We start from the raw sequence: 57,671 nt of genomic DNA on the forward strand, positions 1-57,671 counted from the left end.
CAGGCCGAGCTTCAGGTTCGCGTCGACGGTGTCCTCACCGGCGTCCTGCAGCTGATAGGCCTGCAGCTTGTGCATCAGGCCGATGCCCCGGCCCTCGTGGCCGCGCATGTAGAGCACGACGCCGCGTCCTTCGCGCGCCACCATCGCCATCGCGGCGTCGAGCTGCGGGCCGCAGTCACAGCGCCGGGAGCCGAACACGTCACCGGTCAGGCATTCGGAGTGCACCCGGACCAGGACATCGTGGCCGTCGCTGGCCGGTCCGGAAATGTCGCCACGGACCAGCGCGACATGCTCGACATCCTCGTAGATGCTCTTGTAACCGACCGCCACGAACTCGCCGTGCCGGGTGGGGATCCGCGCCTCGGCGATGCGCTCGATGTGCTTCTCGTGCTTGCGACGCCACTCGATCAGGTCGGCGATCGAGATCAGGGCCAGGTCGTGATCGTCGGCGAAGACCCGCAGCTCATCGGTGCGCGCCATATCGCCTTCGTCCTTCTGGCTGACGATCTCGCAGATCGCGCCGGCGGGCTGCAGCCCGGCCAGACGGGCCAGGTCCACGGCAGCCTCGGTGTGCCCGGGACGGCGCAGCACTCCACCGTCCTTGGCCCGCAGCGGAACCACATGGCCGGGCTTGGTGAAGTCGTCGATGACAGAACCCGGATCGGCGAGGGCACGCATGGTGGTGGCCCGGTCAGACGCCGAGATACCGGTTCCCACATCCTTTTTCGCGTCAACGGTGACGGTGTAGGCCGTGCCGTGCTTGTCCTGGTTGACCGCGTACATGGGCAGCAGCCCCAGCCGGTCGCAGATCTCGCCGTCCAGCGGCACACACAGGTAACCGGAGGTGTAGCGGACCATGAACGCAACGAGTTCGGGGGTGGCCTTCTCGGCAGCGAAGATGAGGTCGCCTTCGTTCTCACGGTCCTCGTCGTCGATCACCACCACGGCTTTGCCCGCCGCGATATCGGCTATCGCCCTCTCGACGGAATCGAGCCTGGTCATCTGCGCCACCTTGCCTGTTCGAATGCCAGGTCCCCAAAGCGGGACCATATGCCGACTCCAGTATGAACCACCGAAATCCAGCGGTTATTGCCAGCTCTTACTCACCGGGACCGGCCATCAGCCGTTCCACATATTTCGCGATGATGTCGACCTCGAGATTGACCGTCGTCCCCACGGCCGCCTGCCCGAGCGTGGTGAGCTCACGCGTGGTGGGGATCAGCGACACCTCGAACCAGTCGTCACCCACCGCGGACACCGTCAGCGAGACGCCGTCGACGGTGATCGAACCCTTCTCGACCACGTAGCGCGACAGCGTGACCGGAAGGCCGATGCGCACGACTTCCCAGTGGTCGAAGGGCGTGCGAGAAATCACAGTGCCGGTACCGTCCACGTGGCCCTGCACGATGTGCCCACCGAGGCGACTGTTGACCGCGGCGGCCCGCTCCAGGTTCACCTGGCTGCCGACACCGACCCCGCCCAGGCTCGACCGGTTCAGCGTCTCCCCCATGACGTCGGCGGTGAATGCTCCGTCGGGCAGCACGTCGACCACGGTCAGGCAGACCCCGTTCACCGCGATCGAATCGCCGTGACCGGCGTCAGCGGTGACCACGGGGCCGCGGATGGTGAACCGGGCGGCATCCGTCAGCTCCGCCTTGTCGACCAGGACACCCAGCTCTTCAACGATTCCGGTGAACACGCCGACCAGAGTATTCGCCTCAACCGGGAGTTGGAGAAAACGCCCGACCGCCGGGAGCCTCTACGATGCAGTAATGCAGACGCGCCCACGCTTCGCAGTCCAGTCCTTACTAGCAATCCTCTTCGCCGCGACCGCGCTGGTCGCGGGTTGCTCGTCGTCGTCCTCGGAGAAGTCGACCGCCCCGCTGCCCGACGCGGCCCAGCTCCTTCAGGAGTCAGCGGCCTCGACCAAGGCTCAGCAGAGCGTCCACCTCCTGCTGACCGTGCAGGGCAAGATCGAGGGTCTTCCCGTCGAGAAGCTCGACGGTGACCTGACCAATGCCCCCGAGGTGGCCGCCCAGGGCACCGCCGATCTCATCTTCATGGGTCAGAAACTGGCTGACGCCAAGTTTGTTGTCTCCGGTGGCGATCTGTATGCCGCGCTGACCCCGGGCGACCCGCTGTCCAATTACGGGCCGGCCGAGAAGATCTACGACATCTCGGCCATCCTGAACCCCGACACCGGATTGGCCAACCTGCTGGCGAATTTCAGCGACGCCAAGGCCGACGGCCGCGAATCGATCAACGGCACCGAGGGCGTCCGGGTGACCGGCAACGTCAGCGCCGATGCGGTCAACAAGATCGCCCCGCAGCTCAAGGCCACCGGCCCGGTCCCCGGCACCGCCTGGATCACCGAGGACGGAGACCACACCCTGCTGCAGGCCAAGCTCGAACCCACCCCCGGAAACAGCGTCACCATGACCCTGACTGACTGGGGTAAGCAGGTCACCGTCGCCAAGCCCGCGTCCTGATGCGGGCCGCGCAAGCGGTGAGTGGCGGCCGTAGCCGCCACATCGCGATCAGCGCGGGCAGCCTCGCCGTGCTGCTCGGTGCCCTCGACACCTATGTCGTGGTCACGATCATGACCGACATCATGTCCGACGTCGGGATCGCGATAAACAAGATCCAGCAGGTCACGCCGATCATCACCGGCTATCTGCTGGGCTATATCGCGGCCATGCCGCTGCTGGGCCGGGCCTCGGACCGGTTCGGCCGCAAGATGCTGATCCAGGTCGGTCTGGCCGGCTTCGCGGTCGGCTCGGTGGTCACCGCGCTGTCCGGCGATCTGCAGAGCCTGAACATGCTGATTTTCGGTCGGGTCATCCAGGGCATCGCCAGCGGTGCCCTGCTACCCGTGACCCTGGCGCTGGCCGCTGATCTGTGGGCGGCGCGCAGCCGCGCTGCCGTACTGGGCGGCGTCGGAGCCGCACAGGAATTCGGCAGCGTCCTGGGTCCGCTGTACGGCATCGGTGCCGTCGCGCTGTTCCATCACTGGGAGGCCGTGTTCTGGATCAACGTGCCGCTGGCCGTCATCGCCATGGTGATGATCCACTTCAGCCTGCCGGGCAAGGAGCCCAGCGACCACCCCGAAAAGGTTGATGTCGTCGGCGGCCTCCTGCTGGCCATTGCGTTGGGCCTGGCTGTCGTGGGTCTGTACAACCCGGAGCCGGACGGCAAGCATGTGCTGCCCGAGTGGGGCCCACCGCTACTGATCGGCGCGGTGGTGGCAGCTGTTGCGTTCTTCGTGTGGGAGAAGATGGCCCGCACCCGGCTGATCGAACCCGCCGGGGTGAAGTTCCGGCCGTTCCTGGCCGCGCTCGCCGCCTCCCTGTGCACCGGCGCCGCCCTGATGGTCACGCTGGTCAACGTAGAACTGTTCGGCCAGGGCGTGCTCGGCAAGGACAAGTACGACGCGGCCTTCCTGCTGCTGCGATTCCTGATCGCTCTGCCGATCGGCGCGCTGATCGGTGGCTGGATCGCCACCCGCGTCGGGGATCGCATCGTCAGCTTCGTCGGCCTGATGATCGCGGCCGGCGGCTTCTGGCTGATCACCCACTGGTCGATCGACGTGCTCGACAAGACCCACGACCTGGTCCTGTTCCAGTTGCCGGTGCTCGACACCGATCTGGCGATCGTGGGTCTGGGCCTCGGGTTGGTGATCGCCCCGCTGACGTCGGCCACGCTACGGGTGGTACCCGCCGCGCAGCACGGTATCGCCTCGGCATTCGTCGTGGTGGCCCGGATGATCGGCATGCTGATCGGCATGGCGGCACTGTCCGCCTGGGGTCTGTTCCGCTTCAATCAGCACCTGGCCAGCTTGGCGGCCGCCGCGAACACCAGCCAAATGTCGTTGCAGGAGCGGCTGGCGTCGCAAGCCGTCCGCTATCGCGAGGCGTATGTGTCGATGTACGGCGACATTTTCGGGATCACCGCGATCGTCTGTGTGGTGGGCGCGGTGCTCGGCCTGCTGATCGCCGCGCGAAACGTCCACGTCGACGAGTTGGCGGGACCTCCCGAAAGCGGCGACGCCGGTGCGAGCGATGACACGTCGACCGGGCAGCTGTTCCTGCCGACGGAGGCCCTTCCGGTTCAGTCCGCCGACCAAGAGGTTCAGCACACCGACCAGCCGCCGGGACGCCACCGATCCAGCTGATCGGTTCAGCAGCGCTCCACCCCGGGACGCAGCAAACGTGGTGCCCGGTCGGCCTCATCCGGCCGACTGGGCAGCACGAGGCGTAGCGGGGCGCTCACCAGCGCCCGGAGTGTGCGGGGAGTCCATGATGTGCTGGGGAGCCAATCCTGCAGGGCAGTCATATGTGCGTCCTTTGCTCGCGTACACCCGGTGCACATTCGGCAGCGAACGCGCTTTGGTACGAGTGTACCGATCATGACCGACAATGCTCGTCATTTCAGGACCGTAACTTAGGTCACCCTAACCCAGGCTGGCTAACGGCTGCGTGCCTTCTGTCAGTTGGGCACGAGGCTCAGGCGAACATCCGGACCGATGGCGGTGATGCCATCGAACCGCCAGCGCTGCGCGTGCACCATGCTCAGCACCCCGATGTCGTCGACCGCGGTGATCGGCCCGCCCAGCAGAATCGGTGCCACGTAAGCCACGATCCGGTTGACCACCCCGGCCCGCAGGAAGGCCCCGGCCAGGGTCGGCCCGCCTTCCAGAAAGACGTCGGTCCGGTCGCCGAGCGACCGCATCACCTCGTGCGGATCATGCGTCCGGATCAGCATCGTGTGCGAATCGTCGTTGAGCACCTTGGCGTCCAACGACACCTCCCGCATCCCCACCACCACCCGCAGCGGTTGGTGATCGGTGAGCGTGCCGTCGGCCCGACGTGCGGTCAGCGCCGGATCGTCGACGAACACCGTCCCGGTGCCGACCACGATGGCATCCGCCGCCGCCCGCTTGCGATGAACGTCCGCGCGGGCAGCCTCACTGGTGATCCACTGGCTGGAACCGTCCGCAGCGGCGCTACGACCGTCCACGCTGGTGGCGAATTTCCATGTGACATGGGGTGATCCGGTGCGCTGCTTGTGCAGCCACTCACGCAACGGTCCCTTCTCGACCTCGTCGGCCAGGAGTCCGGCGCTGACGGTGACGCCGGCATCGGCGAGGCGTTGCGCCCCACCCGCCGCGGCGGGATTGGGGTCGGACACCGCATAGACGACGTGCGAAACCCCTGATGCCAGAAGCGCATCCACGCACGGCGGGGTCCTGCCGTGGTGGTTGCACGGCTCCAGGGTGACGACGGCGGTGCCGCCCTTGGCCCGGTCGCCGGCCGCCTGCAGTGCCACCACCTCGGCGTGCGGGCCGCCGGTCGGCTGAGTTCCCCCGACCCCGGAGATCTGGCCGTCACGGTCCAGGATCACCGCGCCGACCGGCGGATTGGGATAGGTCGAGCCCTTGACCTGTTCGGCTTGCTCGATGGCCAGCCGCATCACGGACTCGGGCGTCATAGCGCCAAGTGTCTCGAGGCGCTCGCGGCCTGCCGGCGCAGGGATTTCACCGCGGCGGCCGGATCGGCCGCGCTGTACACCGCGGAGCCGGCGACGAAGCAGTCCACACCGGCCTCGGCCGCCTGCTCGATGGTGTCGGCGTTGATGCCGCCGTCGATCTCCACGACGATGGTCAGCTCGCCGGAATCGACGAGGCGGCGCACCGTGCTCACCTTGGTGAGCACCTCCGGGATGAACTTCTGCCCACCGAACCCGGGCTCCACCGACATCACCAGGAGGGTGTCGAATTCCTTGAGGATCTCCAGATACGGCTCCAGCGGGGTGCCGGGTTTCACCGAAAGGCCGGCCTTCGCGCCGGCGGCGCGGATATCGCGGGCCACGCCGATCGGGTTGTCGGTCGCTTCGGCGTGGAAGGTGACGTTGTAGGCACCCGCCTCGGCGTACGGCGGCGCCCAGCGCTCCGGCTGATCGATCATCAGGTGGCAGTCCATCGGGATATCGGTCACCTTGAGCAAGGACTCCACGACGGGCATGCCCAGCGTCAGGTTGGGCACGAAGTGGTTGTCCATGACATCGACATGCAACCAGTCGGCCCCGGCTACCGCGGCTACCTCATCGGCCAGCCGCGCGAAATCTGCGGACAGGATGGACGGGGCGATCAGGGGTTCTGCCATGGCGATCAGCCTACTTTCAGGGCGGCAGCGAACATCGCATCGGTCCCGTGCCGATGCGGCCACAGCTGGACGTGCGGTCCGTCACCGAGGTCGTCGGCCGGGGCAAACAACTCCCGGGTGTCCAGTTGAGTCACCGGATACCGCCGCACCGCGTCGGCCACCACGCCGACCGTTTCGGCAAGGTGCGGCGAACAGGTCGCGTAGAGGACAACGCCGCCGGGGCGGGTCAGGGCGATGGCCGCAGCCAGCAGTTCACGCTGCAGTTTCGCCAGTCCGGGGACGTCGCCGGGCTGACGGCGCCACCGCGCCTCGGGGCGTCGGCGCAGCGCACCCAGCCCGGTGCAGGGGGCGTCGACGAGAACGCGGTCGAATCCTGGTTCGAGACCCGATTCCCGCCCGTCCACGCGGCGCACGTCGACGTCGAGCCCCCGGGTGTTCTCCTCGACCAGGTCGGCGCGGCGCGGGGCAGGTTCGACCGCGGTGACCCGGGCCCCCGAGGCCGCACCGATCGCGGCCAGCAAAGCGGTCTTGCCGCCGGGGCCGGCACACAGGTCCAGCCAGCGCCCGTTGTCCGGGCCGTCGAGCTCGGCCAGGGTCAGGGCGCGGGCCACCAGTTGGCTGCCTTCGTCCTGCACCTGGGCCGCGCCGTCGCGCACCGCCGCCAACTGTCCGGGATCACCGCCCGGCAGATAGACGGCATACGGCGAGTAGCGGCCGACGGTGCCGTCCGCTTGTTCCGCCAGTTCGGCCGCCGTCATCGCCGTGGGCCGCGCCGCCAGGTGCACCACGGGTCGCTCGTCGTCACTGGCCAGCAGGGCGTCGAGCTCCCCCGCCCTGGCGCCCAGCGCGTCGGTGAAAGCCTGGGCGATCCACCGCGGGTGAGCGTGCAGGAATGCGGCGTGTCCGACCGGATCGGTGGATGCCGGCGGCGCGAGCTGCTCCATCCATTCCTGTTCCGTACTACGCGAGATGGTCCGGAGCACACCGTTGACGAAACCTGCTCGGGCCGTGTCGAATTCGATGCCGGCCTGTTCGACGGTGGTGGACACCGCGGCGTGCGGCTCGACGCGCGTCCGCAACAGTTGGTAAGTGCCCAGGCGCAACAGGTCGAGCAGCACGGGATCGATCCGCTCGGGCGGGCGTCCGGCGGCCGCCTCAATGACGGCGTCGAGCAGTCCCCGGGTGCGACAGGCGCCGTAGGTCAGCTCGGTGGCGAAGGCTGCGTCGCGGCCCTCGATCCCCCGCTCCCGCAGCAGCGCGGGCAGTGCCAGGTTGGCGTAGGAATCGCGCTCCGACACCGCGCGCAGCACATCGAAGGCGGCCCGGCGAGCGGGATCCAACGGGGTGCGCCGGTGCTGGCGGTTGCGTTGCGGCGAACCGTTGGGACGGTTCGGCCTGTTGTTCATGAGGCGCGCACCGATTCGTCGAGCCGCGCGCCGCGGGCCCAGTCGGCAGCGTTCATGAGTTTCTTTCCGGGCGGCTGGATCTGCCCGAGCCGGACGGGTTGCGAGCTGGTACCGACCAGCACCGCGTTGCGTTCGACGCGGATCTCACCGGGGTCCAACGAATCTTCCGACGGCTCCAGCGTGACCGGCCCGACCTTTACCCGCAGGTCCCCGATCATCGTCCAGGCACCGGGATTCGGGGTGACGGCTCGGATCCGGCGGTCGATGACGTGGGCCGGCAGGTCCCAGCGCACCCGGGCCGACTCCACGGTGATCTTGGGTGCCAGGCTGACTCCGTCGGCCGGTTGCGGCACCGCGGTCAGTGCTCCCTCGGCGATGCCGTCCAGAGTGGACTCCAGCAATGCGGCACCCGAATCAGCAAGTCGCCCAAGTAGATCGCCCGCCGTGTCGGTGTCGCGGACCCGCTCGGTCACCACTCCGTAGACCGGACCGGAATCGAGGGCCGGCTCGATCAGGAACGTCGTCGCTCCGGTCACCTCTTCACCCGCCGCCAGGGAGGCCTGCACCGGAGCGGCCCCGCGCCACGCCGGCAGCAACGAGAAGTGCAGATTGATCCAGCCGTGCTGCGGCACCGCCAGCAGGCGCTCGCTCAGCAGCGCACCGTAGGCGACCACCGCACAGCAGTCCGGCGCCAGCTCGGACAGCTCGGCGACGAACTCGTCGGAGTTGGGCTTCGCCGGTCGCAGGACCGGTATGTCGTGCTCGAGCGCCAGCTTCGCGACGGGTGACGGGGCAGGTTTCCCGCGGCGCCCGGCGGCGGCGTCGGGCCGCGTCAGCACCGCGACCACATCGTGGCGGGGCGAGTCGATCAGCCGCTGCAACGACGGGAGGGCGGGCTCTGGGGTTCCGGCAAAGACAAGACGCACCCGACCAGTTTAGGGATTCGGAGTGCTGCTTCCCTAATGCGGCGGCCGGTAGTACTCCCGCTCGGAGACGCCGGCCAGCGGCGCCAGGTACACCCACGGGATCGTCCCGACCAGCCGGTTGAGGGTCGCCACGGCGTCGTTGTAGTACTGCCGGGCGAACGCCAGCTTGTTCTCCGTGTCGGCCAGGTTCTCCTGCAGGTTCAGGAAGTTGGCCGACGAATTGAGTTGCGGGTAGGACGATCCCAGTGCCAGCACACCGGTCAGCGCCTTGTCCAGATCACGCTCGGCAGCGCTGCGCTGAACCACCGAGGCGCCACCGGTCGCCGAGGCCAGCGCGGCCTGGGCGCCACTGACCCGGCCGAGAACCGCCGTCTCGTGCGACGCGAACGTCGCGACGGCCTGAACCAGCGCCGGAATCAGAGCGGCCCGGCGGGTCAGCTCAACATCGATGCCGCCGAGCGCCTCGGCGACGCGCACGTCCGCCGCGCGCAGCTTGTTGTAGCCCACGACGAAGCCCACCAACACCGCCACCGCGAGCGCCAGCACCACGACCAACAGCAGTCTCACCACGAGCCGCCTCCTCCCCCTCCACCACCACCGCCGCCGCCTCCACCAGACGACGATGATCCGCCGCTCGACGAAGAAGACGACGATGACTGCGAGGCGGTGTACGCCCCGATCGATGATGACAGTGCCGACTCGAAACTGTCGAAATCCGCGCCGCCGGGCCCGCCGGCAAAACCGTGGCTGCAGTCCGATGACGATGACGACGAGTCATACCAATTGGGTTGGGGTGCAGGAGCCCCCATGGTGTCCTGATACTTCTTCGCCCACATCGCGGCGGCCCCGCCGGCCACCGCGAACGGGATGTAGGCCAGGTACAGGTCCTTGCGCGCGGCGAAATCGAACCTGGACTCCGCCGAATCAGTGGACAGCAGGCGATGAAAGCCCTCTGCGCGCGACCACAGTTCCCGACCGGCAGGAGTCCGCCGGGTACCCACGCCGCCGGACCAGCCGCGCAGCGAGCACAGGAAGAACACCGCGAAGGGCAACCCCCACAATGTGATGCCGAACAAGAGGAAGAAACCGGCCAGGGCCGCGAAGAACGCCACCACATTGGCGACGCGGATCCACAATTCCTTACGACGCCTGACCATGAATCCGCCGTCGAGCGCCCACTTCCGCACGGCAACGGCCATGTCGGCCTTGGCCTTGCTGAGCTTCTTCCCCGAAGCCGCGGTGTTCTTGGCGGAGAACTCGGCACCCACCGACATCACCTTGAGTGCTGCGCCCACGTCGATGCCGACCGGATCCACTCCGGACCACTCGGCCGGCTTGGCCAGGCCCTTGATCTTCCAATGCTTGTCACTGACCTGCCGCAGCTCGACGAGCCCACGCTCGGCGAGGTGGAACAGCGTCGCGCTGAGCCCGTTCTTGGGGATGGTCTCGGTGCGGATGTACTCGGTCTGCACCGGGCCGAGCCCTTCGGGCGGCGCGTACTGCACCGGGAATCCCGGCGGCGGTTCGACAGTGGTGCGCGTCCAGAAGTAGGCGAGCAGGCCCATCCCGACGGCCACCAGAGCGACCCACGCCAATGTCGTCACCGACCGACCGAGGATCCGGTCCCAGGTGTACGGCCACGGCAGGCTCACCTGCGCCGGAGCGGCGATGTCGACGCCGGCGCGCAGCGTCACCGGTGTGTGGGGCTCGAGATTGGTCGCCGCCAACCACACGGTTTTGCCGTCGGTGCGCAGGTCCGTGCATGCGCTGCCGACGCCCAATCCGACGCTGCAACCGGCACCGGTCACCTCCGCCGGCAGGGTGACCGAGATGTCGGCCCGCTCGATCGCGTTGTTCCAGGCCGGCGCGACGACATTCCAGTAGAACGCCGACTGCGCGTCGGGGTTGCCGCTGTTCGAGGCGAACTGACGGTGAGCGCCGTTGCTTCCCGGGTCGAGGACACCGTCGATCGTGTACCGGATCTCGAAAACGTGGCTGCCCCAGTTCAGCGTCGAGCCGGGGTCACCGATCTTGGCGACCCGGAACCGTTTACCGGTTTCCCACAACAGTTCATACGGAACCGATGAGCCGTCCATCGTGATCGAGGTGATCTCGGGTATCTGCCGCAGCCGGGAGTTGTTCTGGTTGGCCACATCCCAGTACCGGAAGATGCCGTGCCGCCCGCCGGGAAAATCCCCGGTGATGGTCTCTACCGCAGTCATCCGACCGTCGGCGTCGACGGTGAAATCCGCACGGTAATCGGTGATCACCACCGGGTCGGCCGGGCCGGGGCCCGATGCCGATCCACCCGTGAACACGAGCGGCCACAGCAGACCAAAGGCGATGAGCCCCAACGCGAACAACCACGACCACACCCGGCGCATCGCAGCCTCCTGATTCGGCACTCACCGATAACGGGTGAAGTATCCGCCCTATCCGATGTGGAGCGGGTCGATTTGGATACGACATGGTTGCTGATCCTTGCGCGCGCTGAGCACCGCGGTGGCCCGGCGCAGCGCGGCCGCCAATTCCAGACCACCGTCACGCGGCACCCGGACCAGCATCCGGCTCACCTCCGCGTCGGGATCCAGGCCGGGTGGGCGCCGGGCGCCGGGCGGCAGTTCGACCGGCCCGAGGACTTCCGCGGTGTCGGGCAGGTGGGCAGTGTCCAGCAGCGCCTCGACCGCCGTCGTCGTCCCGTCGATGGCCGCCATATGCACCGCAGGCGGCAGTCCCACCTCACCGCGGCCGTCGAGCTCGGCATCGGCATGCCCGACCGGATCCCAACGGATCAGCGCCTGCACGGTGGCGATCGCGGACTCGGCGACCACGGCCACCACACCGCCTTCGGTGCGCGGCCGCACCAGGGCCGCCGCGGCCATCCACCGGCGCATCGTGTCCTCGGCGGCCCGCAGATCCTGCCGGCCCAGCAGTGCCCACGCGTCGAGCAACAGGGCCGCGCCGTAACCGCCGTCGGCCACGGGTTCGGCGCCGGGAGTGCTGACCACCAAGGCCGGGCCGGCCTTCACCGCATCGACCACGGCGTCGCCGCCAGAGGTGATCACCGACGTACCGGGAAACGCCCGGCCCAGCTCTTCGGCTGTGCGCCGGGCCCCGACCACGACCGCCCGCACCGCGTCCGAACCGCAACGCACACAACGCAATGCGGGCTCGGCCCGACCGCACCACCGACATTCGGCAGCCGCACTCCCCCGGTCCGGCAGGGCCAGCGGGCCGGTGCAGTGCCGACAGCGCGTCACCGCGCGGCACCGTGCACAGGCCAGCGCGGGCACGTACCCGCGCCGCGGAACCTGGATGAGCACCGGATGCTGCGCCTGCAACGCCGAGCGGGCAGCCTGCAACGCCATGGACGGTAGCCGCGCGCTGTGGGCGGCCGGATCGCGTTCCTGGGCGTATCCGCTGTCCTCCAAGGCGACGACTCGCGGTGCGGCGGCCCGCACCACCGGCCGAGCCGCCACCACATCGTGGGCCCATCTGGTCCGCACCAGGGCCTGCGCCTCGGCGGTGCGCGCATAGCCACCGATGATCGCGGCACAGCGCAGCTGGTGGGCGCGCAGCATGGCGACCTCGCGAGCGTGCGGATAGGGCGCGCGCGGCTCGGCGAGGTTGTCGTCGCCGTCGTCCCACACCAGGAGCAAGCCGAGGTTGGCAACGGGGGCGAACACCGCACTGCGGGTGCCGATCACCACCTGAGCGTGTCCCCGCAACGCCGCAAGCCAGCGGCGGTACCGGGCCGAGGGGCCCAACCCGGCCGACAACGCCACCACCCGTGATGCCGATACCTGTTGGGTCGCTGCGACATACAGCGCATCCACATCGCGCTGGTCGGGTACGACGGCCACCACACCCAGCCCGGCGTTCACCGCCACCGCGGCCGCCTCAGCCAGCCTCAGCGCCCAGTTCTCGCCGGGCAGTGCCTGCCATGCCGCGCGGGCCGCCCGACCCTCACCGACCGCGATCAGGAACTGTTCACCGCGGCTGTAGCGGGCCCAGGCGCTGGTGTCCACGGGGCCGGCCGTGACGGGTTCCGGTTCCTCCGTGGCCTGCTTCTCGACCCTGGCGTGGCGCGGCGGCACCGCCAGGCGCAGTACGTCCGCACGGGTGCCGGCGTAGCGGGCGGCGACGGCGTCTACGAGCCGCCGGACCTCGGGGGTGAGCACCGGCTCCGGCGAGACCACCCGATCGAGCCAGCCGAGCTTTCCGGTGTGGTCGGTGTCGGAGCGTCGTTCCAGGAGGTAAGCGTCGACCAGCCTGCCGTTGAACCGCACCCGGACCCGCACACCGGGCTGGGCGTCGTCGGACTGTTCCTCCGACACCAGATAGTCGAACTCGCGGTCCAGGTGCGGCACCGTGAGCAGTGGAAGCACCCGCGCGATGGGCTCGTGGTCGGCGGCGCGGCGGGTGATCGTCACTGTGCAGGTTTAGCAGGAGGTTGTGCCGAGCGCCCGAAGAACAGACCCGCCGTGATCAGCACCAGTGACGCTGCGTAGCCGAACCAGATCGGGACGGCGAGCAGTTGGTCGCCACGCACGAACTGGCTGATGCCGATCATCGCGTCGGACACCGCGAAACACACCGCTCCGAGCGCGGTCCAGGGCGTAGACAGCCGGGCCAGCAGCGCCGTGCACACCATCGCCCCCAGCACCGCGATGTAGGCGACCACCGGGACCGCCATCCCCTGTTCGACGAGCCGGGGCCAGAACCAGGTCAGCAGCGCCACGCAGGCGAGGACGGTGACTGCCACGGCGATCAGCCGCGGGGTGGAACGCCGCGCCAGCGGCACCAGTGCGCCGAGGAAGCACAGGTGCGCGACCAGGAAGGCACCCAGCCCCAGCACGAAGGATGGTTCCCACCACGGGATCGCCAACAGGAAGTCGCCGAGTGCGGAGAACACCAGCGCACCCACGAGCCAGCGCCTTTCCCGAACGATCGGATGGGCGCACGCCGCCGCGGCCAGCAGGACCGCTGCCAGCGCCTTCACCGCAGGTTGGAGGGTGAATTGACCCGTCAGGTCGGCTCCCGTCGGCAACCGCGTCGCCGTGACGATCAGGAACACCCCGTAACCGGCCGCGACGACCGCAGCCACCACCCACAGCCACACCGTGACGCGGTGTGCGTACGGTTGCGGAATGTCCGTTGCTGACGAGAAACCAGCTGTCGATGCCATCCTGCAGAAGGTACTGGAGGCAGTGCCGTTCCAACTGTCGACCGACATCGGTGTCGAGGAGGCCCGCCGCCAGTTCAGTGAGATTCCGCGGTTGCCGGTCCATCCCGACGTGAAGACCGAGGACCGTGAGATCCCCGGTCCGGCCGGCCCGATCCCGGTTCGGGTGTACCGGCCGCCGACCGCCGACGGCACGACACTGCCGGTCGTGGTGTTCATCCACGGCGGCGGCTGGGCACTGGGCGACCTGGACAGTTACGACGGCACCGCCCGCCAGCACGCCGCCGCCGCCGACGCCGTCGTGGTGTCGGTGGAGTACCGGCTGGCTCCCGAGCACCCCTACCCCGCCGCAGTGGACGACGTGTGGGCGGCGACGCAGTGGGTGGCCGCCAACGCCGCAGAACTGGGCGTCGACGCCGGCCGGATGGCCGTGGCCGGCGATTCGGCGGGTGGCAACCTCAGCGCCGTCGTGGCGCAGCTGACGCGTGACGCCGGCGTTCCGGGGCTGCGCTTCCAGCTGCTCTGGTACCCGGCCACCACCTGGGACACCAGCCTGCCGTCGTTCACCGAGAACGCCGAGGCACCGATCCTGGGACTCGATGCCGTCACCGGGTTCTCCCGCTGGTACGCCGGGCACGTGGATCTGTCGGACCCGCCGGCGACGCTGGTGCCGGCCCGCGCGGCGGACCTGTCCGGACTCGCACCGGCCTATGTCGCGGTGGCCGGGCACGACCCGTTGCGTGACGACGGCATCCGTTACGCCGAGATGTTGTCTGCTGCAGGCGTTCCCGTGCAGTTGGACCACGCCGAGACTTTGGTGCACGGCTACCTCGGCTACGTCGGCGTGGTCCCGGCAGCCACCGAATCGTTCGACCGGGCAATGGTCGCGCTACGGGCAGCCCTTCACGACTGACCGTTTCTGCTGGGTCACAACGACATTCGACGGAGGATCCCGTCGCGTAGCGCAAGGGTGTGGAACGAGACCGCGCCGATGTGTGCGGTGAAGGCCGCGTAGAGGGTGATGTTGTGCGGGGCGATCGCCGGAAGGTGCAGCGCCCCGACCAACACGACCGGCGACTGGGCGGCCGACAGCGGACCGTCGGAGACTGCCAGTCCGCCGGGCAGCACGCGTGGGTCGAAGTTGCGGGTGCGGTCGGTGGGGTCGGCCAGCGTGAGGATGAGCTTGCAGCTGACCGGGCCACGGGCAACGGTGTCGATGAAGACGTCGAAGAGTGAAACGGAACGCGGCCGCGAGCGTTCAATCGAACGACTGCGACGCCGTGTCGGGTTGTTCGCGGACAAAGCAGAACATTGCATACATTGCTTGGCGCAACGGTGCTAGCGTCCGCTGTGATCTCAGCCGTCAGTGGACGGGACGGCGGAACCAGACAGTTCCGCGCACAACCAAATATCGACCAGAGGAACCAATGACCCGCAGCGAGGAATCCTCCACCGAAGCGCAACATCCGTCCGAACCGCTCGGAGCCACCGACCCACGAGACCTCACGCTGCCGCTGTACGGAGCCACATTCGGCCAGGCAGTGTCGCGCTACCTCCGCAGCTACGCCCGTTTCTCCGGCCGCGCTTCACGCAGCGAATACTGGTGGGGCGCTCTCGCATACGCCTTGGCCCTCCTCCTCTGCGGATTTTTCGTCGCGGCCGCGGGAGATAACGGCACACTCGGGGGCCTGGCGCTGGTACTCGCCGGCATCGTCCTACTCGGGGGCGCGATTCCAAATTGGGCGTTGTTGGTCCGCAGACTCCACGACGCCAACCTGTCCGGATGGATGAGCCTGCTCACGTTGCTGCCGTACGTCGGATTGGTCTTCGGCATACTGCCGTCCAAACCGCTCGGACAACGTTTCGACCGCCGCAAGGTGACGCCGGACCCCATGTCTGAAGATTCGGCGCCCGGATGGGACGCAATCGATACCGCCTTCGCGCGGCTGTACCCAGGGCTGGGCGATGTCGCACCTCATTGCGGCCGCACCGATGCACGTCTGCCCGGCCAAGGCATTTGGGGAATCACCGCCTACCCGAATACCACTGCCTCACAACCTCACTGGCATCTGGTCACCTATGGCTTCTCCAACGTATTCTCGTCCGACCCATCGCCCGACGAGGACGACACCTGGGCAGACTTTGAGTGGACCTTCCGGGTCGCCGCCGACATCGATCTCACCCAACCGCTGGCGGCACAAGTCCCCACCTGGTCGCTGCTTCTCCTCCAACGGCTGGGTGACCTGGTTTTCAGCGGGACGGATGCGCTGGACGTCGGTCACCGCATCAAGGTCGGTGGCCCGATCACGCTGGGGGAGCCCCAAACCGACCTGACCGCAATCATGTTCGTCGAAGACACTCAACTCCCCCAGGTCGATACCCGCGTGGGCCGCCTGCGATTCGTACAGCTCGTCGGAGTTACCGACGACACGGTCACCGCCGCACAAGCGCTGGACAACGGCGTGGCGGGCACGCTCCAGGTACTCGAGAAGATGGCCGAGACCAATCCCCTGCTCATCACTGACATCAACCATTCCGCGGCAACGTGAGCGTGGTCGGGTGAACTCACGGCGGACGGGCCTCTTCGATCGGGTGCTGTACCGGACACGCTGGATTGGACCACTGCTCTATTTGGGGTGCGGCCTCGGCATGGGATGGCTGGGGCTGTGGTCGATCCCAAATACCCCCATGCCGAACCAACTGATGGCGTGGGGGATTCTTGCGTTTGGTCTTGGGTGCCTACGGCAGGCCTACAAGGAGTTTCTCGAGGCCCGCGATGACGAACCGCCCTACTCGCCACCCGACCCGAACCGACCGGAGCCGCCCCGGTGGCGGCACCCACTTGCACCTGAACTTCAGGAACAACTGCTGTCCACGTTCGCCCTGCTGGAAGCCGCCGGGATTCTCGACCCCGGCGAAGTATCCGATGACGAGGTCGTCGAGTGCGCTGAACACACTGACGTGTTCGAAGAGATGGGCGTCTACTCCGTGATGAAGGTTCTGGAGATGCTGGGCGACGGACGGGACCCACCACTTCGCCACCTGGCATTCTTTACCAACCAGGTGGAGTTCTACGACGACGACGCATTCGCAATCGTGCGGGAGTTCGCCCGCATCAGCGGATATACCGGGCCGTTGCGTCAGATCAGATTCGAAACGATGGACGACCATCAGCGCCCCAACTTGGACCCGACACCCAATGCTGTCATCGAGTTCGAGATGGGCACCGCCCGACACTCGCTGTCCTTCACCGTGTACGCCAAGTATTTGCCCGACGGGCTGATCGAACAGTTGGCACCCGTCTTTGCCCCACCCGAACGCCCGGAACGCTTCTATACCTCGTGGGAGAGCGAGAATCTGGACGTCACATATACGACTCCGGCGCAGATCGCGGAGTTCAACGCCGCCCTTGGACCGGAGCCGTCCTGGGTCGAGATCAGATGATCGGAATGGGCTCTACCAGCGGTCGACAAGTTGCACGCCGTAGACGGTACGCGGATATGAGCTCCGATCAGTGGAGCCTGTCCACTCCGAGTCAGATTCACACGTGTGCCACCGCGTGAAACGCACTGGGCGGCACGCCGTGCCAGCGTTTGAACGCATGGCAGAACGTCGAGGTCTCGCTGTAGCCGAGTCGGCGCGAAACCTCCTCGACCGTCAGCCCGACGCTGCACAGCAGATCGACTGCGAGCGCTGACCGGGCCTCGTTGACCAGTGCCCGGAACGTGGTTCCCTCGGCGGCCAGGCGACGTCGCAAGGTTCGCGGATGGACACCGAGTTCCGCGGCGATCTCTGGCAGTGCCGGAATCCGGCCGGGGTCGCGAAACAGCTTGCTGCGCACCACTGCAGTGATCCCACGGCGCTGCTCGTAGCGCTGCATCAGCACGTCACACTGGGCGATACACAGATCGAGGGTGTACGGATCGGCTTGCGGCAGGGGCTCGTCCAGCATGGCGCGAGGGAAGTGCAATCGGGAATGGGCCCGGCCGAACGCCACGTCCGGGAGCGGCATCAGGGCAAGCAACGGCTGCAGTACGTGCTCGTCGATAGACACCTCGGCGAATATGCGGTCGGCGTACTGGGCCACCACCGGCGCGGCGAAACTTGCTGTCGTGGCAACAATTCCGGCGACATCACGTTCGATGAAGAAGCGTTGGACGTCGCCGGGTAGGTGCCCCACGTTGAGTTCCATTACGCACTCGTCGACGCCCTCGAACAATTGAAGATCGATCTGCAGCGTGGTCAGGGCGAAGTAACGCATCCCGATGCTGAACAATTCGCGCAACGTGGCACACGACATGACCGCGAACCCGAACAGGCCCATGTGTGTCAGCGCCGACCTGCCACCGACATCGACCCCCAGTCCGGGCGCGTCGGGCAGCCTAGCCTGCAGGTGACGGACCGCCAGGATCTCGTCATGTGCGCTGATCACACAGTCGGGATCATCGAGGTCTGCCGGCGTGATGCCGGTGCCGGCCAGGACGTGCGCCGCCGGGACCCCGCGCTCGACCGCCACCTCGCACAGCACGCGGGTGGCGTGGATCGGATGGCAGACATCGGCCGACCACGTCGACCGCGAGATCGATCCTGACCTGACCATTGGCTCCCCACCCGCTGTCCCAAAATCCCAACTCTGTGTCCGATAGTCCCATTCCCCGCTCCCCATGTCATTCATACGCTGGATTCATGGCGGCACCGGCGGCACGACTGAGCACGTGGACCATGACCCGCGAGGCGATCACGGTCGGATTCAGCACCGACAGCGGCTTTCTGACCCGGACACAGGGCCGGGACATCACCCGATACCGCTGCGCAGGAAGACGTTTCGTATCGATCGCACATCCTGACTACATCGACCACGTGCTGCATCAAGCACGCCTTCGCTACGTCAAATCGAACGAGTACGAGCCGATCCGTGCCGCGGCGGGGATAAACCTGCTGACCGACGAGGGCGACTCCTGGGCCTACCACCGGGCGGCCCTGAACCCGACATTCGCGCGTCGTCATCTCAACGACATCGTCGACCTGATGATCGCCCCGATCGCGCGAGCCACCGACGAGCTCGCCGAGGGCGGTGACGGTGTCCGGTTCGACATGCATGCCGCCATGGTGGAAACCACTCTGCGGGTCGTCTCCAACGCCCTGTTCAGTCAGGATTTCGGACCGATCGTGCACAGCATGCGAGACCTCACCACACGCGGGCTCAGGCGCACCGAGAAGCTGGCCCGGCTGGGCCTGCTGGGCCTGCTCCCTCGCCCGGTGTACGACGCCATGGCGGCGAGCACGTATTCCGGGATCCCGCTGCCGCCTCCGCTGCGCGAAGGCCAGCGCATCGCCCTGGCCCTGGATACCGCGGTGAACGCCGTGCTCGACGAACGTCTGTCCCACCCCACCGAATCGGCCGACCTGCTCAACGTGTTGTTCCGCGCGGACAATGGAACCTGGCCGCGGCAGCGGGTCCGCGACGAAGCGCTGACGTTCATGCTCGCGGGGCACGAGACAACGGCCAACGCGATGTCGTGGTTCTGGTACCTGATGGCACGCCACCCCGACGCCCGGGACCGGATGCTAGCCGAGGTGGATTCCGTGCTGGGAGCGGGCCGTCCGACGGCAGGCGATCTGACCCGGATGCCGTGGACCACTGCGTGTCTACAGGAGTCGCAGCGTTGTCACTCCGCGGTATGGATCATCGCGCGCGAGGCGGTCGAGCCCGATGAAATCGACGGCCACCATATTCGTCCGGGCACGACGGTCATCATCCCGATTCATCAGATCCACCACGACAAACGATGGTGGCCCGATCCGGACACCTTTGACCCCAATCGATTTCTCGGTGACGCCGCCAAGAGCCGGCCGCGCTCGGCCTACCTGCCGTTCGGCGGCGGGCGCCGGATCTGCATCGGCCAGAGTTTCGCCCTGATGGAGATGGTGTTGATCGCCGCGATCATGAGCCAGAGGTTCGTTTTCGATGTCGATCCTGGCCACTCGGTGGAGATGGAGGCTACGTTGACATTGCGACCCAAATACGGCGTCCACATGATCGGACGCAGCCGAGAGGTGGCTTGATGCCCGACTTTCACACGCTCATCATCGGCGCCGGATTCTCCGGCATCGGCTCGGCCATCGCGCTGGACAAGGCCGGCCTGCACGACTACCAGATCCTGGAGGCCGGGGACGGCGCCGGCGGGACCTGGTTCTGGAACACCTATCCCGGTGTGGCCGTGGATATCCCGTCGTTCTCCTACCAGTTTTCGTTCGAACAGTCGCAGGATTGGTCCCGCACCTACGCCCCCGGGAACGAGTTGCGCGCCTACGCCGACACCTGCGTCGACAAATACGGCCTGCGGCCCCGGATTCGGTTCAACGCCACCGTCGCACGTGCAGTCTTCGACGACGACGAGAACCTGTGGCGGGCTGAACTAGAGTCGGGCGAGATACTCACGGCGCGATTCCTGGTCAACGCCAGCGGCGTGCTGACCATCCCGAAGCTGCCGGAGATCGACGGCGTGGACTCCTTCGCCGGGACCACCGTGCACACCGCCCGCTGGGACCACAACCAGGATCTCACCGGCAAACGGGTGGCGATCATCGGCACCGGCGCCTCTGCGGTCCAGGTGATTCCCGAGATCGCCCCGACGGTCAAGCAGCTCACCGTCTTTCAACGGACGCCTATCTGGTGCTTCCCCAAGTTCGACGTGCCGATCCCACCGGTCGCGCGCGGGCTGATGCGGCTGCCCGGCGGCCGGACGCTGCACCGGCTGATCAGCCAGGCGTACGTGGAATTCACCTTCCCGCTGGCCGCGCAGTACTTCACCATCAACCCCTTCGCCAAGCGGGCCGGCGCGGCCGGGCGGGCCTATCTGCGCCAACAGGTGCGTGATCCCGAGGTACGCGACAAACTCACACCGCGGTATGCGGTGGGATGTAAACGACCCGGCTTCCACAACAGCTATCTGGCCACCTTCAACCGGGACAACGTGCGACTGGTCACCGAGCCGATCGACAAGATCACCGGATCCGGTGTCGCGACGACTGACGGGGAGAGCCACGACGTCGACGTGCTCATCCTCGCCACCGGCTTCAAGGTGATGGATGTGGATGCGTTGCCCTTCGAGATCGTGGGGTCGGGCGGACAGTCACTCAGCGAGTTCTGGATGCAGCACCGGATGCAGGCCTACGAAGGAGTCAGCGTCCCCGGCTTCGCCAACTTCTTCTCGGTGATGGGCCCGTACGGCTACGTCGGGTCGTCGTACTTCGCATTGATCGAGGCCCAAACCCGGCATCTGGTGCGGTGTATCGCGCAGGCGGACAAGAACCAGGCCAGCCGCGTCGAGGTGCGCAAGGAGGCCAACGATCGGTATTTCGCCGAGATGATGCGCAAGCGTCACCGCCAGATCTTCTGGCAGGACAGTTGCAACCTGGCCAACAGCTACTACTTCGACCGCAACGGTGACGTGCCGCTGAGGCCCGCCACCACAGTCGAAGCCTACTGGCGCAGCCGGACTTTCGACCTCGACGACTACGCGTTCACCTCGTAGCCGTTCCAGACTCGGCGCATGCCTTGATGGCGGCGAGGGTCTGCTCCATTCCGGCTTCCAGCAGTTCGGTGAAGGCCCGCTGTCCACCGAGGTGCGACTCGGTCAGGTCGAGCGAAAGTTGCGATATTCCGTCGGGGGTCTCGCGCCGTTGCGTGAGCACCGTGACAGCGGCACCGTCAGCACTGATCGAGAACGACCAGATCGCGTAGTTCTCGGCGATCCGGAAGGCGATCTCTTTCTCTGCCTCGTACCGCACCACCTCGCCGTGCGTGACCCACTCAAGCTCACCCTGCCGGTTGAGGTTGGTGAACGTGGAACCGAGCCCGACGTCATCGTCGGATTCGCGCAGCTTCACCGATATCACCTGCGGGCTCCACTGTGACATGCGTCGGACGTCACGGATGATCTCCCAGACCACGGAAGGCGTTGCCTCGATGCCGATCTGGCGCTCCAGTAGCGCCTTGAAGCTGGCGGTCATCGGTCCTCCGATCTATGCGACCGATCGGTCGCATATTGGTCAATGCTGACCGTACGCGACTCGGGCGCCCGACGTCCAGAGTGTGGCTACTGTGAACTGATGACCGTTTTGCCCGCAGCGGACGGGCGGAGGGCGCGTGGCGATGCCACCCGTCGGCTGGTCGCGCGTACCGCTGCAGACATCGCCACCACCCACGGCCTGGACGGGATCACCGTGGGTGGCCTGTCCACCTCGACCGGGGTGAGCAAAAGCGGAATCCTCACGGTCTTCGACAACCGGGAGGCGATCCAGCTGGCCGCAGTGGCTGAAGCGCGCCAGGTCTACATCGACGTCGTCATCCGTCCGGCGCTGAGCTGTCCACCCGGAGCCGCGCGACTCGATGCCCTTCTCGACTCGTGGTTGGCATACCTGCGCGCCGAGGTGTTCCCCGGCGGCTGCTTCGTATCGGCGACATCGGTCGAGTTCGGGCATCGCACCGGCCCCGTGGCCGAAGCGGTGCGAAATCTCAAGCAGGAGTGGCTGAACCTGCTGGAAAACGAGTTCTCCGCGGCGGGTTCAGCCGATCCTGCCGAGGACGCCTTCCGGGTCGATGCCTACCTGTGTGCGGGCAATACCCGTCGCGAGCTGTTCGGCACCGATGCCGGCCTGGAGCGCGCACGTGCACTCGCCGGCCGCGTCGTCGAGAACTACCGCACCTGATCAACCCCGCCGGCGACGCTGCCCGGGAAACACAACAGCCCCCGATCAGCGATCGGGGGCTGTTGGCAGGAATTGCTAGACCGAGGCCTTCAGGTCCTCCACCTTGTTGAGCTGCTCCCAGGGCAGTTCGATGTCGGTGCGCCCGAAGTGGCCGTAGGCCGCCGTCTGGGCGTAGATCGGCCGCAGCAGGTCCAGGTCGCGGATGATCGCGCCGGGGCGCAGATCGAACACGCTGCTGATGGCCTTCTCGATGCGGGCCGGGTCGACGGTCTCGGTGCCGAACGTCTCGACGAACAGACCGACCGGGGCAGCTTTGCCGATCGCGTAGGCCACCTGGACCTCGACGCGCTCCGCCAGGCCGGCAGCGACGACGTTCTTGGCCACCCAGCGCATCGCGTACGCGGCGGAACGGTCCACCTTTGACGGATCCTTGCCGGAGAAGGCGCCGCCGCCGTGGCGGGCCCAGCCGCCGTAGGTGTCGACGATGATCTTGCGGCCGGTCAGACCGGCGTCACCCATCGGCCCGCCGAGCACGAATTTGCCGGTCGGGTTGACCAGCAGGCGGAAATCGGAGGTGTCCAGCGTCTCGTGGTTGAGGTCGGCCAGCACGGTGTTGACGACCTTCTCCCGGATGTCCGGGGTGAGCTGGCCGTCCAGGTCGATGCCGTCGGCATGCTGCGTGGACAGCACCACGGTGTCCAGGCGCACCGGGGTCTTGCCGTCGTAGGCGATGGTGACCTGGGTCTTGCCGTCCGGGCGCAGGTAGTCGAGCACGCCGTTCTTGCGGACCTCGGTCAGCCGCCGCGACAGCCGGTGGGCCAGTGCGATGGGCAGCGGCATCAGCTCGGGGGTGTCGCCGATGGCGTATCCGAACATCAGGCCCTGGTCACCGGCGCCCTGGGCGTCCAGCGGATCGCCGGCTCCTTCGACGCGTGCCTCGTGGGCGGTGTCCACACCCTGGGCGATGTCAGGCGACTGCGCGCCGATGGCGATGTTCACACCGCACGACGCGCCGTCGAAGCCCTTGGTGGACGAGTCGTAACCGATCTCCAGGATGCGGTCACGCACGATCTTCGGGATGTCGGCGTAGGCAGAGGTGGTGACCTCGCCGGCGACGTGCACCTGGCCGGTGGTCACCAGCGTTTCCACCGCGACCCGCGACTTGGGGTCCTGCTCCAGCAGCGCGTCGAGCACCGAGTCGCTGATCGCATCACAGATCTTGTCGGGGTGCCCTTCGGTTACCGACTCACTGGTAAACAGGCGACCTTCGCTCACGGTCCGCTTCCTTCCTTGCCGATCTGAAAAAGTTTTCAGTCTCAAAACTACTTAGTTAGGCGAATAATATCTATGCCCTGTTGCACCCAAGCGCGTGGGACGCCGATGCGCAACCCTTATCCGCACATTGATGCGTACGTCGCGTCACCCGTCGTGCTTGCCCAGGAACGCCCCGATCGCGTCCACGATACGGGTGGCCATCAGCGTCTTCGAACCGTGCTCGAGTGCGGCCTCGGCGCCGTCCGCGCTCAGCAACCAACCGTCGTTGTTGTCCACCTCGAACGCACGGTTCTCCCCCACTGCGTTCACCACCAGCAGATCGCATCCCTTGCGCTGGAGTTTGGCTCTGGCGTGGAACAGCACGTCGCCATTGGCATCGCCGGTCTCGGCGGCGAAGCCGACGATGGCCCGCATGTTCGGCAACTGTCCCTCGGTCCGGGCTCGCACTGCTCCGGCGAGCACGTCATCGTTGCGGACGAGGTCGATGGAATTGGGCTCGGAGGCGCTGCCCTTCTTGATCTTGCTGGTGGCCACCTGTGCGGGCCGGAAGTCGGCGACGGCCGCGGCCATCACGAGAACGTTGGCCTCGGGGGCGTACTTGGACACCGCGTCTCGCAACTGGGCGGCAGAACCGATGTGTACGACGTCGACGCCGGCCGGGTCGACCAGACCGGCGGTGTTACCCGCGACAAGCGTCACGTCGGCGCCGCGCTGGGCCAGGACCCGGGCCACGGCGTATCCCTGCTTGCCCGAGCTGCGGTTGCCGATGAACCGCACCGGATCGATGGGTTCACGGGTCCCGCCGGCGGTCACCAGCGCCTTGACGCCGGCCAGGTCATAGGGCAGGGCGTCGCCCCGCTCCAGCAACAGCTGGGCAAAGGTGGCGATCTCTTCGGCCTCGGGGAGCCGTCCCGCACCGCTGTCGGCCCCTGTGAGCCGGCCGGACGCCGGTTCGAGCACCACCGCGCCCCGACGGCGCAAGGTGGCCACGTTGTCGACGGTGGCCGGGTGAAACCACATCTCGGTATGCATCGCGGGCGCGAACAGCACCGGACATCGCGCCGTGAGCAGCGTGGCGGTCAAGAGGTCGTCGGCGCGGCCTGCCACGGCACGCGCCAGCAGGTCGGCGGTGGCGGGTGCGACGACGACAAGATCGGCCTCCTGGCCGATGCGGACGTGCGGAACCTCGTGCACGTCGGTGAACACACCGGTGTGCACGGGATTGCCCGACAGGGCTTCAAACGTGGCGGCTCCGACGAAGCGCAGAGCCGACTCGGTGGGCAGCACGCGTACCGAGTGGCCCGCCTCGGTGAGTTGACGGACCAGGGTGCACGCCTTGTAGGCGGCAATGCCGCCGGCCACACCGACGACGATTCGCTTACCCGCGCTCACGTCTCCGGCCCTGGCCTGGCTACTCGCCGCCCTCGGTGTGCTCGAGCAGGTCCTCGTGGATCTCCCGCATCGCGATCGACAGCGGCTTCTCCTGCAGACCGGGCTCGACCAGAGGGCCGACATACTCAAGAATGCCGTCGCCGAGCTGGTTGTAGTAATCGTTGATCTGACGCGCCCGCTTGGCGGCGTAGATCACCAACGCGTACTTGCTCGACGCGCGGTCCAGCAACTCGTCGATGGGCGGGTTGGTGATGCCCAGCGGCGTGTCGTAGGCGCTGGCGGCGGACGAATCGATGTCGTCCGCAGCGGCCAGCTGCGCATCGGCGTGCGGGGTGCTCACGAAAAAGTCTCCTGGCGGTTGCGTGAATGCGGTTACTGAACAGCGTGCTGGTGGCTCGCGGATCCGATCGCGTCGGTCCCGGCACGATGAGTCATCGGCTGTCCACCAGCAAGGATACCAATTCAGCGCATGCGGTATCCAACTGGCGGTTCACGACAACCTGGTCAAAGTCGGATTTCGCGGCCATTTCGGCCCGCGCCGTCTCCAATCGCCTGGCCATCACCTCGGGCGTCTCGGTGCCGCGGCCGGACAAACGGTTGACCAGTTCGTCCCAGCTCGGCGGTGCCAGGAACACCGATACCGCCTCGGGCATGGCCTTCTTGACGGCGCGCGCCCCGGCCAGATCGACCTCGATCAGCACCGGGCGTCCGGCCCGGGTGGCATCCCGCACCGGCTGTGCCGGCGTCCCCGAGCGCTGCAAACCGCCGTGGATTTCAGCCCATTCCAGCAGCTCACCGGCATCAATCAGCTGCTGAAACTGCTCTTTGGACACGAATGTGTAGTCGACTCCGTCGACTTCGCCCGGCCGCGGTGCCCTGGTCGTGACCGAGACGGAGAAATACAAGTCGGGAAGCCGGTCCCGCAGACAGCGGACCACGGTGGACTTCCCGACGGCGGAGGGACCGGACAACACGACGACCGGAGCCGTCGATGTGTGTTGCCCGGCCCCTCTACCAGCGCTCAATGCGGGCGTCTCTACTGGTCGAACTTCTCCAGGAGGGCCTTGCGCTGACGATCACCGAGGCCGCGCAGACGGCGGGTCGGGGCGATCTCCAGCTCGGTCATGATTTCCTGCGCCTTGACCTTGCCGACCTTGGGCAGGGCCTCCAGCAGCGCGGAGACCTTCATCTTGCCCAAGACCTCATCGGTCTCGGCGTCGGTGAGCACCTGCTTGAGGTTGGTGCCGCCACGCTTGAGTCGATCCTTGAGCTCGGCTCGCGCTCGACGTGCGGCAGCAGCCTTCTCCAACGCTGCCGCGCGCTGTTCGTCGGTCAACTGGGGAAGGGCCACGGTTTCCTCCGTCTCCTGGCGATTTCTCTTCGGCCATCACTTGTTTTGTACGGCTGGAGTGCAAACCAGCCAGCGACGACGACCGTACCCACGCAGGCTGACGAACGCTAACCCCACCCCCTGGTTACGGCGCTAAAAGCCCAGCGTGTAGTGCGCTCTGCCGGCCGCCGGTTTTTCGCCGAGATCGCGGCTCAGCATCGATCGAGGCGGCCCCGGCGGCCGGATAATCCTGCAAGTCAATGGTTTTCGTGGACCCGCCAGCTAAGTCCGAAGATGCCCCGCCCCCTCGGCGGTGCCCCCAAAACCCGGGATTACCGGTGGGTAAAAAAAGTTTTCGCTGGTCACGGCGTGTCGGGCGTGTCGGAACGGGTGACGCGCACGTCAAACGACGGCGTATGGACGACGCCTAACCCCCGCCTAGTTGCCGCATAGCGATTACACAGCTTGGCTAAATAGCCTCCGATGATCGGGTATCCGACGCCCGTGAAGGGAAGCTGGACATGAACATCAAGCGTCTGACCTGCGCTTCTGCCCTGGCGGTGGTCCTCGGAACCGCCACCCTGAGCGCCGGGGCCGGGCTCGCGGCGGCCCAACCCGGGCCGCCGTGCAACTTCGGCAACTGCCAGGGCCCGGGAGGACCGGGCGGCCCGGGTGGCCCTGGTGGGCCCGGTGGGCCCGGTGGGCCCGGTCATCCTGGCGGCCCGGGTGGCCCCGGTGGCCCCGATCGACCGGGCGGACCAGGCGACCACGGCGGGCCCGGCGGACCAGGCTGGCAGGGCGACCACGGCGGACCTGATGACCGCGGCGGGAACTGGGGCCCACCGCCCCCAGATCTGTCCTGGCGTGGGATGGACCAGGGCCGGTTCGACCACCAGCCGTTCAACTACAACGGCAGGTGGGTGACACCGCTGTTCAACCCGGACTTCAACGGATGGGGCTTCTGGTTCTTCGGCATCTGGATCCCGCTGTGACCCGGTGCGCCGCATCGCATCTGGCAACGCACTGACCAAACTGGTTGTATCCGAGCAATTCTCGTCGGGAGGATACGGCCGCCCAGTCGGGCAAACCGAGCAGTGCTGACGAAAAGGCGGGCCGCCACCGGGGCGGCCCGCTTTTTCCGTCTCTTCGATGCCTTGCAGCCCCATACGATATGACCGTGATCCGATCGACGAGCGCGGTACTCATCCTGCTGTTGATCGGATTGACAGCGAACGTCGCAGCCCCGGCCTGGGCATGTGGGTGCGGCGCATACATCCCCGACCGTGCGGGCGCCAGCGTCGCTGACGAGCGCGCACTCGTCGCGTGGGACGGTGTCACCGAGGACATCCTGATGTCGTTCAACGTGCGAGGCGGCTCGTCGAAGGCTGCCTGGATCATGCCGGTGCCGTCAGAGGCCGAAGTCTCGCTCGGCGAACCGGCCGTGTTCAGTGCATTGGCCACGCTGTCGGCACCGCGTATCGAGTACCGCGACTCCTGGTGGCCATCGTTCGGTTGGTTGTCGGTGTTCTCCCAGCGCGGAGACGGCCTTGTCGGCGCCGCCGCTCCCGACGGGGTCACGGTGCGCAGCCAGCAGCGACTCGGGCCGTTCAACGTCACCCGGCTGGCCTCTGACGATCCGCACGCATTGGCCTCGTGGTTGTCGGAGAAGGGTTTTCCGCAGCCGCCGAGCCTGGCCGACCTCACGCCCTACATCGCCGGTGGTTGGGAAATCGTGGCCATTCAGCTGTTTCCCGACGCGGCCGGCCAGACCCTGACGGGGAATCTGCAGCCGTTGCGGTTGTCGTTCGCCTCCGACACCGTCGTCTACCCGATGCGCCTGTCCCGTGCGGCCAAACTCCCGCTGGCCGTCGACCTGTATGTGCTGGCCGACCATCGCATGAACCCGACCACGTTGCCGGTCTCCGGACGAGAGCCCGAGCTGCAGTTCGCCGGACGCATATCGAGCGGGATCCGCGAGCTCGATACGTACTTCGAAGCGGGTGACTACCTGACCCGGTGGACCGACACGATCGACTCCCCTGCATCGATCGAGGGCGATTACGGCTTCGCCCCTGCCTCCGCGGATACCGACTACCAGGCCGTGATCTACCGCGAACGCGACCGCGGCGATCTCACCGGCCTGGCCCTGTTGGTGGCCGCCGCCATCGGTGCCGTGTTCGTCATCGTTCGGACGCTGAGGGTCCGCGGCCGCCGTCAGGCGAGGTAGGCGACCGCGTCACGCAGGCGCTCGGCGGCCGCGCGCACATCGTCCACCGCGGGACCGGCCCGGAGCACCTCGCGGGACACCGCGGGCAGGACCAATCGGGCCCCGCCGAACCCACCCAGCGCGTCGGCACGCCCGCCCTGGGCGCCCACACCCGGCACCAACACCGGCCCGCCCAGAGCACTCAGATCGGGCAAGTCCGTCACGGTCGCCCCGACCACCACACCGACCGATCCGGTGGATTCAGCGGCGATCCGATTCACCTCGGCGACGGAATCGACGATGGACTGGGCCACGGTGCGCGACCCGGCCATCGCGCGCTGCACACTCGCCCCCTCCGGGTTGGAGGTGGCGGCCAGCACGAACACCCCACGACCATTGGCCGCGGCGGTGTCCAGCAGCGGCTGCAACGAACCGAACCCCAGATACGGCGACGCGGTCACCGCGTCGGCCGCCAGCGGCGAATCACCGGCCCAGGCCTCCGCATAGGCGGCCATGGTCGAGCCGATGTCCCCACGCTTGGCGTCGGCCAGCACCAGCACCCCGGACTCGCGCAGCGCACCCATGGTGCGTTCGAGCACCGCGAACCCCGCTGAGCCGTAGGCCTCGAAGAACGCCACCTGCGGCTTGACCATCGCGAAGCCGGCGAACGCCGTCACGCAGATGTCGCTGAACGCGGCCAGACCGTCGGCGTCGGTGGGCAGGCCCCACGCCCGCAGCAGTTCGGGATGAGGGTCGATGCCGGGGCACAATGGCCCCCGCTCCGACACCGCGGCGGCCAGCCGTTCCCCGAATGCGTCCATGGTCAGCGCGATTCCAGCTCGCTGTGCAGTTCCTGCAGTGACATCACGCCGATGTCGCCGCGGATGGCCGCCTCGATGCCCTGCACCGCGGCGGAGGCACCCTGCACCGTCGTCACGCACGGGATGTTCATCGACACTGCGGCCGAGCGGATCTCGTAACCGTCGACGCGCGGCCCGGAATTTCCGTACGGCGTGTTGATCACCATGTCGACCTCACCGGCCTTGATGGCGTCGACCGAGGAGGGAAGATCGCGGGCTCCACTGGGCTGTTCCGAGTGCTTACGCACCTCATCACACGGAATACCGTTGCGGCGCAGCATCTCTGCGGTGCCCTCGGTGGCCAGTACCCGGAATCCGAGATCAGCCAGTCGCTTGACCGGGAACACCAGTGAACGCTTGTCGCGGTTGGCCACCGATACGAAGACGGTGCCCGAGGTCGGCAACGACCCGTAAGCCGCGGTCTGGCTCTTGGCGAAGGCCGTGCCGAAGTCGTGGTCGATGCCCATCACCTCGCCCGTCGACTTCATCTCCGGTCCCAGCAGCGAGTCGACCTGGGCACCGTCGGCCCGGCGGAACCGGTGGAACGGCAGCACGGCTTCCTTGACCGCCACCGGCGCGTTGCGGGCAATGGCGGCCCCGTCTCCGGTCTTGTTCAGCAGACCCTCCGCGCGCAACTCGGCGATGGTGGCACCCAGCATCACCCGGGCACAGGCCTTCGCCAGCGGCACCGCGGTGGCCTTGGAAACGAACGGCACGGTACGGCTGGCGCGGGGGTTGGCCTCAAGGACATAGAGCACGTCGTCCTTGAGCGCGTACTGCACGTTGAGCAGTCCCACCACGCCGATGCCGTGGGCGATGGCCTCCGTCGCGCGGCGCACCGCTTCGATGTCACTGCGGCCCAAGGTCACCGGGGGCAGCGCGCACGCCGAGTCGCCGGAGTGGATACCGGCCTCCTCGATGTGCTCCATGATGCCGCCGATGTATACCTCGTTGCCGTCGCACAGCGCGTCGACGTCGATCTCGATCGCGTCTTCGAGGAACCGGTCGACCAGCACCGGGTGTTCCGGGGACAGCTGGGTGGCGCGGGCGATGTAGCCCTCCAGGGTCGCCTCGTCGTAGACGATCTCCATCCCACGCCCGCCCAGCACGTAGGAGGGACGCACCAGCACTGGGTAGCCGATGTCGGAGGCGATCCGCCGGGCCTGCTCGAAGCTGGTGGCGGTGCCGAACTTCGGGGCCGGCAGACCGGCGTTGACCAGAACTTCGCCGAAAAGCCCACGGTCCTCGGCCAAGTCGATGGCGTCGGGCCCGGTACCCACGATGGGGACCCCGGCCGCCTCGAGGCGCTTGGCCAGACCGAGCGGCGTCTGGCCGCCGAGCTGCACGATGACGCCAACGACGCCGGGGCCGGTCCCGTCCTCGCCCTTGCCCGAGGCGTCCTCGGCGTAATAGACCTCCAGCACGTCCTCGAAGGTGAGCGGCTCGAAATACAACCGGTCGGCGGTGTCGTAGTCGGTGGACACCGTCTCGGGGTTGCAGTTGACCATCACGGTTTCGAAGCCGACCGCACTCAGCGTGGTCGCGGCATGCACACAGCTGTAGTCGAACTCGATGCCCTGGCCGATGCGGTTCGGGCCGGAACCCAGGATCAGCACCTTGGGCTTCTCGGTCTGCGGAGCCACCTCGGTCTCGGCCGCGGGGTCGAGCTCGTAGCTGCTGTAGTGGTACGGCGTCTTGGCGTCGAATTCGGCCGCGCAGGTGTCGACAGTCTTGTACACCGGATGGATGCCGAGCCTGCGGCGCAGCGCGCGCACCCCGGACTCGCCGGCCAGTTCCGGCCGCAGAGCGGCGATCTGGCGGTCCGACAGCCCGCTGTGCTTGGCTCGCCGCAGTAGTTCGGCGTCGAGCACCGGCGCTTCGAGCAGTTCGACGCGCAGCGCGACCAGTCCGGCGATCTGCTCGATGAACCAGGGGTCGACGCCGGAGGCCTCAGCCACCTGCTCGACGCTGGCGCCCAGGCGCAGTGCGTGCTCGATGTCGTAGAGCCTGCCGTCCACGGCGGTGCGCAGGCCGGTCAGCAGCTGCTCGACCGTCAGGTCGGGGTCCGGCCCGGTCCAGAACCCGGCCCGGCTGGTCTCCAGCGACCGCATCACCTTGCCGAGGGCCTCGATGAAATTGCGGCCCAACGACATTGCCTCGCCGACCGACTTCATCGTGGTGGTCAACGTGGCGTCGGCGCCGGGGAACTTCTCGAACGCGAACCGCGGGGCCTTGACGACGACGTAGTCCAGGGTCGGCTCGAAGCAGGCCGGCGTCTCTTTGGTGATGTCGTTGACGATCTCGTCGAGCGTGTAGCCGATGGCCAGTTTGGCCGCGATCTTGGCGATCGGGAACCCGGTGGCCTTCGAGGCCAGCGCCGAGGACCGCGAGACGCGCGGGTTCATCTCGATGACGATGAGCCGTCCGTCTGTCGGGTTGATCGCGAACTGGATGTTGCAGCCACCGGTGTCGACACCGACCTCGCGCAGGATGTCGATGCCCACGTCGCGCATCTTCTGGTACTCGCGGTCGGTCAGCGTCATCGCCGGGGCGACGGTCACCGAGTCCCCGGTGTGCACGCCCATCGGATCGAAGTTCTCGATCGAGCACACCACCACGACGTTGTCGCGGTGGTCACGCATCAGCTCGAGCTCGAATTCCTTCCAGCCGTAGATGGATTCCTCGATCAGCACGTTCGCCGTCGGGGAGGCGGACAGACCGTCACCGGCCATCCGCTCGACATCCTCGGCCGAGTACGCCATGCCCGATCCGAGGCCGCCCATGGTGAAGCTGGGCCGGACCACGACGGGCAGCCCCAGATCGGCGACGGTCTCGCGGACCTCGTCCATCGTGAAACAGACACGGCTGCGCGCGGACTCACCGCCCACCTTGGCGACGATGTCCTTGAACTTCTGCCGGTCCTCACCGCGCTGGATGGCCTCGAAATCGGCGCCGATCATCTCGACGCCGTACTTTTCGAGGACGCCGTTGTCGTGCAGGGCCACCGCGGTGTTCAGCGCGGTCTGCCCGCCGAGGGTGGCGAGGACGGCGTCGATCTTGTTGCCGCGCTCGGCCTGCTGGACGATGACTTTCTCGACGAACTCCCAGGTGATCGGCTCGACGTAGGTGTTGTCGGCGTACTCGGGGTCGGTCATGATCGTCGCCGGGTTCGAGTTGACCAGGCTGACCTGGATCCCCTCGGAGCGCAGCACCCGGCAGGCCTGGGTACCTGAATAGTCGAATTCACAGGCCTGGCCGATGACGATCGGGCCGGACCCGATCACCAGCACGTGGTTGAGGTCAGAGCGACGTGGCATTTACTTCTCTCCTGCCATCAGGTCTACGAACTGGTCGAACAGGTACTCGGCGTCGTGCGGGCCGGCCGCGGCCTCCGGGTGGTACTGCACCGAGAACGCCCGGCCGTTGGCCAGCCGGATGCCCTCGACCACACCGTCGTTGGCGCAGGTGTGGCTGACCTCGGCTGATCCGAAGGGGGTATCAAAAACCTCGCCCTTCTCTCCTTCTAATGCGAACCCGTGGTTCTGGGCGGTGATCGCCACCCGCCCGGTGATGTGGTCGATGACCGGGATGTTGATGCCGCGGTGGCCGAACACCATCTTGTAGGTGGACCGGCCCAGGGCGCGGCCCAGGATCTGGTTGCCGAAGCAGATGCCGAACAACGGGATTCCCGCACTCAGAACCTCGCGGGTCACCGCGACGATGTGATCGGCGGTGGCCGGGTCGCCGGGCCCGTTGGACAGGAACACCCCGTCCGGCTTGAGATCGGCGATCTGATCGAAGCTCACCGATGACGGCAGCACGTGGCTGCGGATCCCGCGTCGCGCGAAGTTGCGCGGGGTGTTGGTCTTGATACCCAGGTCGACTGCCGCGACCGTAAACCGGTGGCCGCCTTCTGGTGCTCCCTCTGCTTCAACAATATACGGACTCCCCGTGCTGACCTGCCCCGCCAGATCCGCACCCAGCATCGAGGGCTGGTCCAGTACGCGGGCGACCAACTCGTCCAAGGACGCGTCCCCTGAGCCCGATGTCGCCGCTAACGCGGCTCCGCCGAACACCCCGGCCTTCATCGACCCGCGGGTGCGCAGGTGGCGCACAACTGCCCGGGTGTCGATCCCGGCGATGCCCACGATGCCCTGACGGACCAGCTCGTCGTCGAGGGTGCCGCTGGCGCGCCAGTTCGACGCCCGCGGCGAGGGGTCACGCACCGCGTAACCGGCCACCCAGATCTTGTCGTCGCGGCTCTCACCGTCTTCGTTGTTCCAGCCCGTGTTGCCGATCTGCGGTGCCGTGGCCACCACGATCTGACCGTGATAGCTCGGGTCGGTCAGCGTTTCCTGGTAGCCCGACATGCCGGTGGAGAACACCGCCTCACCGAGGGTCTGCCCGACCGCTCCGAATGTCGTACCCGTGAAGACGCGCCCGTCTTCGAGTACCAGGACCGCTTTTTCATTCTGCTTGTTGCTCATGCCTCTTCCTCCAGCCAGCGGTCGTACTCTGCGCGATTGTCAGCGCGGAACCCGGTATCGATCTCGGTGCCCGAGGGCAGCCTCCACCTGATGGCCAGGATTCCGTCGTAAGTCAGTGCCTTGCCTGCGATCCCACGCTCGGTTCTGATCGCGGTGACAGACTCGGCGGGAATCCAGACCGGGCCGGCCCCGCTGCGCTGCAACATGATTCCCTCGGGGTAGCGGGTCAGCACGGCCTTGGCCCGAAAGCCCAGGCTGCCGGCGGCCACCTTGTCGTTCCAGTGCGGCACCACCGTGCTGCCCACGTACATGCCCTTCATGGGCGGGATGATCGATGCGCTGACCGTGTCGGGCAGCGGCGGCAGGGTGCCGATCATTTCGGCCTGGCGCTGTGCGCGATGCAGCCAGCCACGCATCATCTGACGGATCAGGAAAGCGATCAACACGGCCAGCAGCGCGGCCAGGATCAGCGATGCGATCAGCGTGGGAGTGTTCAATGGGGACACTTCCCGTGCAGCGCAGTGATCTTGCCCCGCAACAGTGTGGCGGTCACGGTGGCGGGCAGCGTCATCGATTCGAAGGGTGTGTTGTCCGACCGGCTGGCCAGCTCGTCGCCTTCGACCGTCCAGGTCGCGTCGGGATCGATCACGGTGAGGTTGGCGGGCTCGCCCACCTCCAGCGGCCGGCCCTGATCCGGCAGACCGACGATGGCTGCCGGCGCCTCGCTCATCACCTTGGCCACCCCGCGCCAGGTAAGCAGGCCGGGACGCACCATGGTCTCGGCCACCACCGACAGCGCGGTCTGCAGGCCGAGCATGCCCGGACGGGCGACCGAGAATTCGCAGCACTTCTCGTGCTCGGCATGCGGAGCGTGATCGGTGGCCACGCAGTCGATGACCCCGTCTGCCAACGCCTGCCGCAGCGCAACGGCGTCACTCGATTCGCGCAGCGGCGGGTTGACCCGGTTGCGCCCGTCGTAGCCGGCCAGCCTGCCGTCGTCGAGCAGCAGGTGGTGCGGCGTGACCTCGGCGGTGATCGAAATGCCTTGCGCCTTGGCCCACTTCAGCAGTTCCACAGTGCCGGCGGTGGAGGCGTGGCAGATGTGTACCCGGGCACCGGCATCGCGGGCCAGGATCGCGTCGCGGGCCACGATCGATTCCTCGGCCGAGCGCGGCCAACCCGCCAGCCCGAGTTTGGCCGCGTTGGGTCCCTCGTGGGCGACGGCGCCGACGGTCAGCCGCGGCTCTTCGGCGTGCTGGGCGATGAGCACCCCGAGGCCGGTGGCGTATTCGAGTGCCCGCCGCATGACGAGCGGATCGTCGACGCAGAGACCGTCGTCGGAGAACATCCGTACCTGACCGACGCTGTCGGCCATCAGGCCCATCTCGGTGAGCTGCTTGCCCTTCAGTCCGACGGTGACCGCACCCACCGGGTGCACGTCGACCAGGCCAACCTGCTGGCCGCGGTTCCACACGTGGTCGGTGACCACCGCGGAATCGGCGACCGGATCGGTATTGGCCATCGCGAACACCGCGGTGTAGCCACCGAGGGCCGCTGCAGCCGAACCGGTTTCGATGTCCTCGGCGTATTCGCGGCCCGGCTCGCGCAGATGCGTGTGCAGGTCGACGAAGCCCGGAAGGAGCACCTGGCCGACGGCCTCGATCACCTCGGTGCCCTTGGGAGCTTTGAGTGCAGAACCGATCTCGGCTATCTGGCCGTCGGCGATCAGTACGTCGAGTTGGTCGCCTTCGCCGTAGAGGCGTGCCCCGCGAATGAGTACCTGCTGCGTCATACGCTGATCGCCTCCCGATCCGCACCCACCAGCAGATGGAACAGCACCGCCATCCGCACGTGGACACCATTTGAAACCTGTTGCAGAACAGCCGATTGCGAGGAATCGGCAACCGGGAACGCGATCTCCATGCCACGCACCATCGGTCCCGGGTGCAGCACCACAGCGTTACCGGGCAGCATGGCCTGACGCTTCTCGGACAATCCGTAGCGCACCGAGTACTCACGGGCCGAAGGGAAGAACGCGCCGTTCATCCGCTCGGCCTGCACGCGCAGCATCAACACCGCGTCGGCGGCGGGCAACTCGGCATCCAGGTCGTGCGACACCGTGACCGGCCACCCGGACACCCCGACCGGCAACAGCGTCGGCGGCGAAACCAGCACCACCTCGGCGCCCAGGGTGCTCAGCAGCGACACATTCGAACGGGCCACGCGGCTGTGCAGGACGTCCCCGACGATCACCACGCGCTTGCCCTCGATAGAGCCGAGCCGTTGGCGGATGGTCAGCGCGTCGAGCAGGGCCTGGGTCGGATGCTCATGGGTTCCGTCACCGGCATTGATCACGCTGGGACCGCCGGTCTCCTCGGCCGTCCATTCGGCGAGCTGTTGTGCGGCGCCCGAGTGAGGATGGCGGATGATCAGGGCGTCGGCGCCGGCGGCACGCAAGGTCAATGCGGTATCGCGAAGCGACTCCCCCTTGGCCACCGAGGATCCCGACGAGCTGACGTTGATCACATCGGCGCTCATCCACTTACCCGCGACCTCGAACGACACCCGGGTCCGGGTGGAGTTCTCGTAGAACATGGTGATGACGGTGCGTCCGCGCAGCGTGGGCAGCTTCTTGATTTCGCGGCCCAGCAGTGCCTCGCGGAACCGGTCGGCGTCGTCGAGGATCGCCGTCGCGTCATCCCGGCTCAGATCCGCTGCCGACAGAAGATGACGTGTCGTCACTTCGAAATCACCACCCCATCACGGTCATCATCCTCGGACAGCAGCACATGGACGCTCTCGGTGCGCGAGGTCGGCACGTTCTTGCCGACGTAATCGGCGCGGACCGGCAGTTCCCGGTGACCGCGGTCGACTAGCACCGCCAGTTGCACCACCCGGGGGCGACCGATATCACGCAGGGCATCCAGCGCTGAGCGCACAGAGCGCCCGGAGTACAGCACGTCGTCGACGAGGATCACGACCGCGTCGTCGATGCCGCCGGGCGGGATCGAGGTGGCCGCCAGTGGTCGCGGCGGCTTGATGTTGAGGTCGTCGCGGTAGAGCGTGATGTCAAGCGCGCCGACGGGCAACGCCACATCGGCGAACTCGTTGATCTTGGCGGCCAACCGCCTGGCGAGGGTCACACCGCGCGTGGGGATGCCGAGGAGAACGACCCGTTCGCGTTCCGCGGGATCGTCAAGGGCGGTCTTCTCGATGATCTGATGAGCGATCCGGGAAACGGTGCGGCCGACGTCCGCCGCAGACAACAATTCCCGGTCGGTACCTGAAGAGCCCATGAGGTGACTCTGACCTCCTTCTCCGCCTCTCGGGACGGATCGTTAAAGGACGTCGAACTGCCAGGCAGCTTAGCAGGCCGCAAACCTCCGACCGGCCACGGTCACCTCGCAGTGTCACTCATCACGGCGTCCAGTTCGGTTCCCTTCGTCTCGGGCAGCAACAGGGTCGAGACGATGCTGACGACGACGAATGCCGCCATCATCGCCCCAACAGCCCAGCTACCGAGCGTGGCCACCAGAGCACCGGCGACCAACGGCGGTATCGCTCCGCCCACGATGCCGGCCAGATTGAACGACAGGCCGGCGCCGGTGTAGCGGTATCGGGTGGCGAAGATCTCAGGCAGGAAGGATCCGATCGGCCCGTAGGACAGGCCGAAGATGCAGAAGATGCCGGCGATCGCGACCGCGAAGGCCACCGGCGAACCGGAGTCGATCAGCGGCATCACCACGAACGCCCACGGCAGGGCCAGAGCGAAACCGGCGAGAATGACGCGGCGCCGGCCGTACCGGTCGCACAGCACCGCCGAGATCGCCGAGAAGGCCATCAGCGCGACACCGGCGAGCACGCCGACGCCGAGGATCAGGCTGCGCGGGTGCCCGATGCGGGTGCTGGCGTAGCTCATCAGGTAGGTGCCACCGAGGAAGCTCATGGTGAAGATGCCGACCATGCAGCCCGCGGCGAGCGCCACCTGCCGGGTCTGGGTGCGGAACAGTTCGCTCAGCGGCGCCTTGGGTACGCCTGCGGTCACCTGCTCCCGGGCGAAGACGGGCGTCTCGTCGATGCTCAGCCGCACGTACAGCGCCACGATCAGCAGCACCGCGCTGAACAGGAATGGCAACCGCCAGCCCCAGTCGAGGAAGACCGCGCTCTTCTCGCCGATGGTCAGGCTCACGATGAAGACCACGAGATTGCTCACTGCCAGGCCGGCACCGGCGCCGAGCTGGGTGAACATCCCGTACATGCCGCGCTTCCCGACGGGCGCGTACTCGGCGCTCAGCAGCGCCGACCCGGCCCATTCCCCGCCGACGGCGAAGCCCTGCAGCAGTCGCAGGACGAGCAGGATGATCGGCGCCGCGATGCCGATGCTTGCCGCGCTGGGCACCAAGCCCACGCATACCGTCGACAAGCCCATGATCAACAGCGTCGCGATCAGAGTCTTCTTGCGGCCCAACCGATCTCCGAAATGCCCGAACACCGCGGCGCCGATCGGCCGGGACAGGAACGCGACCGCGAACGTGCCGAGTGACGAGATGGTCGCCATCGTGGGGCCCATGTTCGGGAAGAACACGTGGGGAAAGATGAGCGCCGCGGCGGTGCCGTAGATGTAGAAGTCGTAGAACTCGATCGCCGTGCCGACGAAGCTGGCGAACGCCACCCGCTTCATGGGGTGGGCCTCCGGAGTCGCGACGGAGCTCGGTTCGCCGTCGATCTGGTCCTGCTGGGTCATTTGCCTCTTCTCACGCCACGGACTTCGCCCGAGAAGTATCACCCAGCAGTTGGGTCAGACCATCTCGAATCCGTGATAACCCGCCACGGCCACGCCGTCACCGATCTGCTTGTAGACGCCGACACCGGCGACGAACGGCAGGAACACTTGTCGCTTACCGGGCACATTGGCGCCCATGTACCAGGACGCGGCTTGCGGCAGCAGCGTGAGGTCGGCGGTGTCGTTGGTGATGTTCACCCAGTTGTCCTCGGCCTCGAGGTCGGCTTCCATCCGGTTCAGCCCGTGCTCGCGCAGGTGCACCAGGGCCGCACTGATCCACTCGACGTGGTACTCGATCGAGGTGAGCATGTTGGACAGCACCGAGGGACTCTGCGGACCGGTGACGGTGAACAGGTTCGGGAATCCCGCCGACATCAACCCGAGATAGGTCCGCGGGCCCGCGGCCCATTTCTCCCGCAGCGTGCGGCTGGCGCCGGTCTCGTCGACGGCCCGGATGTCGATGGCGTTCAACGCGCCGGTCATGGCATCGAATCCCGTGGCCAGCACGATCACGTCGAACTCGTGCTCGGTGTCACCGGCGAGGATGCCGCGTGCCGTGATCCGGCGCAGCGGCTCCTCGTTGAGGTCGACGAGCTCCACGTTGTCCTGGTTGTAGACCTCGTAGTAGCCGGTGTCGACGCACATCCGCTTGGCCGCGATCGGATAGCTTCGCGGCGTCAGCTTCTCGGCGAGCCGAGGGTTGGTGACCTTCTGACGAATTCGCTCGCGCACGTATTCGGCGGCCGTCTCGTTGGCTGCCGGATCCAACAGCAGGTCGTAGAACGACTGCTGGAAACACAGACCGCCGTCGGCCCAGCGCCGGTCGAGCTCGGCACGGGTGGTGGCCCTGTCGAGGTCGCCGAAGAACGGGGGCAGCGCCGCACCGTCGCCGCATTGCGCGCCGCCCTGCGTCAAGCGACTGACGTCGCGAAACTGCGGGTACCGCGGCTTGACATCGGCGAGCTCGTCGGCGATCAGGCGATTCTGCGCCGGGACCGCATACGGGGGCGTGCGCTGAAACACGGTCAGCGCGCCCACCACCGGTGCGATCGCGGTGATCGTCTGCACGCCAGAGGAACCGGTGCCGACGACGGCGACCCGCTTGCCTTCCAGGTCTGCCCCTTCGGCAGGCCAGTCCCAGGTCCACAGGACCTCACCGGCGAAATCGTCCAGCCCGTCGAACGACGGCACCAACGGTTTGGAGAGGCATCCGGTCGCCGCGATCACGAAGTTCGCAGAGGCGCTGGGACCCGCTTCGGTCGTGACGGTCCATTCGTTTCTGGTGTCGTCGAAATCCATTGCGACAACCCTGGTATCGAAGGTGATGTCGCGGCGGAGGTCGAAGCGGTCGGCGACATGCTTGGCGTAGGCGAGCAGTTCCGGCTGAGCGGCGTAACGCTCGGTCCAATTCCACGACTGCTGCAACTGCGAGTCGAACGAGTATGAGTATTCGATCGATTCGATGTCGCAACGGGCCCCCGGGTACCGGTTCCAGTACCAGGTGCCACCCACCTCCGGCCCGGCCTCAAGGACGCGTGCGTCGAATCCGAGCTCACGTAACTTGTAGAGCTGGTAAAGCCCGGCGAATCCGGCACCGATGATGATCACGTCGTGATCGGCCACCACTCACACCGCCTTTCGGTCGGACCGGTACGCGTCGAGGAACGACCCGATGCTTTTGGCGACCAACGACATTCCGGTCTGATAACCGGGCAGGATGTTCGCCATCTGGAAATACCCGTGCATTTCGCCGGCCGCCTCCTCCAACGTCACACGCACTCCGGCGTCGGCCAGCGCGGCCGCGTAGGCGACACCCTCGTCGTGCAGCGGGTCGTACTCGGCGACATAGACGAGAGCGGGCGGGAGACCGGCGAGGCTGGGCGCCCGCAACGGCGACGCATCCGGGTTGGTGCGCCGGGCCTGGTCTGGAAGGTAGTGCTCCCAGAACCAGATCATGGTGTCCCGGCCGAGCATCAGCTGATTTTCGGGCGCGACGTACGAGGGCCGGTCGAAGTCGCAGTCGGTAACCGGGTAGACCAATGCCTGGTAGTCGATCCTGGGCCCGTGCCGGTCGCGGGCCCACCGCGTCATCACCGCGGCGATGTTGCCTCCGGCGCTGTCGCCGGCCACGATCAACGGCGCACCGACGGGTGCGTACTCCGCTGCATGCGCTGCGGCCCAGCACAATCCGATCCAACTGTCTTCCAGCGCGGCGGGGAACGGATGCTCGGGCGCCTTGCGGTAGTTCACCAGGATCACGGTGGAGTTGGTCAGGTTCGCCAGGTGCCGGCCGACGTGGTCGTACTGCAGGTCGATATCGCCGATCACCCATCCACCGCCGTGGAAATACACGATGACCGAACGGGATTCGCCCTCGGGAACGAGAACACGGACCCGGAATTTCCCGCCGTCCTCACCCTCGAGCTTCAGGTTGTGCACCGCGGCCACGTCGGGACCGCGTCCGCTCATGCCGGCGAAGATCGGCCCGGCCATCCGCGCGATCGCCGGCGTGCCCTCGTGCATCGGTGGGTCGCGGGTCTCCGCAAGTTGCGCCAGCAGTGCCTGGGTCACGGGTTCCAGCGGCATCAGATCACCGCTGGATCGACTTGATCTCGAGGAATTCCTCGAGCCCGTACCGGCCGGCCTCACGCCCGTTGCCCGACTGCTTGTATCCGCCGAAGGGCGCGTTGGCGTTGAAGGCGCCGGCATTGATCTGCACCTGGCCGGCCCGGATCCGGCGCGCGATGCCCTCGGCACGCTCCGGCGAGGCGGACCAGACCGCCCCGGCCAGGCCGTAATCCGTTGCGTTGGCGATCCGTACCGCGTCGTCCTCCGAGTCGTATGCCTCGATCGCGAGAACCGGGCCGAAGACCTCTTCGGAATGAATCGCCATGTCCTCGGTGACGTCGGAAAACACGGTCGGCCGTACGAAGGCACCTGGGCCGTCGGTTGCGGTGTCGCCGCCGGTGACCAGACGTGCCCCTTCGTTCATCGCCGTCCGGATATGGCCGATCACCCGCTCCTGCTGCGCCCGGGACGACAGCGGGCCCAGTGCAGTCCCTTCGTCGCTCGGGTCGCCGACCGGCAGTGCGTCAGCAGTCGCCTTCGCGAGTGCCTCGACCTCGGCCAGCCTGTCACGCGGGACGATCATGCGGGTCAGCGCCGAGCAGGTCTGCCCGGAGTTGAGCATCATCGTCTTGACCGACGCGGGCACCACCAATTCCAGGTCGGCGTCGTCGAGAATGATGTTGGGGCTCTTGCCACCGAGCTCCAGCGAGACGCGCTTGACGGTGCGGGCGGCGACTTCCTGCACGCGCCGACCGGCCCGGGTTGATCCGGTGAAGCTGACGATATCGACGTCGTCATGCCCGGCGATCGCCTCGCCCACATCCGCCCCGGTGCCGAACACCAGGTTGAACACGCCTGGGGGCAGACCGATCTCGTCGATGATCTCGGTCAGCGCGAGCGCGCACAGCGGCGTCACCTCACTGGGTTTGACGACGACGGTGTTTCCCGCGGCCAATCCGTAGGCGACCTTCAGGGCGATCTGATGCAGGGGGTAGTTCCAGGGCGTGATGGCGCCCAGCACGCCGAACGGTTCGCGCACGATCGTCGATCCGCGGTATTCGTTCTCGAACTCGTACTCGCGCACGATGTTGGCGGCCTCGGCGAAACTGTTGAGTGGCAGCCCCAGCTGGATCGCCCGGGAAATCGTGATGGGACAACCCATCTCGGAGGAGACCGTGCGGGCCAGGTCTTCGGACCGCTCGGCCAGCTTGCCGGCGATCGCGGTGAGGTAATCCGCGCGCTCCCCGACCGGCGTCGCCGACCATGCCGGGAAAGCGGCACGTGCGGCTGCCACGGCGGCGTCGACGTCTGCGGCAGTGCCGGCCACCACCTCGGCGATCACCTCGTCGTTCGCCGGGTTGATGACGGGTATGCGGGTGCTGCCGCTCGAAACCGCCCACTTGCCGTCGATGTAGTTGCTGTCTTGAATCTGCATTGATGCCCCCTTGTTCGGTTCAGTGGTCGGCGTCGGAGTAGACGACGATGCCGCGAAGATTCTTGCCGTCGAACATGTCCCGGTAGCCCTGATTGATGTCTGCCAGGCGGTAGCGGGTGGTGACGAGTTCGTCGAGCTTGAGATTGCCGGAGCGGTAGAGGTCGAGGAGTCTCGGGATCTGGGTGCGGGGGCCGACGCCGCCGAACACCGCCCCCTGGACCCGTTTCTGCAGCAGGGTCAGCTCGAACAGATTGAGGTCGACGGTCGACTGGGTGAAATCGCCCATGCCCGTGACGATTACCTGTCCGCCCTTGCCGGTCAGGCTCAGCGCCTGCTGGATGTGTTCGCCCTTGATCTCGCCGACCGTGATGATCGTGACCTCAGCCATCTTTCCCCACGTGAGGTCGGGCAGTTCGGCGGCGGCGTCCTCGACGGAGGCGAACGTGTGGGTGGCGCCGAACTCGAGCGCCTTCTTCCGCTTGAAGTCGACCGGGTCGATCGCGACGACGAACCGTGCACCCGCGAACTTCGCCCCTTGCACCGCGTTGATCCCGACTCCGCCGATGCCCATCACCACGACTGTGTCGCCCGGGTGGGTGTCACCGATTTCGGTCGCCGAGCCCCAGCCGGTGGAGACTCCGCAGCCCAGCAGGGCGGCCACCTCCAGCGGTATGTCCTTCTCGATCTTGACGACCGAGGCCTGGCTGACCGTGACGTACGGCGCGAAGGTGCCGAGCAGGCACATCTGGATGACCGGTTGGCCGTCGCGGGTCACGCGGTACGTCTTGTCGGAGACAGCCTGGCCGGTCAGCAGCCCGGCGCCCTCGTCGCAGAGGTTCTGCAGACCCGTGGCGCACGACGGGCACGTGCCGCACGCCGGAATGAAGGCGAGGACGACGTGATCGCCTTCTTCCAGCCCGGTGACGCCGGGGCCGACCTTGGTGATCACACCGGCACCCTCGTGACCACCGAGTACGGGCATGAACGGCACCGGGCTGCTGCCGGCGACGACGTGTGCATCCGAGTGGCACAGGCCCGACGCGGCCAGTTTCACCTGCACCTCCCCGGCAACCGGGTCCCCCAGGTCAACCTCGCAGATCGTCCATGGTGCGCCGATTTCCTCGACGACAGCGGCCTTGACTTTCACCAGAGCGTCTCCTCGCGTGTCATCCGACACAGTTCTGGGCGAACTGAGATCTGAATCACTCCCCCGAACCGTAGAGCCGTGGCGCGCCGTCCGACAGGACCGTCCCGGCCACAACTCGACATTTCCGGCCACTTCGGAGGCTCATGCCCTCGTTGACCGCGCTCCGCAGGTCGGCAAAACTGGGCGTCATGACGCCGGTCCTCGCCGAATCCGCTGATCAGGGGGCACTGCCCAGCTCCCCGGTGCTCCAATCGACCAACCGGGTCATAGCGGCCATGACCGACCCCTGGGACCACCCGCGCACGGCGGTTTCGGTCGCGATCATGTGTGAGTGGGCGGCCCGGCGCGGCATCCCTGCCGAGGCGGTGCTGGCGGGTTCTCATCTCGATGCCTCCTCCCTGACCGACATCGACACCGTCGTCGAGGCCAGCCAGGAGCTCGCGGTGATCCGCAATCTGGCCGCCCGGTGCGCGGACAGTCCCGGTTCGGGGGTGGAACTGGGCAGCAGCTACCACCTGACCGCCTACGGCTATCTGGGTTATCTCCTGGCTGCGTCGGCCAGCGTGCGGGACACGGTCCATCGTGGCCTGTACTACGCAATGCTGACCTTCGCCTTCTCGACCATGACGGCCCGCATCGACGACGACCACTACGTCCTGGCCTTCGATGCCGGTGACATGCCCGAGGCGATCCGCAGGTTCGTCGTCGAACGTGATCTGACCGCGGTCATGCAGATTCAGCGCGATACGTTCCCCGACGTCGACGCGGTCCCGCTGCACGAGATCAGGTTCGCCTTCCTGGCTCCTTCCGTCAGCAGCTGTGTCGAGGTGTACCGGGACTACTTCCGGGTGCCGGTGTCATTCGGCTACGCCCGCAACGAAATCGTCTACGACGTGGGCTATCTGGACCTGGCACCGCCGATGGCGAACGCCCACACGGCCGAGCTGATGGTCGCCCACTGTGACCGCATCCGCGCCGAGCGGTTGCATCACACCGGGGTCGCCGCCCAGGTGCGCGCACATCTGCTCGACCAGTCGTCTCTCGACCTCACCCTGGAAGACGTGGCGCTGCACCTGCACTACGCATCGCGGACATTGCGCAGGCACCTCGAGCGCGAGGGCACCACCTACCGGGCCGTCCTGGACGAGGTGCGCCGGAGCGTCGCCGACAATCTCCTGCGGGACCGCATGATTCCGCATTACGAGATCGCCCACCGGCTCGGGTACCAGGACTGGTCGAGTGTGGTCCGGGCCCGCAGGCGCTGGCGCCGCGGGTGACGCCTGGAGGTAGCCGAGATCGGGACTGCGCCTCTGGATAGGCTGGCGCGGATGAATCTCGACGGCAATCAGACGTCCATCCGTGAGGCGATCGACGCTGGGCTGCTGGCCGGCGCGGTCACGCTGGTGTGGCAGGCGGGCAAGGTGCTCCAGGTGAATGCCCTGGGGCACCGCGACGTCGACGCCCGTCTCCCGATGCAACGGGACACCATCTTCCGGATCGCCTCCATGACAAAACCTGTCACGGTGGCTGCGGCGATGGCGCTGGCCGAGGAAGGCAAGTTCGCGCTGAACGAGCCGGTGACAAAATGGCTGCCGGAACTGGCGGACATGCGGGTGTTGCGCGAGACGCGCGGACCGCTGGACCGCACCGAGCCCGCGCGGCGGCCCATCACCTTCGATGACCTGATGACCCACCGCAGCGGTCTGGCTTACGTGTTCTCGGTGCTGGGGCCGCTGGCGACGGCCTACGGCAAGCTGTCGCTGCGCCAGGACCAGGACCGCTGGCTGGCCGAGGTGGCCAAACTTCCGTTGGCCCATCAGCCCGGCGAACGCCTCACCTACAGTCACGCCACCGATGTGCTGGGGATCGCGTTGTCCCGGATCGAGGGGAAGCCGTTGGCCCAGGTCCTGTCCGAACGGATCTTTGCGCCGCTGGGCATGGTCGACACCGGATTCTCGGTCGACGTCGCCGGCCGCCGTCGGGCGGCGACGATGTACCAGCTGACCGCCGAGAACACCCTGACCCACGATGTGATGGGCCCGGCGCCGATCGCCGATCCCCCGTTCTGCACAGGCGGGGCAGGCTTGTTCTCCACCGCAGACGACTATCTGAAGTTCGCCAGGATGCTGCTGGCCGGCGGCACGGTCGACGGGGTGCGGGTGCTGTCCGAGGAGTCGGTCCGGGTGATGCGCACCGATCGGCTCACCCCCGAACAGAAGCAGCACCAGTTCCTGGGCGCACCGTTCTGGGTGGGTCGGGGCTTCGGCCTGAACTTGTCGGTGGTCACCGACCCGACAAAGTCACGCCAGTTGTTCGGCCCTGGCGGGCTGGGCACCTTCAGTTGGCCCGGCGCCTACGGCACGTGGTGGCAGGCCGACCCGCCGGCGGACCTGATCCTGATCTATCTGATCCAGAACCATCCGAATCTGTCGGTGGACGCCGCAGCCGTCAGCGGCAACACCTCGACGGCGAAACTTCAGGTGGCACAACCCCGTTTCGTTCGACGGACGTATCAGGCGCTGGATCTGTAGTCCTGCGGTCGCGACACCGTGACCAGCTCAGGAATTCGCGGTCGAACGCAATGCCGCGGCCAATTTGGCTTCGCCGATCCGGTAGATGCCGTCGAGCGCGGAGTCCTCGACACTGAGGTACTCGCACACCAGTTCACGTGCCACTCCGGCGTCGCGGAGCCGCAATGCCAGCGAGTACGGCAACGGCAGTTGCCGCAACGCCTGTTCGTGCAAGTCCCCCTCGTCGGCCATCGATCCAGGATGCGACGGTTCCACCGAACCAGAGCGAGTACCGCGATACCCGAATCAGCCGCGATGCCGCCGCGGTAGGAGCGCGATCAGCTCGGCCCTGGTGGATGCCCCGGTTTTCGCCATTGCCCGGTAGATGTGTCCCTCGACGGTGCGGATCGAGAGGCGTAGCCGGTCGGCAATCGCGCGACTGGACAGCCCGGCTCCGATCAACATCGCGATCTCACGTTCCCGGGCGGTCAAGGGCAGACGTTCGGCGGCCGCGAGCAATGCCGGCGTGGCCGCGCCACCGCAGGCTTCGGCCAGTGCCGTAGCCCGCGTCGCCGCTGCCAGAGCCGACCCCCGCATCTCCTTGCGCCGATACGCCACCGCCGCGCGACCGGCCGCATCGGCCGCCGCGACCAGGTCGCCGAACTCCTCGAATTCTGCTGATGCCTTTGCCAACCCGTCGCCGTCGTCATGGGCGAGGGCCCGGCACAACGCGGCAGCGGCGCCGACCCGCGGCCCCTCGACCAGACCGGTCAGCTCGTCGAGCCGTCGGGTACGGGAATGGTCGCCGAACTGGGCCGCCGTCTGCAGGCACAACACCTCGGCCGCCAATTGCCCGTTGTTCCCTGCGGTGTCTGCCGCATCGAGCACGATCTCCACCGCCTCAGACACCGCCCCCTGACTCGCAGCGACCCAGGCCCGCACCAGGGCATGCTCGTAGGCGAGGTAATGCCAACTGGGATGGCGACACTCGTCGAGTTCCATGACCGCGCCGTCATCCGCCAGACCGCTTATCGCCAGTGCAGTGGCCTTCGGCAGGTGAAAGCGGTAACCGAATCCGTTGCGCTCCCCCGCAGCCCGCATCAACTCGACCGCAGGATTCAGCAGTTCAGCCGCATCGCCGAGTTGTCCGGCCCATGCGGCGGAGCGACCCGCCAGCGCCATGCCGAAGAGCTGCGCCACGCCGGGCAGCTCGGCGGCCAGCCGGCTCAACTGCCCGGCTTCCTCGCGTGCCTCGCGGATCCGCCCGGCCAGAAGCAACGCACCGATATGTGCGTCGGCGATGACGAACCGGGTGTGGGCCGCGTCGAAAGAACCGTCCGTGATGCGGTAACCGACCCGAGCGGCGGCAACCGCCGCGTCGGCACGCCCCGCGTCGCCACACGACAGGGTCACGGACCACGCCGTGACCGCACCCACGATGGCGGGCAGCGCATCGAGATCCAGTCCGCTGGACGCTGTCGCGGCCCGCTCTGGATATCCGGTCGCGGCCCAGTACACCGAGTAGAACGCGTCGATGCCGGCCCGGGCGTCGGCCGGAATGCCCGCCGCCGCATCGTCGATGTGCCGCTTGGCACCCTCCGGATCGGCCAGTGACCACAGCAGGTTCGACGCACGCAGGAACGCCAGCCGGGCCCGTCCGTCATCGGTGAGCTCATCGGTCTGGATGGCGTCGAGCACCGCGTCCGACTCCTCGCCCCGACTGAGCCATGACAAGGCATGGGCCCGAATGAATTTCGCCTCCGCGCCACCGCCTGCGGCGATCGCTCCCTCAGCCAGCCGGTCGGCCAGCGCCAGATCGGACAACCACACCGCGCCCTGCGCGGCCCGAGTCAGCAACTCGGGGTCGGGCGCGAGATCCGAATCGAGCATCAGCGCGGCTCGCCGCACCACCACCCGCATGGACTCGCGGTCGTCCCGGTCGCCGAGCGCGGTGGCAACCAGCCCCCGCAGGCGGCGCAGCCGAGAGCCCGGCACCCGGTTGCGCCGCACCTCGGCGTACAACGGGTGTGCCACGCGGACCTCACGGTCGGTGGGATCGATCGTGATCAGTCCACGGGCCTCGGCCGTCGCCACCGCATCGGCATCGGTGATCGCGGCCAGCCGATGCAGCTGGATCGGCTCGGCCACCGCCAATACGTCGACCACCTCACTCACCGCCGGTGGCAGTGCACCGATCCGCGTCTCGATCAGTTCGACCAGGCTGGGCGGAATCACCGGATCGCCGGTCCACCGCCAGTAGCCCTGCCGACACGCGAGGCGACCCTGCGCGACCTCCTGCTCGACGATGTTGCGCAGGTACAGCACGTTGCCCCGGGTCAGCCGCCACAGCCGTCGCGCTGCGTCCTCGTCCGGCGGGCCGTCGAGCGCGGCGGTCAGCAGCCGTGTCGACTCGTCGCGGGACAACGGCTGCAGATCCAACCGCTCGAACCTGCCGCGGTCGCATGCCGTCAGCACCTCGGCAGGTACCGGCGCACCCGTGCGCACGGTCAACAGGAGCTTGGCGGCGCCCCGCTGGACGATCTGCTGCAAGACGAAGCCCGACAACCCGTCGAGCAGGTGTGCATCGTCGACGCACACGAGTACCGGCCGGCCGTCGGAGGTTCCGGTCAGGCCGCCGATCACGCGGTCGACGAGCGCCACACTGTCGGCGTCCGAGGTACCCACCCATCGTGCGAACGTTCCCAGCGGCAGTCCCTGAGCCGCCGATGTTCCCACGGTCCAGCGTGTTTCGTAACCGCCGGTACCTGCTACCGCGAGCGCTTCTCGGGCGATACGGCTCTTGCCAACCCCTGCGCTTCCATAGATGACGATCCCGGACAGTTCGGTAGAGGCCAGCGCGGCGTCGATCAGCCGGCTCTCCTCCAACCGCCCTGTCAGCGGCCAGGCGAGTCGCACGCATCGAGATTAGGCGGAGGCCCGGTCGTTAGCACGGGTAACGACAAACTTCGAGCCAATTCGTTTGAGCGTCGCACCGGTCATGCTGAGAAATTGAAGTAGTGCAGTACGCGCGCCGCCTCTGGGCCTGCGGTGCAACCGTGAGGATCTGTCGATCCACGAGGGATCCGGCGCGAGTCGAGAGGGCCGTAGAGATGACTTACATCGAAATTCCCGAGAGCCTGAGTCGAGACGATATCGACATTGCCGGCGGTGTTCCCACCGAGAGTCCTGACGAACTCGAGGCTCCGGTAATCCCTATTCCCCCGTGGCTCATCCCAGCGGCAAGCGGACTCTACACATGGCGGCTCGTGGATGTCCTCAATCTTCCTCCTGCAGATGCAGGCGTCGACGGACAGCCGACGGGAAACGGACAAGAAGCAACATTGCCTCCGATTCTCTTGCGGCGCGAGGAATTACGTCTCGACATCGACCGGCAGTACCCGCAGATGACAGCGAGCGGGACATCGTTCGCCGTGACAGAGCGCTATCACTGGGTAGCGTCACTGGCGAAGATCGGCGTCAACCATTGGGCTGGTCCGATTTGGTTCAAGGACGGAGATGTTGCATCCTTCGGATACACCAATGTCGACATCCGGGCTGTGAAGAGTCCCTTTGTCAATCAGCGGTCGGCGAAGGTCACGTTCACCGGCGGCGGACAGCGATCCTTTACTCGGGCCTATCGGTGGACATCGACAGCGTTTCATCCGGTCGAGTTCGAGTTCGATCACACGCCTGATGCAAACCCGGTCTATGCCATTGATACCCATGCGCATCCGAATCGGCCGGTGTCGTTGCCGTCGGAGAATTTGTCGATCGAGGATGTGTTCGCCCGCGCGGGCTTCAGTGTGACCAAGTCGAGCGGCGACAGTGTTGTTCCGGTCGGTGGCGCCGGCGCCAACGGAACGTGGAGCGACGCGGAGATGCACGATGCCATGCAGACCTACTGGTCGCGATTCAAGAATGCCCCGCAATGGTCGATGTGGACCTTCTGGGCGGCACTGCATGACCAGGGAACTTCGCTCGGCGGGATCATGTTCGACGACATCGGCCCCAACCACCGCCAAGGTACGGCAATCTTCACCGAAGCGTTCATAAAAGACCCGCCCACAGGCGACCCTGCTCCCGACGCCTGGGTGGCGCGTATGCGGTTCTGGACTGCGGTGCACGAGATGGGTCACGCTTTCAATCTGGCCCACTCGTGGCAGAAGGCACTCGGCACGCCCTGGATCCCGCTTTCCAATGAGCCCGAGGCGCGTTCGTTCATGAATTACCCCTACAACGTCCAGGGCGGCCAGGGAGCGTTCTTTGCGGACTTCCCATTCCGGTTCAGCGACCCTGAGTTGCTGTTCATGCGCCACGCCCCGGCTCGCTTCGTACAGATGGGCAATGCCGACTGGTTCGACCACCACGGGCTTGAGCAGGCCGAGCTCAATGCGCAGTCGACCTATCGCGTCGAGGTCCGCGTCAACCGAGACAGGCCCGTGTTCGAGTTCCTCGAGCCCGTCATACTGGAAGTCAAACTCACGAATACCGACACGCAGCCAAAGCTTTTGTCCTCGACTGTCATCGACCCACAGGACGTGCTCGTAATCCTCAAGCAGAAGGGCAAGCCGGCGCGCCAATGGATGCCATACTCACGGCAGTGCCGCAAGCTCGACATGACCGTCCTACAACCAGGTGAATCGATGTACCAAGCGCTACCGGTTTTCGCCGGGCTGAACGGTTGGGACGTATCGGATCCCGGGGTCTATCAGATTCAGGTTGCGGTCGACGTCGACGGACGGGTGGTCACCAGCGCCCCGCTCCAGCTGCGAATCGCCCCGCCCCGAAGCTGGGACGAGGAAGACGTAGCGCAGGAGTTCTTCTCCGAGGATGTTGGCCGCACGCTGTCGTTCACCGGTACCGCGGTCCTGACGTCGGCCAACGAAGTGCTGCGTGACACCGTCGAACGGTTGCCCCAGACCAGGGCAGCCATCCACGCCGCGGCGGCGCTGGCGGCGCCGCTTGCAAAGGATTACAAATTGCTGGTGATCCCGGAAGCGCCGATCACGACGAACCGCGTTGCCGAAGCAGGCGGCATAGTCGAGCAACGACCGGCGCGCGTCGATGACGTGGTGGAGCTGATCGGCGACAGGGTGCCGACACCTGAAGCTGCAGAAACCTTTGGTCACATAACGTTCCGCAACAACGTCGAGGCGATCAACCAGGCGCTGGCGACGAGTGGCGCAGTCCAGCCCGCTGCGGCGATGCAGAAGTCATTGGGCGACATCCTGGGACAACGCGGCGTTCTGCCTTCCGTGGTCGAAGCAGTTGACGACAAAGCCAAGGCGCTCGCTGCCGCGGCCTCGAAGGGACCCGGGAAGAACCGTCGAACCAACGGCAACAACGGTGACCGGCAAGCACATAAGCGTCGGAACTCGTGAAGCTGCACATCGAACTGCAGGAGGGGTGGGGCGGCGATCTCGTCGAGGTCACTGTCGGCGGCGAGCGAGCCTACGACGGTCGCCCCACGACCCGAATGCAGACGGGCTATGCCGCCGGCGTTGAAGTTGATCTACCTGACGCCGAGGAGTCGGTGTCTGTCGAGGTACGTCTTCCTGAGCGCGGCATAGTCGCCCGCCACGAGGTGAGCACCCGACATGAGACATGGATCGGCCTGAACCTGGAGGGCGATGTCGTGCGGGTACGTGAACAGCCCAATCAGTTCGGATACGTCTGAATCGATCACCGGCCGGTGGTGCCGTCGATGAGTTCGCGAAGGATATCCGCGTGACCGGCATGGCGGCCGGTCTCTTCGATCATGTGAGTCAGGGCCCAGCGGACGCTGGCCGAGGGGCGCCCGGGCCGGGATCTCGGAAGCGGTGCCGCGAGATCGGTGCAGTCGTCGAGCACCTCATTGGCCCGCTCGACGGCGTTCCGGTAGCGGGCGACGATGTCGGCGGCGCGGTCCGACCGTTCGACAGCGAACGTCGCCTGCCAGTCAGTGACGTCGTCCCCGAGAAAAATCCACCGTTCGACGTAGGTCAGATGATTCAGGAGGCCGAGCAGCGTGGTCCCCGACGGCACCGGCGACGTACGCGCCATCGGTTCCGGCGCGCCGTCGACCTTCGCAGCGATCGACGCGCGCAGATAGTCGAGAAACCCCCGCAATACCTCGGATTCGCTGTTCGCGGTCCGTGGCGGCGGATTGTCGTGCCTGCGGCGCTGGCTTGTATCCACCATGCCCAGTATCTGCACGGCGGCGCCCGATGGCACGGATCTTGCCGTTCCGGCAAGCGAGGAACGAACTTCCTCGCATGCGGGCAGTTCGGGAACTTTTCACCGCAGGCACGGAGAAACCTCTTTACCCGTCCCACTTACGCGCATAAGCTCACGGTGGTTTGTCCGCGGCCTCGCGCGCAGACCGACAGTTTTCGTAATCGACGTGCCAGGCCTGCCCCGCAGAGCGACTCGGCGAAAGGACGGACCAAGTGAGCAGCTCCATCCCGGTGTTCAACCCCTCCAACGAGGAGCAGATCGCGGAGGTACCCGATTCGGATCAGATCGCAGTCGACGCCGCGGTGGCCCGGGCACGAGAGACGTTCGAATCAGGGGTGTGGCGCAAGCTGCCCGCGGCCCACCGGGCCGAGGTACTTTTCCGCGCCGCCGAGATCATCAAGGCGCGCACCGAGGAGCTCGCGGAGATCGAGGCGCGGGACAACGGTATGAACGCGATGGCTGCGCAGCAGATCATCAAGGTCGCGAACGAGATGCTGATCTACTACGCAGGTTGGGTTGGCAAGATCCACGGCGAGTCGGCCAATCTCATCTCCGACGGCCTGCTCGGCCACTTCGAGGAGTATCACACCTTTACCCAGCTCGAGCCGGTCGGCGTCGTCGGCCTCATCATCCCTTGGAACGGACCGTTTTTCGTCGCCATGCTCAAGGTTGCCCCGGCCCTGGCGGCCGGATGCAGCGCAGTGCTCAAGCCGGCTGAGGAGACCCCGCTGTCCGCGCTGAAGCTCGAAGAGATCTTCCGCGAGGCAGGATTGCCCGACGGTGTGCTCAATGTCATCACCGGGTACGGCGAGACCACCGGCGCGGCGCTCACCGCGCACCCGGACGTAGACAAGATCGCGTTCACCGGGTCGACGGAGGTTGGGCGTCTGATCGTCAAGGCCGCCGCAGGCAACCTCAAGCGCCTGACGCTGGAACTCGGTGGGAAATCGCCGCTGATCATGTTCGACGACGCCAATCTCGACAAGGCGATCATGGGTGCCGGCATGGGGTTGCTCGCCGGTTCCGGCCAGAACTGTTCCTGCACATCCCGTATCTATGTCCAACGCAAGATCTACGACCAGGTCGTAGAAGGGCTGGCGGGCTTTGCGCAGATGCTGCCGATGGGCGGCTACGAGGACCCCACGTCGGTTCTCGGCCCGCTGATCAGCGAGAAGCAGCGCAAGCGCGTGGAGGGCATCGTCAGCGACGGTGTGGCAGGCGGCGCCGAGGTGATCACAGGCGGCAAGCCGATGGATCGCAAGGGCTACTTCTACGAGGCGACCATCGTCACCAACACCACCCCCGACATGCGGCTGATCACTGAGGAGATCTTCGGCCCGGTCGGCTCGGTGATCCCCTTCGACGAAGAAGAAGAGGCGATCTCCGCCGCCAACGACACCGAGTACGGCCTGGCCGGCGCGATCTGGACCGAGAACCTCAGCCGCGCCCATCGCGTCGCGAATTCCCTTCGGGGTGGCCAGATCTGGGTGAACTCCGCGTTGGCGGCGGACCCCTCCATGCCGATCTGTGGCCACAAGCAGTCCGGTTGGGGCGGTGAGCGCGGCAAGAAGGGACTAGAGGCCTACTTCAACACCAAGTCGGTCTACATCGGACTATGACCGCTCAGCCAGCGAGCGCCTGACGCGCGTACGCCCGCACATCGGCGTCACTGTCGTCCAACGCCACGGTCAGCGCCTGACGCGCCGTCTCCGAATCCGCCCACCGGCTCAGGCTCAGCACCGCGGCCTTGCGGACATCGAGATGCTGATCGTCCAGCGCCCGCGACAGGGTGGGTACCGCCACCTCCGGCACGGCCCCGGCCAACGCCCGGGCCGCGCCCTGACGAATCTGCCAGGCCGACTCGGTGAAGGCCTTCTCGACGCTGACCACGTCGTCGCCGGTGCAGCCGACCGCGCCGAGGGAGGCCAGGGCCGCCGCCCGGACGAGCGGATCCGGGTCGTCGAGTGCCACGCGCACCGCATCGGCACCGGCCCGCAGGGTCGCCAGGCCGCCCACCGCGGCGATCCGCACCTCCCGGTTCTCGTCGGTCGTGGCTGCCGCGACGCCGGTGTGGTCGTCGACCGACACCAGGGCGCGCACGGCTTCGATCCGAACCCGGTGATCGATGTCGGTCGACGCAGCCCGGTACGCCTCGGCGCTACCGGCGCGCCGGGAACTCAGCAGGTACACCGTCACGGCACGGACCACCGGGTCTGCGGACTCGAGTCGGTCGACGAAGGCGCCCGGGTCCGGCAGGACCTCGACGAGTTCACGGCCCGCGTCGGCGGTCTCGCGCCGCACCCCGGCGTCGTCGTCTGCCAGCGCGGCCACCAACGCAGGCTGGTACCCGTCGGGCAGATACTCGACGAGGGTGGCGACCGCGGTACGGCGCACGCCGGCGTCCGCGTCGGTCAGGTAGCCGCTCAGATCCTCCAGCGTGGGCTCCTCCAAGGCCAGCACCGCGGCGATGCGTGGCGACGGCGGCTGCCCGGAATCGGTGGTCCGGACGCGGGACCGCTCGACAGCCGGAGCCCGGCCGCCGTGCAGGTGTGGCTGTTCGACCGCCGTCACCGGATCCTGCGAGGTCAGGTGGTCCAACTCGGGGACCGCGACGAAATACGGTGCCACCGGCCGCTTCACGAACTGCATGGCGCCGTCGTCGCCCTTGTACAGGTTCAGGTGGTAACGCCACTGCTGGTCGTCCCGCTCGGGCAGGTCTGCCCGCTCATGGTAAAGACCCCAACGCGATTCGGTCCGGGTCAACGACGAACGCGCCGCCATCTCCGCGCAGTCGCGGATGAAGGACACCTCGGCGGCACGCATCAACTCATGCGGCGTGCGGGCTCCGATCCCCTCGACCTCGGCCTCCATCCGCTCGAAGGTCTGCACCGCGATCGACAGCTTGGTGGCGGTCTTCGGCGGCGCCACATAGTCGTTGACGAACCGGCGCAGCTTGAACTCGACCTGCGGCTGCGGCGGACCGTCCGGGTGACGCAGCGGACGGTAGATGAGCTCATGAGCCTCGGCCACCTGATCGGCCGGAAGCTGACCCGGCACAGCCACTTCCGACAATGTGGAGGCCGCGTGCTCACCGGCCAGGTCGCCGTAGACGAAAGCGCCGATCATGTAGTTGTGCGGCACGCACGCCAGGTCGCCGGCAGCGTACAGGCCCGGGACAGTGGTGCGGGCATGCTCGTCCACCCATACGCCCGATGCGGAATGGCCTGAGCACAAACCTATCTCGGAGATGTGCATCTCGATGTCGTGGGTGCGATAGTCGTGCCCGCGGTTGGCGTGGAACGTTCCGCGGGTCGGCCGCTCGGTGGTGTGCAGGATGTTCTCCAGCGTGGTCAGCGTCTCGTCGGGCAGATGGCTGACCTTGAGGTAGATCGGTCCACGGGCCGATTCGATCTCCTCTTTCACCTCGGACATCATCTGGCCTGACCAGTAGTCGGAGTCGACGAACCGCTCCCCCAGCGCATTGACCTGGTAGCCGCCGAACGGGTTGGCCACATAGGCACAGGCCGGGCCGTTGTAGTCCTTGATCAACGGATTGACCTGGAAGCATTCGATTCCCGAAAGCTCGGCGCCGGCGTGGTAGGCCATCGCGTATCCGTCACCGGCATTGGTGGGATTCTCGTAGGTGCCGTACAGATATCCCGAGGCCGGCAGTCCGAGTCGGCCGCACGCTCCGGTGGACAGAATCACCGCCTTGGCCGCGACAGTGACGAATTCACCGGTGCGGGTGTTGAATGCGACCGCGCCGACCGCCCTGCCCCCGTCGGTGAGCACCCGCACCGGCATGAACCGGTTCTCGATGCGGATCTTCTCGCGCATCGACCGTTGCCGCAGCACTCGGTACAGGGCCTTCTTGACGTCCTTGCCCTCGGGCATCGGCAAGACGTAGGAGCCGGATCGGTGCACGCGCCGCACGGCATACTCGCCGTGCTCGTCCTTCTCGAACTTGACGCCGTACCGCTCGAGCCGCTGCACCATGGCGAAGCCACGGGTGGCGGTCTGATAAACGGTGCGCTGGTTGACGATTCCGTCGTTGGCCCGGGTGATCTCGGCGACGTAGTCCTCCGGCTCGGCCTTGCCGGGGATGACGGCGTTGTTGACGCCGTCCATCCCCATGGCCAACGCACCGGAGTGCCGCACGTGCGCCTTCTCCAACAGCAGCACCTGGGCACCGTTCTCGGCCGCGGTGAGTGCGGCCATGGTGCCGGCGGTGCCCCCGCCGATCACCAGTACGTCGCAGTCGATCCGGATCGCGTCATCGACATCGGGAATCTCGGTCAGTTCGGTCAAGGTTGCTCCAAAGCGGCAATGATCTCGGCGCGCAGCGCCGATCGTTCGGGATGGTCGGTCCGGGGCTGGCCCACCTCGATGAGGGCGCGCAACGGCTGGCCGGCACGACCGAGCACAGCGACCCGGTCACCGAGGATGAGTGCCTCGTCGACGTCGTGAGTGACGAACACGATCGTCGTCGGATGCGCCTTCCAGGTGTCGATCAGCAACCGCTGCATGGCTGCCCGGGTCTGCGTGTCCAGCGCGGCGAACGGCTCGTCCATCATCACCGCGCGGGGTGCGCCGGCCAGGCCTCTGGCGAGCTGGACCCGCTGCCGCATTCCGCCGGAGAGGTTCTTCGGCAGGAAATCGGCGAAACCGGACAGGCCGACTTCGGCGATCCAGCGATCAGCCCGCTCCCGACGATTGGTTTTCGGCTCCCCCCGCAACTGCAGGGCGAGTTCGATGTTGGACCGCACGGTGCGCCACGGCAGCAGGGCGCTGTCCTGGAACACCATTCCGCGGTCCCTCGAGGTGGTGGTGACCGGTTCGCCGTCGGCCAGCACCCGGCCTGCATCGGGCCGCAGCAGCCCGGTGAGCGCACGCAGGACCGTGGACTTACCGCATCCCGAGGGGCCGGTCAGCACCAGGATCTCGCCAGGCTCCACCGTGAGGCTCAGCTCCTCGATCACCGGGGCGCCGGTGTAGGACAACGTGATTCCGTCGAGCTGCAGGCGCAGTCCCGTGCCGGCAAGCGTTGTGGTCATCGCACGCTCTCCTCA

51 protein-coding genes and 1 pseudogene (2 of these 52 cut by a window edge) are annotated in these 57,671 nt (G+C 66.9%); 15 read left to right on the top strand and 37 right to left on the bottom strand.

All coding sequences use genetic code 11. The features are described from left to right. Both AB0876_RS12345 and AB0876_RS12350 read right to left on the bottom strand, forming a co-directional pair. Nucleotides 1-1,002 carry the 5' portion of a bifunctional 3,4-dihydroxy-2-butanone-4-phosphate synthase/GTP cyclohydrolase II gene (locus AB0876_RS12345; RefSeq protein ID WP_003880816.1) on the bottom strand. 327 nt of this gene lie to the left of the window's left edge, so 1,002 of the gene's 1,329 nt are visible here — the first part of the coding sequence; the start codon lies at nt 1,000-1,002; the stop codon falls past the left edge of the window. A gap of 97 nt (nt 1,003-1,099) precedes the next feature. After that, nucleotides 1,100-1,699, bottom strand: coding sequence for a riboflavin synthase (locus tag AB0876_RS12350; RefSeq protein WP_055113658.1), 600 nt, complete (start codon nt 1,697-1,699; stop codon nt 1,100-1,102). A 73-nt stretch (nt 1,700-1,772) separates the two neighbouring features. Here AB0876_RS12350 and AB0876_RS12355 point away from each other — a divergent pair, with 73 nt between their 5' ends. Both AB0876_RS12355 and AB0876_RS12360 read left to right on the top strand, forming a co-directional pair. Continuing rightward, nucleotides 1,773-2,489: an LppX_LprAFG lipoprotein gene (locus AB0876_RS12355; RefSeq protein WP_491839051.1), complete on the top strand. Its 717-nt coding sequence runs from the start codon at nt 1,773-1,775 to the stop codon at nt 2,487-2,489. Next, the gene (locus AB0876_RS12360; protein WP_526042095.1) at nt 2,489-4,171 is read left to right on the top strand and encodes an MFS transporter; all 1,683 of its coding nucleotides are present in this window, start codon (nt 2,489-2,491) and stop codon (nt 4,169-4,171) included. The genes AB0876_RS12355 and AB0876_RS12360 overlap by 1 nt, the downstream gene beginning before the upstream one ends. Before the next feature lie 5 nt (nt 4,172-4,176). Here AB0876_RS12360 and AB0876_RS12365 read toward each other — a convergent pair whose 3' ends face one another. From AB0876_RS12365 to AB0876_RS12405, 9 genes are all read right to left on the bottom strand, one after another. Further along, on the bottom strand, nt 4,177-4,332 hold the full coding sequence (locus AB0876_RS12365) for a hypothetical protein (protein ID WP_526042096.1): 156 nt from the start codon (nt 4,330-4,332) through the stop codon (nt 4,177-4,179). Nucleotides 4,333-4,485: 153 nt separating this feature from the next. Beyond that, entirely contained in the window at nt 4,486-5,487 is a 1,002-nt protein-coding gene (gene ribD, locus AB0876_RS12370) for a bifunctional diaminohydroxyphosphoribosylaminopyrimidine deaminase/5-amino-6-(5-phosphoribosylamino)uracil reductase RibD (RefSeq protein ID WP_526042097.1), read from the bottom strand. Next, entirely contained in the window at nt 5,484-6,161 is a 678-nt protein-coding gene (gene rpe / locus AB0876_RS12375; protein ID WP_055113649.1) for a ribulose-phosphate 3-epimerase, read from the bottom strand. The genes ribD and rpe overlap by 4 nt, the downstream gene beginning before the upstream one ends. Nucleotides 6,162-6,166: 5 nt before the next feature. After that, a complete protein-coding gene (locus tag AB0876_RS12380; RefSeq protein WP_526042098.1) occupies nt 6,167-7,567 on the bottom strand; it encodes a transcription antitermination factor NusB in 1,401 nt (466 codons plus the stop codon). Continuing rightward, entirely contained in the window at nt 7,564-8,493 is a 930-nt protein-coding gene (fmt, locus tag AB0876_RS12385; RefSeq protein ID WP_526042099.1) for a methionyl-tRNA formyltransferase, read from the bottom strand. The genes AB0876_RS12380 and fmt overlap by 4 nt, the downstream gene beginning before the upstream one ends. A gap of 33 nt (nt 8,494-8,526) precedes the next feature. Continuing rightward, the gene (locus AB0876_RS12390; RefSeq protein WP_526042100.1) at nt 8,527-9,063 is read right to left on the bottom strand and encodes a LemA family protein; all 537 of its coding nucleotides are present in this window, start codon (nt 9,061-9,063) and stop codon (nt 8,527-8,529) included. Beyond that, nucleotides 9,057-10,877, bottom strand: a complete 1,821-nt coding sequence (locus tag AB0876_RS12395; protein ID WP_526042101.1) for a DUF2207 family protein — start codon at nt 10,875-10,877, stop codon at nt 9,057-9,059. Before AB0876_RS12395 ends, AB0876_RS12390 begins: the two co-directional genes overlap by 7 nt. A gap of 48 nt (nt 10,878-10,925) precedes the next feature. Next, the gene (locus tag AB0876_RS12400) at nt 10,926-12,926 is read right to left on the bottom strand and encodes a primosomal protein N' (protein WP_526042102.1); all 2,001 of its coding nucleotides are present in this window, start codon (nt 12,924-12,926) and stop codon (nt 10,926-10,928) included. Then, entirely contained in the window at nt 12,923-13,681 is a 759-nt protein-coding gene (locus tag AB0876_RS12405) for a lysoplasmalogenase family protein (protein ID WP_526042103.1), read from the bottom strand. The genes AB0876_RS12400 and AB0876_RS12405 overlap by 4 nt, the downstream gene beginning before the upstream one ends. Here AB0876_RS12405 and AB0876_RS12410 point away from each other — a divergent pair. Next, a complete protein-coding gene (locus AB0876_RS12410; RefSeq protein ID WP_526042104.1) occupies nt 13,644-14,591 on the top strand; it encodes an alpha/beta hydrolase in 948 nt (315 codons plus the stop codon). The genes AB0876_RS12405 and AB0876_RS12410 overlap by 38 nt on opposite strands. A 14-nt stretch (nt 14,592-14,605) precedes the next feature. On the opposite strand, the pseudogene AB0876_RS12415 reads toward AB0876_RS12410, so the two are convergent. Further along, nucleotides 14,606-14,770 (bottom strand): annotated as a pseudogene (locus tag AB0876_RS12415) (cytochrome b); the annotation flags it as partial. A gap of 335 nt (nt 14,771-15,105) precedes the next feature. On the opposite strand from AB0876_RS12415, the gene AB0876_RS12420 reads away from it, so the two are divergent. Together AB0876_RS12420 and AB0876_RS12425 are read left to right on the top strand one after the other, a co-directional pair. Continuing rightward, nucleotides 15,106-16,227 (top strand): DUF805 domain-containing protein, encoded by a 1,122-nt coding sequence (locus AB0876_RS12420; RefSeq protein WP_526042105.1) that lies wholly within the window; start codon nt 15,106-15,108, stop codon nt 16,225-16,227. 139 nt (nt 16,228-16,366) lie between these two features. Beyond that, nucleotides 16,367-17,122, top strand: coding sequence for a hypothetical protein (locus tag AB0876_RS12425; protein WP_491839039.1), 756 nt, complete (start codon nt 16,367-16,369; stop codon nt 17,120-17,122). 97 nt (nt 17,123-17,219) lie between these two features. Here the strand turns inward: AB0876_RS12425 and AB0876_RS12430 are convergent, their stop codons facing one another. Beyond that, a complete protein-coding gene (locus AB0876_RS12430) occupies nt 17,220-18,278 on the bottom strand; it encodes a helix-turn-helix transcriptional regulator (RefSeq protein WP_526042106.1) in 1,059 nt (352 codons plus the stop codon). A gap of 86 nt (nt 18,279-18,364) precedes the next feature. Here AB0876_RS12430 and AB0876_RS12435 point away from each other — a divergent pair, with 86 nt between their 5' ends. Together AB0876_RS12435 and AB0876_RS12440 are read left to right on the top strand one after the other, a co-directional pair. After that, on the top strand, nt 18,365-19,744 hold the full coding sequence (locus AB0876_RS12435; RefSeq protein WP_526042107.1) for a cytochrome P450: 1,380 nt from the start codon (nt 18,365-18,367) through the stop codon (nt 19,742-19,744). Then, nucleotides 19,744-21,216: a flavin-containing monooxygenase gene (locus AB0876_RS12440; RefSeq protein ID WP_526042108.1), complete on the top strand. Its 1,473-nt coding sequence runs from the start codon at nt 19,744-19,746 to the stop codon at nt 21,214-21,216. The genes AB0876_RS12435 and AB0876_RS12440 overlap by 1 nt, the downstream gene beginning before the upstream one ends. Here the strand turns inward: AB0876_RS12440 and AB0876_RS12445 are convergent. Next, entirely contained in the window at nt 21,206-21,694 is a 489-nt protein-coding gene (locus AB0876_RS12445; RefSeq protein WP_526042109.1) for an SRPBCC family protein, read from the bottom strand. The two genes, AB0876_RS12440 and AB0876_RS12445, sit on opposite strands and share 11 nt — an antisense overlap. Before the next feature lie 99 nt (nt 21,695-21,793). Here AB0876_RS12445 and AB0876_RS12450 point away from each other — a divergent pair, with 99 nt between their 5' ends. Further along, a complete protein-coding gene (locus AB0876_RS12450; RefSeq protein WP_491839034.1) occupies nt 21,794-22,393 on the top strand; it encodes a TetR/AcrR family transcriptional regulator in 600 nt (199 codons plus the stop codon). Nucleotides 22,394-22,468: 75 nt separating this feature from the next. On the opposite strand, the gene metK is transcribed toward AB0876_RS12450, so the two are convergent. The 5 genes from metK to mihF all read right to left on the bottom strand — a co-directional run bounded on the left by metK (nt 22,469) and on the right by mihF (nt 26,411). Beyond that, nucleotides 22,469-23,668, bottom strand: a complete 1,200-nt coding sequence (gene metK / locus AB0876_RS12455) for a methionine adenosyltransferase (protein WP_491839033.1) — start codon at nt 23,666-23,668, stop codon at nt 22,469-22,471. A gap of 144 nt (nt 23,669-23,812) precedes the next feature. Then, on the bottom strand, nt 23,813-25,060 hold the full coding sequence (gene coaBC, locus AB0876_RS12460; RefSeq protein WP_064960482.1) for a bifunctional phosphopantothenoylcysteine decarboxylase/phosphopantothenate--cysteine ligase CoaBC: 1,248 nt from the start codon (nt 25,058-25,060) through the stop codon (nt 23,813-23,815). Nucleotides 25,061-25,079: 19 nt separating this feature from the next. Continuing rightward, nucleotides 25,080-25,400: a DNA-directed RNA polymerase subunit omega gene (gene rpoZ, locus AB0876_RS12465; protein WP_044518192.1), complete on the bottom strand. Its 321-nt coding sequence runs from the start codon at nt 25,398-25,400 to the stop codon at nt 25,080-25,082. Between the two features lie 91 nt (nt 25,401-25,491). Continuing rightward, on the bottom strand, nt 25,492-26,085 hold the full coding sequence (gene gmk / locus AB0876_RS12470; RefSeq protein ID WP_526042110.1) for a guanylate kinase: 594 nt from the start codon (nt 26,083-26,085) through the stop codon (nt 25,492-25,494). Nucleotides 26,086-26,096: 11 nt separating this feature from the next. Next, entirely contained in the window at nt 26,097-26,411 is a 315-nt protein-coding gene (mihF, locus tag AB0876_RS12475) for an integration host factor, actinobacterial type (protein WP_003880790.1), read from the bottom strand. A gap of 500 nt (nt 26,412-26,911) precedes the next feature. Between mihF and AB0876_RS12480 the strand changes: the two genes are divergently transcribed. Together AB0876_RS12480 and AB0876_RS12485 are read left to right on the top strand one after the other, a co-directional pair. Beyond that, nucleotides 26,912-27,382 carry a hypothetical protein gene (locus AB0876_RS12480; protein ID WP_526042111.1) on the top strand — a complete coding sequence of 157 codons (471 nt, stop codon included), beginning with the start codon at nt 26,912-26,914 and terminating at the stop codon, nt 27,380-27,382. 179 nt (nt 27,383-27,561) lie between these two features. After that, nucleotides 27,562-28,617 carry a DUF2330 domain-containing protein gene (locus AB0876_RS12485; protein WP_526042112.1) on the top strand — a complete coding sequence of 352 codons (1,056 nt, stop codon included), beginning with the start codon at nt 27,562-27,564 and terminating at the stop codon, nt 28,615-28,617. Here AB0876_RS12485 and pyrF read toward each other — a convergent pair. The 12 genes from pyrF to AB0876_RS12545 all read right to left on the bottom strand — a co-directional run bounded on the left by pyrF (nt 28,605) and on the right by AB0876_RS12545 (nt 43,876). Further along, nucleotides 28,605-29,417, bottom strand: coding sequence for an orotidine-5'-phosphate decarboxylase (pyrF, locus tag AB0876_RS12490; protein WP_526042113.1), 813 nt, complete (start codon nt 29,415-29,417; stop codon nt 28,605-28,607). The genes AB0876_RS12485 and pyrF overlap by 13 nt on opposite strands. 2 nt (nt 29,418-29,419) lie before the next feature. Beyond that, nucleotides 29,420-32,773: a carbamoyl-phosphate synthase large subunit gene (gene carB / locus AB0876_RS12495; protein WP_526042114.1), complete on the bottom strand. Its 3,354-nt coding sequence runs from the start codon at nt 32,771-32,773 to the stop codon at nt 29,420-29,422. After that, complete coding sequence (gene carA / locus AB0876_RS12500; RefSeq protein ID WP_526042115.1) at nt 32,774-33,943, bottom strand: glutamine-hydrolyzing carbamoyl-phosphate synthase small subunit; 1,170 nt, start codon at nt 33,941-33,943, stop codon at nt 32,774-32,776. After that, nucleotides 33,940-34,440, bottom strand: coding sequence for a PH-like domain-containing protein (locus tag AB0876_RS12505; protein WP_448446613.1), 501 nt, complete (start codon nt 34,438-34,440; stop codon nt 33,940-33,942). The genes carA and AB0876_RS12505 overlap by 4 nt, the downstream gene beginning before the upstream one ends. Next, nucleotides 34,437-35,735, bottom strand: a complete 1,299-nt coding sequence (locus AB0876_RS12510) for a dihydroorotase (protein WP_526042116.1) — start codon at nt 35,733-35,735, stop codon at nt 34,437-34,439. The genes AB0876_RS12505 and AB0876_RS12510 overlap by 4 nt, the downstream gene beginning before the upstream one ends. Beyond that, on the bottom strand, nt 35,732-36,685 hold the full coding sequence (locus AB0876_RS12515; RefSeq protein ID WP_491839026.1) for an aspartate carbamoyltransferase catalytic subunit: 954 nt from the start codon (nt 36,683-36,685) through the stop codon (nt 35,732-35,734). Before AB0876_RS12515 ends, AB0876_RS12510 begins: the two co-directional genes overlap by 4 nt. Beyond that, nucleotides 36,682-37,239: a bifunctional pyr operon transcriptional regulator/uracil phosphoribosyltransferase PyrR gene (gene pyrR / locus AB0876_RS12520; protein WP_491839025.1), complete on the bottom strand. Its 558-nt coding sequence runs from the start codon at nt 37,237-37,239 to the stop codon at nt 36,682-36,684. The genes AB0876_RS12515 and pyrR overlap by 4 nt, the downstream gene beginning before the upstream one ends. 101 nt (nt 37,240-37,340) lie before the next feature. Further along, complete coding sequence (locus AB0876_RS12525; protein ID WP_526042117.1) at nt 37,341-38,687, bottom strand: MFS transporter; 1,347 nt, start codon at nt 38,685-38,687, stop codon at nt 37,341-37,343. A 54-nt stretch (nt 38,688-38,741) separates the two neighbouring features. Continuing rightward, the gene (locus AB0876_RS12530; protein WP_491839023.1) at nt 38,742-40,349 is read right to left on the bottom strand and encodes a flavin-containing monooxygenase; all 1,608 of its coding nucleotides are present in this window, start codon (nt 40,347-40,349) and stop codon (nt 38,742-38,744) included. A gap of 3 nt (nt 40,350-40,352) precedes the next feature. After that, nucleotides 40,353-41,312, bottom strand: coding sequence for an alpha/beta hydrolase (locus tag AB0876_RS12535; RefSeq protein WP_491839022.1), 960 nt, complete (start codon nt 41,310-41,312; stop codon nt 40,353-40,355). Nucleotides 41,313-41,316: 4 nt separating this feature from the next. After that, on the bottom strand, nt 41,317-42,729 hold the full coding sequence (locus AB0876_RS12540) for an aldehyde dehydrogenase family protein (RefSeq protein ID WP_526042118.1): 1,413 nt from the start codon (nt 42,727-42,729) through the stop codon (nt 41,317-41,319). 19 nt (nt 42,730-42,748) lie between these two features. Next, nucleotides 42,749-43,876 carry an NDMA-dependent alcohol dehydrogenase gene (locus AB0876_RS12545; RefSeq protein WP_526042119.1) on the bottom strand — a complete coding sequence of 376 codons (1,128 nt, stop codon included), beginning with the start codon at nt 43,874-43,876 and terminating at the stop codon, nt 42,749-42,751. Between the two features lie 188 nt (nt 43,877-44,064). On the opposite strand from AB0876_RS12545, the gene AB0876_RS12550 reads away from it, so the two are divergent. Together AB0876_RS12550 and AB0876_RS12555 are read left to right on the top strand one after the other, a co-directional pair. Further along, on the top strand, nt 44,065-45,153 hold the full coding sequence (locus AB0876_RS12550; protein WP_491839019.1) for an AraC family transcriptional regulator ligand-binding domain-containing protein: 1,089 nt from the start codon (nt 44,065-44,067) through the stop codon (nt 45,151-45,153). A 51-nt stretch (nt 45,154-45,204) separates the two neighbouring features. Further along, complete coding sequence (locus tag AB0876_RS12555; protein ID WP_491839018.1) at nt 45,205-46,407, top strand: serine hydrolase domain-containing protein; 1,203 nt, start codon at nt 45,205-45,207, stop codon at nt 46,405-46,407. Nucleotides 46,408-46,434: 27 nt separating this feature from the next. Here AB0876_RS12555 and AB0876_RS12560 read toward each other — a convergent pair whose 3' ends face one another. Continuing rightward, nucleotides 46,435-46,638 (bottom strand): hypothetical protein, encoded by a 204-nt coding sequence (locus AB0876_RS12560; RefSeq protein WP_491839017.1) that lies wholly within the window; start codon nt 46,636-46,638, stop codon nt 46,435-46,437. 54 nt (nt 46,639-46,692) lie between these two features. After that, nucleotides 46,693-49,302 carry a helix-turn-helix transcriptional regulator gene (locus tag AB0876_RS12565; protein ID WP_526042120.1) on the bottom strand — a complete coding sequence of 870 codons (2,610 nt, stop codon included), beginning with the start codon at nt 49,300-49,302 and terminating at the stop codon, nt 46,693-46,695. A 194-nt stretch (nt 49,303-49,496) separates the two neighbouring features. Here AB0876_RS12565 and AB0876_RS12570 point away from each other — a divergent pair, with 194 nt between their 5' ends. Both AB0876_RS12570 and AB0876_RS12575 read left to right on the top strand, forming a co-directional pair. Further along, a complete protein-coding gene (locus AB0876_RS12570; RefSeq protein ID WP_526042121.1) occupies nt 49,497-51,767 on the top strand; it encodes a hypothetical protein in 2,271 nt (756 codons plus the stop codon). Further along, nucleotides 51,764-52,063: a hypothetical protein gene (locus tag AB0876_RS12575; protein ID WP_491839014.1), complete on the top strand. Its 300-nt coding sequence runs from the start codon at nt 51,764-51,766 to the stop codon at nt 52,061-52,063. Before AB0876_RS12570 ends, AB0876_RS12575 begins: the two co-directional genes overlap by 4 nt. A gap of 5 nt (nt 52,064-52,068) precedes the next feature. On the opposite strand, the gene AB0876_RS12580 is transcribed toward AB0876_RS12575, so the two are convergent. Beyond that, entirely contained in the window at nt 52,069-52,566 is a 498-nt protein-coding gene (locus tag AB0876_RS12580) for a DinB family protein (RefSeq protein WP_491839013.1), read from the bottom strand. A 248-nt stretch (nt 52,567-52,814) separates the two neighbouring features. On the opposite strand from AB0876_RS12580, the gene AB0876_RS12585 reads away from it, so the two are divergent. Beyond that, entirely contained in the window at nt 52,815-54,221 is a 1,407-nt protein-coding gene (locus AB0876_RS12585; RefSeq protein ID WP_491839012.1) for an aldehyde dehydrogenase family protein, read from the top strand. Nucleotides 54,222-54,225: 4 nt separating this feature from the next. Here AB0876_RS12585 and AB0876_RS12590 read toward each other — a convergent pair whose 3' ends face one another. The 3 genes in view from AB0876_RS12590 to AB0876_RS12600 are tightly spaced (each overlapping or abutting the next) and all read right to left on the bottom strand, a layout consistent with a single transcriptional unit that may run on beyond the window. Continuing rightward, the gene (locus AB0876_RS12590) at nt 54,226-56,910 is read right to left on the bottom strand and encodes a fumarate reductase/succinate dehydrogenase flavoprotein subunit (RefSeq protein WP_526042122.1); all 2,685 of its coding nucleotides are present in this window, start codon (nt 56,908-56,910) and stop codon (nt 54,226-54,228) included. Continuing rightward, nucleotides 56,907-57,656 carry an ABC transporter ATP-binding protein gene (locus tag AB0876_RS12595; RefSeq protein WP_491839010.1) on the bottom strand — a complete coding sequence of 250 codons (750 nt, stop codon included), beginning with the start codon at nt 57,654-57,656 and terminating at the stop codon, nt 56,907-56,909. Before AB0876_RS12595 ends, AB0876_RS12590 begins: the two co-directional genes overlap by 4 nt. Beyond that, on the bottom strand, nt 57,653-57,671 hold the 3' end of the coding sequence (locus AB0876_RS12600) for an ABC transporter permease (protein ID WP_491839009.1). The gene runs 842 nt beyond the window's last position; the window shows 19 of its 861 coding nt (coding positions 843-861); its start codon lies beyond the right edge, outside the window; it ends in the stop codon at nt 57,653-57,655. Before AB0876_RS12600 ends, AB0876_RS12595 begins: the two co-directional genes overlap by 4 nt.

The organism is Mycobacterium sp. NPDC049093, assembly GCF_040704635.1.
In the GTDB taxonomy this organism is placed as follows: Bacteria; Actinomycetota; Actinomycetes; order Mycobacteriales; family Mycobacteriaceae; genus Mycobacterium.

What these genes read in the sequence shown, in the direction of transcription:
- pyrR (WP_491839025.1), bottom strand. Translation starts at nt 37,239, where the DNA reads ATGGGCTCTTCAGGTACCGACCGGGAATTGTTGTCTGCGGCGGACGTC.
- AB0876_RS12450 (WP_491839034.1), top strand. Translation starts at nt 21,794, where the DNA reads ATGACCGTTTTGCCCGCAGCGGACGGGCGGAGGGCGCGTGGCGATGCC.
- AB0876_RS12440 (WP_526042108.1), top strand. Translation starts at nt 19,744, where the DNA reads ATGCCCGACTTTCACACGCTCATCATCGGCGCCGGATTCTCCGGCATC.
- AB0876_RS12535 (WP_491839022.1), bottom strand. Translation starts at nt 41,312, where the DNA reads ATGCCGCTGGAACCCGTGACCCAGGCACTGCTGGCGCAACTTGCGGAG.
- AB0876_RS12540 (WP_526042118.1), bottom strand. Translation starts at nt 42,729, where the DNA reads ATGCAGATTCAAGACAGCAACTACATCGACGGCAAGTGGGCGGTTTCG.
- AB0876_RS12435 (WP_526042107.1), top strand. Translation starts at nt 18,365, where the DNA reads ATGGCGGCACCGGCGGCACGACTGAGCACGTGGACCATGACCCGCGAG.
- rpe (WP_055113649.1), bottom strand. Translation starts at nt 6,161, where the DNA reads ATGGCAGAACCCCTGATCGCCCCGTCCATCCTGTCCGCAGATTTCGCG.
- AB0876_RS12580 (WP_491839013.1), bottom strand. Translation starts at nt 52,566, where the DNA reads ATGGTGGATACAAGCCAGCGCCGCAGGCACGACAATCCGCCGCCACGG.
- AB0876_RS12445 (WP_526042109.1), bottom strand. Translation starts at nt 21,694, where the DNA reads ATGACCGCCAGCTTCAAGGCGCTACTGGAGCGCCAGATCGGCATCGAG.
- pyrF (WP_526042113.1), bottom strand. Translation starts at nt 29,417, where the DNA reads ATGGACGCATTCGGGGAACGGCTGGCCGCCGCGGTGTCGGAGCGGGGG.
- AB0876_RS12555 (WP_491839018.1), top strand. Translation starts at nt 45,205, where the DNA reads ATGAATCTCGACGGCAATCAGACGTCCATCCGTGAGGCGATCGACGCT.
- carB (WP_526042114.1), bottom strand. Translation starts at nt 32,773, where the DNA reads ATGCCACGTCGCTCTGACCTCAACCACGTGCTGGTGATCGGGTCCGGC.
- AB0876_RS12525 (WP_526042117.1), bottom strand. Translation starts at nt 38,687, where the DNA reads ATGACCCAGCAGGACCAGATCGACGGCGAACCGAGCTCCGTCGCGACT.
- AB0876_RS12595 (WP_491839010.1), bottom strand. Translation starts at nt 57,656, where the DNA reads ATGACCACAACGCTTGCCGGCACGGGACTGCGCCTGCAGCTCGACGGA.
- carA (WP_526042115.1), bottom strand. Translation starts at nt 33,943, where the DNA reads ATGAGCAACAAGCAGAATGAAAAAGCGGTCCTGGTACTCGAAGACGGG.
- AB0876_RS12380 (WP_526042098.1), bottom strand. Translation starts at nt 7,567, where the DNA reads ATGAACAACAGGCCGAACCGTCCCAACGGTTCGCCGCAACGCAACCGC.
- AB0876_RS12355 (WP_491839051.1), top strand. Translation starts at nt 1,773, where the DNA reads ATGCAGACGCGCCCACGCTTCGCAGTCCAGTCCTTACTAGCAATCCTC.
- AB0876_RS12420 (WP_526042105.1), top strand. Translation starts at nt 15,106, where the DNA reads ATGACCCGCAGCGAGGAATCCTCCACCGAAGCGCAACATCCGTCCGAA.
- AB0876_RS12480 (WP_526042111.1), top strand. Translation starts at nt 26,912, where the DNA reads ATGAACATCAAGCGTCTGACCTGCGCTTCTGCCCTGGCGGTGGTCCTC.
- AB0876_RS12485 (WP_526042112.1), top strand. Translation starts at nt 27,562, where the DNA reads ATGACCGTGATCCGATCGACGAGCGCGGTACTCATCCTGCTGTTGATC.
- AB0876_RS12570 (WP_526042121.1), top strand. Translation starts at nt 49,497, where the DNA reads ATGACTTACATCGAAATTCCCGAGAGCCTGAGTCGAGACGATATCGAC.
- AB0876_RS12510 (WP_526042116.1), bottom strand. Translation starts at nt 35,735, where the DNA reads ATGACGCAGCAGGTACTCATTCGCGGGGCACGCCTCTACGGCGAAGGC.
- AB0876_RS12405 (WP_526042103.1), bottom strand. Translation starts at nt 13,681, where the DNA reads ATGGCATCGACAGCTGGTTTCTCGTCAGCAACGGACATTCCGCAACCG.
- AB0876_RS12395 (WP_526042101.1), bottom strand. Translation starts at nt 10,877, where the DNA reads ATGCGCCGGGTGTGGTCGTGGTTGTTCGCGTTGGGGCTCATCGCCTTT.
- AB0876_RS12360 (WP_526042095.1), top strand. Translation starts at nt 2,489, where the DNA reads ATGCGGGCCGCGCAAGCGGTGAGTGGCGGCCGTAGCCGCCACATCGCG.
- ribD (WP_526042097.1), bottom strand. Translation starts at nt 5,487, where the DNA reads ATGACGCCCGAGTCCGTGATGCGGCTGGCCATCGAGCAAGCCGAACAG.
- AB0876_RS12430 (WP_526042106.1), bottom strand. Translation starts at nt 18,278, where the DNA reads ATGGTCAGGTCAGGATCGATCTCGCGGTCGACGTGGTCGGCCGATGTC.
- AB0876_RS12410 (WP_526042104.1), top strand. Translation starts at nt 13,644, where the DNA reads ATGTCCGTTGCTGACGAGAAACCAGCTGTCGATGCCATCCTGCAGAAG.
- AB0876_RS12425 (WP_491839039.1), top strand. Translation starts at nt 16,367, where the DNA reads ATGCCGAACCAACTGATGGCGTGGGGGATTCTTGCGTTTGGTCTTGGG.
- AB0876_RS12550 (WP_491839019.1), top strand. Translation starts at nt 44,065, where the DNA reads ATGACGCCGGTCCTCGCCGAATCCGCTGATCAGGGGGCACTGCCCAGC.
- AB0876_RS12560 (WP_491839017.1), bottom strand. Translation starts at nt 46,638, where the DNA reads ATGGCCGACGAGGGGGACTTGCACGAACAGGCGTTGCGGCAACTGCCG.
- AB0876_RS12365 (WP_526042096.1), bottom strand. Translation starts at nt 4,332, where the DNA reads ATGACTGCCCTGCAGGATTGGCTCCCCAGCACATCATGGACTCCCCGC.